53 protein-coding genes and 1 pseudogene (1 of these 54 running past the window's edge) are annotated in these 56,837 nt (G+C 70.6%); 35 read left to right on the top strand and 19 right to left on the bottom strand.

Annotation, left to right across the window (positions count from 1 at the left end):
* Positions 1-690: the 5' portion of an extracellular solute-binding protein gene (locus tag JK363_RS09540; protein WP_201873863.1), read on the bottom strand. The gene continues 588 nt to the left of window position 1, outside the view; only the first 690 of its 1,278 coding nucleotides appear in the window; its start codon is at positions 688-690; the stop codon falls past the left edge of the window.
* Positions 691-943: 253 nt separating this feature from the next.
* Between JK363_RS09540 and JK363_RS09535 the strand changes: the two genes are divergently transcribed.
* From JK363_RS09535 to JK363_RS09510, 6 genes are all read left to right on the top strand, one after another.
* Entirely contained in the window at positions 944-2,605 is a 1,662-nt protein-coding gene (locus JK363_RS09535; protein ID WP_201873862.1) for a glycoside hydrolase family 13 protein, read from the top strand.
* 25 nt (positions 2,606-2,630) lie between these two features.
* Positions 2,631-3,683: a LacI family DNA-binding transcriptional regulator gene (locus tag JK363_RS09530; protein WP_201873860.1), complete on the top strand. Its 1,053-nt coding sequence runs from the start codon at positions 2,631-2,633 to the stop codon at positions 3,681-3,683.
* 115 nt (positions 3,684-3,798) lie between these two features.
* The gene (locus JK363_RS09525) at positions 3,799-4,680 is read left to right on the top strand and encodes a phosphatase PAP2 family protein (protein ID WP_201873858.1); all 882 of its coding nucleotides are present in this window, start codon (positions 3,799-3,801) and stop codon (positions 4,678-4,680) included.
* A 161-nt stretch (positions 4,681-4,841) separates the two neighbouring features.
* Positions 4,842-5,777, top strand: coding sequence for an HAD family hydrolase (locus JK363_RS09520; protein WP_236075655.1), 936 nt, complete (start codon positions 4,842-4,844; stop codon positions 5,775-5,777).
* Positions 5,725-6,999: a threonine synthase gene (locus tag JK363_RS09515; RefSeq protein ID WP_201873856.1), complete on the top strand. Its 1,275-nt coding sequence runs from the start codon at positions 5,725-5,727 to the stop codon at positions 6,997-6,999. The genes JK363_RS09520 and JK363_RS09515 overlap by 53 nt, the downstream gene beginning before the upstream one ends.
* Entirely contained in the window at positions 6,996-7,661 is a 666-nt protein-coding gene (locus JK363_RS09510) for a helix-turn-helix transcriptional regulator (RefSeq protein WP_201873854.1), read from the top strand. The genes JK363_RS09515 and JK363_RS09510 overlap by 4 nt, the downstream gene beginning before the upstream one ends.
* Here the strand turns inward: JK363_RS09510 and JK363_RS09505 are convergent.
* On the bottom strand, positions 7,646-8,179 hold the full coding sequence (locus JK363_RS09505; protein WP_201873852.1) for a MepB family protein: 534 nt from the start codon (positions 8,177-8,179) through the stop codon (positions 7,646-7,648). The two genes, JK363_RS09510 and JK363_RS09505, sit on opposite strands and share 16 nt — an antisense overlap.
* A 106-nt stretch (positions 8,180-8,285) precedes the next feature.
* Between JK363_RS09505 and JK363_RS09500 the strand changes: the two genes are divergently transcribed.
* Both JK363_RS09500 and JK363_RS09495 read left to right on the top strand, forming a co-directional pair.
* Complete coding sequence (locus tag JK363_RS09500) at positions 8,286-9,392, top strand: hypothetical protein (RefSeq protein ID WP_201873847.1); 1,107 nt, start codon at positions 8,286-8,288, stop codon at positions 9,390-9,392.
* Positions 9,389-10,594: a hypothetical protein gene (locus JK363_RS09495; protein WP_201873845.1), complete on the top strand. Its 1,206-nt coding sequence runs from the start codon at positions 9,389-9,391 to the stop codon at positions 10,592-10,594. Before JK363_RS09500 ends, JK363_RS09495 begins: the two co-directional genes overlap by 4 nt.
* Positions 10,595-10,666: 72 nt before the next feature.
* On the opposite strand, the gene JK363_RS09490 is transcribed toward JK363_RS09495, so the two are convergent.
* Both JK363_RS09490 and JK363_RS09485 read right to left on the bottom strand, forming a co-directional pair.
* Positions 10,667-13,918 (bottom strand): bifunctional [glutamine synthetase] adenylyltransferase/[glutamine synthetase]-adenylyl-L-tyrosine phosphorylase, encoded by a 3,252-nt coding sequence (locus JK363_RS09490; RefSeq protein ID WP_201873843.1) that lies wholly within the window; start codon positions 13,916-13,918, stop codon positions 10,667-10,669.
* A gap of 164 nt (positions 13,919-14,082) precedes the next feature.
* Complete coding sequence (locus JK363_RS09485) at positions 14,083-14,709, bottom strand: maleylpyruvate isomerase family mycothiol-dependent enzyme (protein ID WP_201873841.1); 627 nt, start codon at positions 14,707-14,709, stop codon at positions 14,083-14,085.
* Positions 14,710-14,916: 207 nt separating this feature from the next.
* Between JK363_RS09485 and JK363_RS09480 the strand changes: the two genes are divergently transcribed.
* Positions 14,917-15,900 (top strand): hypothetical protein, encoded by a 984-nt coding sequence (locus JK363_RS09480; protein ID WP_201873839.1) that lies wholly within the window; start codon positions 14,917-14,919, stop codon positions 15,898-15,900.
* Between the two features lie 121 nt (positions 15,901-16,021).
* On the opposite strand, the pseudogene JK363_RS44605 reads toward JK363_RS09480, so the two are convergent.
* Both JK363_RS44605 and JK363_RS09470 read right to left on the bottom strand, forming a co-directional pair.
* A pseudogene (locus tag JK363_RS44605) lies at positions 16,022-16,108 on the bottom strand (glutamine synthetase); the annotation flags it as partial.
* A gap of 211 nt (positions 16,109-16,319) precedes the next feature.
* On the bottom strand, positions 16,320-17,132 hold the full coding sequence (locus JK363_RS09470) for a class I SAM-dependent methyltransferase (RefSeq protein WP_201873837.1): 813 nt from the start codon (positions 17,130-17,132) through the stop codon (positions 16,320-16,322).
* Between the two features lie 58 nt (positions 17,133-17,190).
* On the opposite strand from JK363_RS09470, the gene JK363_RS09465 reads away from it, so the two are divergent.
* The 18 genes from JK363_RS09465 (at position 17,191) to JK363_RS09380 (ending at position 31,127) form a co-directional block, all read left to right on the top strand.
* Complete coding sequence (locus tag JK363_RS09465; RefSeq protein ID WP_201873834.1) at positions 17,191-17,907, top strand: GntR family transcriptional regulator; 717 nt, start codon at positions 17,191-17,193, stop codon at positions 17,905-17,907.
* 689 nt (positions 17,908-18,596) lie between these two features.
* On the top strand, positions 18,597-18,863 hold the full coding sequence (locus JK363_RS09460; protein ID WP_201873832.1) for a DUF6284 family protein: 267 nt from the start codon (positions 18,597-18,599) through the stop codon (positions 18,861-18,863).
* The gene (locus JK363_RS09455; RefSeq protein ID WP_201873830.1) at positions 18,860-19,249 is read left to right on the top strand and encodes a hypothetical protein; all 390 of its coding nucleotides are present in this window, start codon (positions 18,860-18,862) and stop codon (positions 19,247-19,249) included. The genes JK363_RS09460 and JK363_RS09455 overlap by 4 nt, the downstream gene beginning before the upstream one ends.
* A 110-nt stretch (positions 19,250-19,359) precedes the next feature.
* Positions 19,360-20,367 (top strand): DUF2637 domain-containing protein, encoded by a 1,008-nt coding sequence (locus JK363_RS09450; protein ID WP_307821662.1) that lies wholly within the window; start codon positions 19,360-19,362, stop codon positions 20,365-20,367.
* Positions 20,364-20,849 (top strand): hypothetical protein, encoded by a 486-nt coding sequence (locus tag JK363_RS09445; protein WP_201873828.1) that lies wholly within the window; start codon positions 20,364-20,366, stop codon positions 20,847-20,849. The genes JK363_RS09450 and JK363_RS09445 overlap by 4 nt, the downstream gene beginning before the upstream one ends.
* A 56-nt stretch (positions 20,850-20,905) precedes the next feature.
* Positions 20,906-21,241, top strand: coding sequence for a hypothetical protein (locus tag JK363_RS09440; protein WP_201873826.1), 336 nt, complete (start codon positions 20,906-20,908; stop codon positions 21,239-21,241).
* A 43-nt stretch (positions 21,242-21,284) separates the two neighbouring features.
* Entirely contained in the window at positions 21,285-21,770 is a 486-nt protein-coding gene (locus JK363_RS09435; RefSeq protein WP_201873824.1) for a hypothetical protein, read from the top strand.
* 16 nt (positions 21,771-21,786) lie between these two features.
* A complete protein-coding gene (locus tag JK363_RS09430; protein WP_201873822.1) occupies positions 21,787-21,969 on the top strand; it encodes a hypothetical protein in 183 nt (60 codons plus the stop codon).
* Positions 21,970-22,022: 53 nt separating this feature from the next.
* Positions 22,023-22,529, top strand: a complete 507-nt coding sequence (locus JK363_RS09425; protein ID WP_201873820.1) for a hypothetical protein — start codon at positions 22,023-22,025, stop codon at positions 22,527-22,529.
* A gap of 17 nt (positions 22,530-22,546) precedes the next feature.
* The gene (locus JK363_RS09420) at positions 22,547-22,879 is read left to right on the top strand and encodes a hypothetical protein (protein ID WP_201873818.1); all 333 of its coding nucleotides are present in this window, start codon (positions 22,547-22,549) and stop codon (positions 22,877-22,879) included.
* Positions 22,880-22,987: 108 nt separating this feature from the next.
* The gene (locus JK363_RS09415) at positions 22,988-23,176 is read left to right on the top strand and encodes a hypothetical protein (protein ID WP_201873816.1); all 189 of its coding nucleotides are present in this window, start codon (positions 22,988-22,990) and stop codon (positions 23,174-23,176) included.
* Between the two features lie 317 nt (positions 23,177-23,493).
* Positions 23,494-25,551, top strand: coding sequence for an FtsK/SpoIIIE domain-containing protein (locus JK363_RS09410; RefSeq protein WP_307821661.1), 2,058 nt, complete (start codon positions 23,494-23,496; stop codon positions 25,549-25,551).
* Positions 25,552-25,772: 221 nt separating this feature from the next.
* Entirely contained in the window at positions 25,773-26,246 is a 474-nt protein-coding gene (locus JK363_RS09405; protein WP_201873814.1) for a hypothetical protein, read from the top strand.
* Positions 26,247-26,281: 35 nt separating this feature from the next.
* Complete coding sequence (locus tag JK363_RS09400; RefSeq protein WP_201873813.1) at positions 26,282-26,659, top strand: hypothetical protein; 378 nt, start codon at positions 26,282-26,284, stop codon at positions 26,657-26,659.
* Between the two features lie 82 nt (positions 26,660-26,741).
* Positions 26,742-27,593 carry a bifunctional DNA primase/polymerase gene (locus JK363_RS09395; protein WP_201873812.1) on the top strand — a complete coding sequence of 284 codons (852 nt, stop codon included), beginning with the start codon at positions 26,742-26,744 and terminating at the stop codon, positions 27,591-27,593.
* A 3-nt stretch (positions 27,594-27,596) separates the two neighbouring features.
* Positions 27,597-29,072: an AICE element replication initiation protein gene (locus tag JK363_RS09390; protein ID WP_201873811.1), complete on the top strand. Its 1,476-nt coding sequence runs from the start codon at positions 27,597-27,599 to the stop codon at positions 29,070-29,072.
* A 462-nt stretch (positions 29,073-29,534) separates the two neighbouring features.
* A complete protein-coding gene (locus JK363_RS09385) occupies positions 29,535-29,774 on the top strand; it encodes a helix-turn-helix transcriptional regulator (RefSeq protein WP_201873810.1) in 240 nt (79 codons plus the stop codon).
* 90 nt (positions 29,775-29,864) lie between these two features.
* Positions 29,865-31,127, top strand: coding sequence for a tyrosine-type recombinase/integrase (locus JK363_RS09380; RefSeq protein WP_201873809.1), 1,263 nt, complete (start codon positions 29,865-29,867; stop codon positions 31,125-31,127).
* Positions 31,128-31,202: 75 nt separating this feature from the next.
* Here the strand turns inward: JK363_RS09380 and glnA2 are convergent, their stop codons facing one another.
* Positions 31,203-32,564: a gamma-glutamylpolyamine synthetase GlnA2 gene (gene glnA2 / locus JK363_RS09375; protein WP_201873808.1), complete on the bottom strand. Its 1,362-nt coding sequence runs from the start codon at positions 32,562-32,564 to the stop codon at positions 31,203-31,205.
* A 520-nt stretch (positions 32,565-33,084) separates the two neighbouring features.
* On the opposite strand from glnA2, the gene JK363_RS09370 reads away from it, so the two are divergent.
* Together JK363_RS09370 and JK363_RS09365 are read left to right on the top strand one after the other, a co-directional pair.
* Positions 33,085-34,806: a multicopper oxidase family protein gene (locus JK363_RS09370; RefSeq protein ID WP_201873806.1), complete on the top strand. Its 1,722-nt coding sequence runs from the start codon at positions 33,085-33,087 to the stop codon at positions 34,804-34,806.
* Positions 34,807-34,959: 153 nt separating this feature from the next.
* Positions 34,960-36,720 (top strand): NAD+ synthase, encoded by a 1,761-nt coding sequence (locus JK363_RS09365; RefSeq protein ID WP_201873804.1) that lies wholly within the window; start codon positions 34,960-34,962, stop codon positions 36,718-36,720.
* Positions 36,721-36,898: 178 nt separating this feature from the next.
* On the opposite strand, the gene JK363_RS09360 is transcribed toward JK363_RS09365, so the two are convergent.
* The 4 genes from JK363_RS09360 to JK363_RS09345 form a co-directional block, all read right to left on the bottom strand.
* Positions 36,899-38,104, bottom strand: a complete 1,206-nt coding sequence (locus JK363_RS09360; RefSeq protein ID WP_201873803.1) for an MFS transporter — start codon at positions 38,102-38,104, stop codon at positions 36,899-36,901.
* 161 nt (positions 38,105-38,265) lie between these two features.
* Entirely contained in the window at positions 38,266-39,291 is a 1,026-nt protein-coding gene (locus JK363_RS09355) for an endonuclease/exonuclease/phosphatase family protein (RefSeq protein ID WP_201873802.1), read from the bottom strand.
* Between the two features lie 271 nt (positions 39,292-39,562).
* Entirely contained in the window at positions 39,563-40,207 is a 645-nt protein-coding gene (locus JK363_RS09350; RefSeq protein ID WP_201873800.1) for a TetR/AcrR family transcriptional regulator, read from the bottom strand.
* Positions 40,207-41,829, bottom strand: a complete 1,623-nt coding sequence (locus JK363_RS09345) for an MFS transporter (protein WP_201873799.1) — start codon at positions 41,827-41,829, stop codon at positions 40,207-40,209. The genes JK363_RS09350 and JK363_RS09345 overlap by 1 nt, the downstream gene beginning before the upstream one ends.
* A 258-nt stretch (positions 41,830-42,087) precedes the next feature.
* Between JK363_RS09345 and panB the strand changes: the two genes are divergently transcribed.
* The 3 genes from panB (at position 42,088) to JK363_RS09330 (ending at position 44,955) form a co-directional block, all read left to right on the top strand.
* Positions 42,088-42,978: a 3-methyl-2-oxobutanoate hydroxymethyltransferase gene (panB, locus tag JK363_RS09340; protein ID WP_201873795.1), complete on the top strand. Its 891-nt coding sequence runs from the start codon at positions 42,088-42,090 to the stop codon at positions 42,976-42,978.
* Between the two features lie 127 nt (positions 42,979-43,105).
* Entirely contained in the window at positions 43,106-44,131 is a 1,026-nt protein-coding gene (locus JK363_RS09335) for an ATP-binding cassette domain-containing protein (protein WP_201873793.1), read from the top strand.
* Complete coding sequence (locus JK363_RS09330) at positions 44,128-44,955, top strand: ABC transporter permease (protein WP_201873792.1); 828 nt, start codon at positions 44,128-44,130, stop codon at positions 44,953-44,955. The genes JK363_RS09335 and JK363_RS09330 overlap by 4 nt, the downstream gene beginning before the upstream one ends.
* A 117-nt stretch (positions 44,956-45,072) precedes the next feature.
* Here the strand turns inward: JK363_RS09330 and JK363_RS09325 are convergent, their stop codons facing one another.
* Entirely contained in the window at positions 45,073-48,591 is a 3,519-nt protein-coding gene (locus tag JK363_RS09325; protein WP_307821660.1) for an AfsR/SARP family transcriptional regulator, read from the bottom strand.
* A gap of 42 nt (positions 48,592-48,633) precedes the next feature.
* Positions 48,634-49,179 (bottom strand): Uma2 family endonuclease, encoded by a 546-nt coding sequence (locus JK363_RS09320; protein WP_201873790.1) that lies wholly within the window; start codon positions 49,177-49,179, stop codon positions 48,634-48,636.
* A 154-nt stretch (positions 49,180-49,333) separates the two neighbouring features.
* Here JK363_RS09320 and JK363_RS09315 point away from each other — a divergent pair, with 154 nt between their 5' ends.
* A complete protein-coding gene (locus JK363_RS09315; protein WP_201873788.1) occupies positions 49,334-50,131 on the top strand; it encodes a site-2 protease family protein in 798 nt (265 codons plus the stop codon).
* A 90-nt stretch (positions 50,132-50,221) separates the two neighbouring features.
* Here the strand turns inward: JK363_RS09315 and JK363_RS09310 are convergent, their stop codons facing one another.
* From JK363_RS09310 to JK363_RS09285, 6 genes are all read right to left on the bottom strand, one after another.
* Positions 50,222-50,422 carry a hypothetical protein gene (locus tag JK363_RS09310; RefSeq protein ID WP_201873787.1) on the bottom strand — a complete coding sequence of 67 codons (201 nt, stop codon included), beginning with the start codon at positions 50,420-50,422 and terminating at the stop codon, positions 50,222-50,224.
* Positions 50,423-50,537: 115 nt separating this feature from the next.
* Positions 50,538-51,275 (bottom strand): NADPH-dependent F420 reductase, encoded by a 738-nt coding sequence (gene npdG, locus JK363_RS09305; RefSeq protein ID WP_201873785.1) that lies wholly within the window; start codon positions 51,273-51,275, stop codon positions 50,538-50,540.
* Between the two features lie 24 nt (positions 51,276-51,299).
* Entirely contained in the window at positions 51,300-52,130 is an 831-nt protein-coding gene (locus tag JK363_RS09300) for a carbohydrate ABC transporter permease (RefSeq protein ID WP_201874417.1), read from the bottom strand.
* A 125-nt stretch (positions 52,131-52,255) separates the two neighbouring features.
* Positions 52,256-53,176 carry a carbohydrate ABC transporter permease gene (locus JK363_RS09295; protein ID WP_201873783.1) on the bottom strand — a complete coding sequence of 307 codons (921 nt, stop codon included), beginning with the start codon at positions 53,174-53,176 and terminating at the stop codon, positions 52,256-52,258.
* Complete coding sequence (locus tag JK363_RS09290) at positions 53,173-54,513, bottom strand: ABC transporter substrate-binding protein (RefSeq protein ID WP_201873781.1); 1,341 nt, start codon at positions 54,511-54,513, stop codon at positions 53,173-53,175. Before JK363_RS09290 ends, JK363_RS09295 begins: the two co-directional genes overlap by 4 nt.
* Positions 54,510-55,634, bottom strand: coding sequence for a sialidase family protein (locus JK363_RS09285; RefSeq protein ID WP_201873776.1), 1,125 nt, complete (start codon positions 55,632-55,634; stop codon positions 54,510-54,512). Before JK363_RS09285 ends, JK363_RS09290 begins: the two co-directional genes overlap by 4 nt.
* A 286-nt stretch (positions 55,635-55,920) precedes the next feature.
* On the opposite strand from JK363_RS09285, the gene JK363_RS09280 reads away from it, so the two are divergent.
* Both JK363_RS09280 and JK363_RS09275 read left to right on the top strand, forming a co-directional pair.
* The gene (locus JK363_RS09280; protein WP_201873775.1) at positions 55,921-56,121 is read left to right on the top strand and encodes a DUF5708 family protein; all 201 of its coding nucleotides are present in this window, start codon (positions 55,921-55,923) and stop codon (positions 56,119-56,121) included.
* Between the two features lie 54 nt (positions 56,122-56,175).
* On the top strand, positions 56,176-56,781 hold the full coding sequence (locus JK363_RS09275) for a hypothetical protein (RefSeq protein WP_201873774.1): 606 nt from the start codon (positions 56,176-56,178) through the stop codon (positions 56,779-56,781).
* Positions 56,782-56,837 lie beyond the last annotated feature (56 nt).

The raw sequence follows: 56,837 nt of genomic DNA, 5'->3' as shown, positions 1-56,837 counted from the left end.
CCCCGGTTTGTCGTCGACGGTGACCTTCTTGGCCTTGGTGTCGAGCAGGTCCCCGCCCTCGCCGTAGATGAAGGGCAGGTACCAGTAGGCGTCGTCGCCGCGCAGATACAGACCGGTCTTGCCGGTCTTCTTCTTGATCTTCTTGGCGGCGGCCTTGAGCTCGGTCCAGCTCTTGGGCGGCTCGACCCCGGCGTCCGCCAGCATCTTCTTGTTGTAGAAGAGGCCGAGGGTGTCGATGACCTGCGGCACCGCGTAGGTCTTGCCCTTGAACTTGGTACCGGCGGCAGCCTTGGGCAGATAGTCGGACGCGTTGTCGAGGGCGGCGGTGCCGTCCAGCGGGGCGAGATAGCCGATGTTCGCCAGGTCATGGGTCCAGGCGACCTCGGTGCGCAGGACATCGGGGGCGCCGGAGCCGCCGGAGCCCGCGGCGTTCTTGAACTTGGCCAGGGCCTCCCCGAAGGGGACGTTGACGTAGTTGACCTTGACGCCGGGGTGCTCCTTCTGGAAGCCGAGGGCGAGCTTCTTGTAGGTGCCCTTCTCGGCATCGTTCGAGGTGTCCCAGTAGGTCACGCTGCCGGAGAGCTTGCCGCCCGGCTTTCCGCCGCCGTTGTCACCGTCGTCGCCACCGCATGCGGTCGCCGCGAGCGCCATGGCCGCGACGAGCGCAGTGGCCGCTATGCCACGTCGCATCTGAATTCCTCCAAGACCGGCCGCGTCATCGCGGCCCCGGGTTGCCGAGGAACGTAACAGGGCTGCAAGAAACTCGAAAGACCTTGCGGGAACTTTCTGCAAGGCACCCGGATTCGTTACGTCCGCGTGTCCCAGCCGTGCGCTGCCCTCGCCCGGTGAGCGCGGTGAACACGCGCCGGAGCGCATTCTTGGGTCCCCGCCACTCCCTGCAATCTCTTCCGCAAGGCATTGCAGAGCTGTTACGTTCGCCGGTATGACCCAGGAGCTCACGACCTCCCTCCAGGCCGACAGCGCGCGACCGTCCGGGGGGCCCGGCTGGTGGCGCGACGCCGTCATCTACCAGGTGTATGTGCGGTCCTTCGCCGACAGCGACGGCGACGGCATCGGTGATCTGCGCGGAGCCCGCGAGCGGCTGCCGCACCTCGCCCGGCTGGGCGCGGACGCCGTCTGGCTGACCCCTTTCTACGCCTCGCCGCAGGCCGACGGCGGCTACGACGTGGCGGACTACCGCGCCGTCGACCCCCTCTTCGGCACCCTCGCCGACGCCGACGACCTGGTGCGCACCGCCCATGAGCTGGGGCTGAGAGTGATCGTGGATGTGGTGCCCAACCACACCTCCGACCAGCACCCCTGGTTCCGGGACGCGCTCGCCGACCGGCCCGGCGGGGCGGCCCGCGCGCGTTACCACTTCCGCCCCGGCCGGGGCGCGGACGGCCAACTGCCGCCCAACGACTGGGAGTCGGTCTTCGGCGGCCCCGCCTGGACCCGTACCACCGATGCGGACGGCACCCCGGGCGAGTGGTATCTCCACCTCTTCGCCCCCGAGCAGCCCGACCTCAACTGGGACTGTGCCGAGGTGCGCATGGAGTTCGACTCGGTGCTGCGCTTCTGGCTGGATCTGGGTGTGGACGGCTTCCGTATCGATGTCGCCCACGGCATGGTCAAGGCGGCCGGGATGCCCGATATCGGCCGTACCGAACAGGCCAAGCTGATCGGCTCCCAGGTGCTGCCGTTCTTCGACCAGGACGGGGTGCACGAGATCCACCGCTCCTGGCGGCGGCTGCTGGACTCCTACCCCGGTGAGCGGGTCGGGGTCGCCGAGGCATGGGCGCCCAGTCCCGAGCGGCTGGCGCTGTACGTCCGCCCCGACGAACTGCACCAGGCGTTCAACTTCCAGTTCCTCAAGTGCCCCTGGGACGCGGAGGCGATGCGCACGGTGATCGACGAGTCGCTGGCCGCGACCGCGTCCGTGGGTGCCCCCACCACCTGGGTGCTCTCCAACCACGATGTGGTCCGGCACACCACCCGCTACGCCGACGGCAGCCCGGCCCAGGGCTTGCGCCGGGCCCGCGCGGCGGCCCTGCTCACCCTGGCGCTGCCCGGTTCGGTCTATCTCTACCAGGGCGAGGAGCTGGGCCTTCCCGAGGTCGTCGAGCTGCCGGACGAGTGCCGGCAGGACCCGGCGTTCTTCCGGACCTCCGCCGACGGGCAGGACGGCCAGGACGGTCAGGACGGCTTCCGCGACGGCTGCCGGGTGCCGTTGCCCTGGTCCCGCTCGGGCAGCAGCTACGGCTTCGGCTCCGGCGGCAGCTGGCTGCCGCAGCCCGTCGAGTGGGCCGGGCTCTCGGTCGAGGCGCAGACCGGCGACCCGGGTTCTACGCTGGAGCTGTACCGCTCGGCACTCGCGCTCCGCCGGGAGCTGCCGGGCCTCGGCGACGGACGGATGACCTGGCTCACCGCCCCGTCGGGGGTGCTGGCGCTGTCGCGCCCGGGGTTGGTGTGCACCCTGAACACCCTCGGGGAGGAGGTCGAACTTCCCGTTCCGGGGCGCGCGCTGCTGTCCTCCGCGCCGCTTGCGTACCGTGCCGCTACGGTCCGCATTCCTCCTGACTGCTGCGCGTGGTGGGCAATCTGACATGCGACCGGTACAGTCCAATCCCATGACCGCACGGCTCGCTGACATCGCAGCCCAGGCGGGGGTCAGCGAAGCCACCGTCAGCCGCGTCCTCAATGGCAGGCCGGGGGTGGCCGCGGCCACCCGCGAGTCCGTCCTCGCCGCCCTGGACGTCCTCGGCTACGAGCGCCCGGTGCGGCTGCGCCGGCGCAGCGCCGGTCTGGTGGGACTGATCACGCCCGAGCTGGAGAACCCGATATTCCCCGCGCTCGCCCAGGTGATCGGGCAGGCGCTGACCCGTCAGGGCTACACCCCGGTGCTGGCCACCCAGACCCCCGGCGGCTCGACGGAGGACGAGCTCACCGAGATGCTGGTGGACCGCGGGGTGGCCGGGATCATCTTCGTCTCCGGGCTGCACGCGGACACCTCGGCCGATATGCACCGCTATGACCAGCTGCGCGGCCAGGGTGTTCCGTTCGTGCTGGTGGACGGTTACGCACCGGCGGTGCGGGCGCCGTTCATCTCCCCCGACGACCGGGCGGCGATGCTGCTGGCCGTCACCCATCTGGTCTCGCTCGGCCACACCCGGATCGGACTGGCGCTGGGGCCCAAGCGGTTCGTCCCCGTGCTGCGCAAGATCGAGGGTTTCCAGCAGGCCATGCGGGACCGGCTGGGGGTCGGGCCGGAGGAGTCGGCGGAGCTGATCCAGCATTCGCTGTTCACCCTGGAAGGCGGTCAGGCGGCGGCGTCCGCGCTGATCGACCGGGGCTGTACGGCGGTGGTGTGCGCAAGCGACATGATGGCGCTGGGGGCCATACGGGCCGCCCGGCAGCGGGGGCTGGGGGTCCCTCAGGACATCTCGGTGGTCGGCTTCGACGACTCCCCGCTGATCGCCTTCACCGATCCGCCGCTGACCACCATCCGCAAACCGGTGCAGTCGATGGGGCAGGCGGCGGTGCGGGCGCTGCTGGAGGAGATCGGCGGCACCCCGGCCCCGCCCAGCGAGTTCGTCTTCCTGCCCGAGCTGGTCGTCCGCGGCTCGACCGCCTCGGCCCACGGCCATCCGGCGCGGACCGGCGCCGCCGAGCGGACGACATAGCCGGACGTATGGCGTCGTACGCCGCATGAAGTACCCCCCGGACCGGTACATATGCGACCGGGAACCGTTTCGGGGATGAACTGCCGGTGGGCCTCGTCTGGCAGACTGTTGCCCTATGGGTGAAGCCACTGTGAGGACCGCGGAGGGCCGGACGGCCACCCCGTCACCCATCGCGGCGACCGGAGCGTGCCCGGCGGGGCGCACCACGCTGATGTCCCGGTTGCGCACCCCCCGCAGACCGCGGCTCTGGTTCGAGATCGTCCTGATCGCCGTCAGCTACTGGACGTACTCCCTCATCCGCAACGCGGTTCCGGAGCAGAAGTCCGAGGCGCTGCGCAACGCGGGCTGGATCTGGCAGTGGGAGCACCGGCTCGGCATGTCCTTCGAGCACGGCGTCAACCACGCGATCGACTCGATCAGCTGGCTGATCGTGGGCATGAACTACTACTACGCCACGCTGCACTTCATCGTGACGATCTGTGTGCTGGTGTGGCTCTACCACTGGCACCCGGGCCGCTATGCCGCCATCCGGCTGGTGCTGTTCGCCACCACGGGCGTGGCGCTGCTCGGCTACTACTTCTTCCCGCTGGCCCCGCCCCGGCTGATGAGCGGCGGCCACTTCATCGACACCGTGGTGGTGCACCACACCTGGGGGTCGATGGCCTCGGGGAACCTGGCCACGATGTCGAACCAGTACGCGGCGATGCCCTCGATGCACATCGGCTGGTCGCTGTGGTGCGGGATCGCCATCGCCACGCTGGCCCGGCCGGTGTGGGTGAAGGCGCTGGGGCTGCTCTATCCGACGGCCACCCTGCTGGTGATCGTGGCGACGGCCAACCACTTCTGGATGGACGCGGTCGGCGGTGTCATCTGTCTGTCCGTCGGCTTCTGGCTGTCCTACGTCTGGTACGGCACCACACCCGCCCGGCTGCCCAAGCAGGTGAGCGGACGGCGGGTGGCGACCGCCGAGCGCGAGGGCGAGCTGCGGACGGCCTGAAGGGTCCGGTCCCGGGCCCGCTGTCGTGCGGTGTGATCGCCACTGCCTGCACGGTTTGATCGTCTCTTTCCGGCCCGCCATTCTGGTGCCGTTTTCCACCGAGTTCAGGGGCTCGATGTGGCGTGCGCGGCCTGCGTGCCCTCCGCCGCGGACCGAGCACGATGAGCGTGACGAAAGGGACCACCGGCACCGTGCACACCGCCGACGCCGCCGCTTCAGCCGCCATGCCCGACACCGCCCCCACAACAGCCTCCGGGGCGGCCCGCATCCTCCCCCGGCCGCGCACCGCGCCACCGCGCTTCCCGCTGGTGGCCACCGATCTCGACGGAACGCTGCTGCGCAGTGATCTGACGGTCTCGGCGCGCACCCGTGACGCGCTCGCCCTGGCGCGGCACCGCGGGGCGCGGCATCTGGTGGTCACCGGACGCCCGGCCGCGTCCTGCCGGGAGTTCCTGGTCGCGATCGGCTACCGGGGGCTCGCGGTGTGCGGACAGGGCGCGCAGTTGTACGACGCCTCCGCCGACCGGCTGCTGGTCTCCGCGGCGCTGGACCGGGAGCGGGCCCGCTCGGTGGTGGAGCGTACGGAGGAGGCGCTGAACGCGGGGCCGCTGGAGCTGGCGGTGGTCACCGCGGCCCCCGAGAACCGCTGTGTGGTGACCCCGCGGTTCGCCGACCGGATACGCCCCGGGTGGGGAGTGGTCGAGGACCGGGAGGAGCTGTGGTCCGGGCCGATCGAGAAGGTGCTGATGCGCCATCGGGAGCTGCCGGACGGGCTGGTCGCGGCGACGGCGGAGCGGATGGGCGGGGGCGAGGTGGCGGTCACCCACTCCGAGAAGGGGATGATCGAGGTGCTGCCCGCGGGCACCGACAAGGCCGTGGGGCTGCAACTGGCCGCGGACCGGATGGGGTTCACCCCTGCGGACACCATCGCCTTCGGCGATATGCCCAATGACATCCCGATGCTGAACTGGGCCGGTTTCGGGGTCGCGATGGGCAATGCCCATCCGGATCTGGTCGCGGTGGCCGACGAGCGGGCACCCGGCCATGACGAGGACGGGGTCGCGGTGGTGCTGGAACGGCTGTTCCCCCGGTCTTGAGCGGGCCCCATTGACGAGCAGTCTAGATCTGAACAGAATATCTAAGGTGCACACCGCATCCGATTCCGCAGAACCCCACTACGTCGACGAGCGCTCCGGCGCCACGTACCCCCTGGACGATCCGCGCTGGCGCGGCGACGACGGCGCTCCGCTCACCGTCTCCCCGCTGCCCGGTACCACCCGCGAGCAGGTGGACACCGGGGACCGTTCGCTGTGGCGCTACCGGGCGGCCCTCCCGGTGCGCTTCGACGCCCCGGTGTCCCTCGGAGAAGGGTGCACCCCGCTGGTGGAGAAGGACTGGGGCGGGGATCGGGTCCACTTCAAGCTGGAGTGGTTCAGCCCCACCGGCAGCTTCAAGGACCGCGGTACCAGCGTGATGATTTCGCTGCTGCACCAGCGCGGGGTCCGCGAGGTCATCGAGGACAGCTCCGGCAACGGCGGTTCCTCGGTGTCGGCGTACTGCGCCGCGGCCGGGATCCGGGCCAGGATCCTCGTCCCCGAGGGCACCTCCCCGGCGAAGATCCTCCAGAGCCGGGCCTACGGCGCCGAGGTCCAGGTGGTGCCGGGCGACCGGGACGCCACCGCGGCCGAGGCGCTGCGCCAGTCGGAGCACACCTCCTACGCCGGCCACAACTGGCATCCGTTCTTCCTCCAGGGCGTCAAAACGCTCGCCTACGAGCTGTGGGAGGACCTGGGGTGCACCGCACCCGACAGCGTGGTGACGGTGGCCGGGGCGGGCAGCACCGTCCTCGGCTGCGACCTCGGCTTCTCCGAACTGCTGGCGGCGGGCCAGATCAGCCGCCGCCCGAGGCTGCTGGTCGCCCAGCCCGCCCACTGCGCCCCGCTCCAGGCGAGCTTCGCGGCGGGCACCGAGACACCCGTTCCGTTCCAGCATGCCCCGACCATCGCCGAAGGCACGGCCATCCAGGAGCCGGTCCGCCATGCGGAGGTGCTGCGCGCGATCCGCCGCTCGGAGGGCGATATGGCCGCCATCCCCGAGGAGGACATCGCCGCGGCCGTGCGCCGGCTGGCCGCGATGGGCCTGTACACCGAGCCCACGAGCGCGACCGCGGCCGCGGCCATCGATGTCTTCCGGGCGCGGGGCGCGATCCGCCCCGGGGAGACCACGGCCGTGGTGCTCACCGGCTCGGGGCTGAAGGCGGCCACCACGATGGCGGCGCTCTTCGCCCCGGAGGACGGTACGGGCGGTGCACCACGATGACCGCACACCAACGGCCCCCGGAGCGACGGCCGGAGGGGACCGCCGAGGACGAACTGCTGCTGCGCGAGGCCGAGAAGATCGTGACCGCCATCGGCCGGATGTTTCCCGGGCTGTGCGAGGTGGTCCTGCACGATCTGCGCCGGCCGGACCGGGCCATCCGCGCGATCGAGAGCAATCTCTCCGGCCGCTCGGTCGGCGATCCCGCCACCGAACTGGGCCTCGCCCGGATCGAGGACCCCGACTTCCCCGGCATCGTCCAGAACTACGCCAACGCCTTCCCCGACGGCCGCCCGGCCAAGAGCACCTCGATCGGCATCAAGAACAGCGCGGGCAGCTATGTGGCCGCGATCTGTCTCAACCTCGATGTCTCCCTGTTCGCCAGCGTGGCCCGCAGCCTCACCAATCTGGTGCGCACCGAGGAACAGGAACAGCCCCTCACCGAGACCCTCCGCGCCCGTACCGCCGCCGAGCTGCGCACCGTCGTCGAGGAGTTCGCCGCCGCCCGCGGCCAGACCCCGCGCAGCCTGGGCACCCCCGCCAAGAAGGAGCTGGTCCGCTTGGTGCGGACGCGCGGCTTCCTGGAGATGAAGCACTCCGTCCAGGTGGTCACCGAACTGCTCGGGGTCTCCCGGGCCACCGTCTACAACTACTTGCGGGGCTGATAGAGCGTCCGCGTACGAGCGGTGTCGACCGGCCCCGCCGCGGGGATGTCGAGGAAGTGCTCCAGCTGCCACGCCTGGGTGGCACGGGCCTGACGGCTGGTGGTCTCGGCCCACGGCGGATAGACCCGGAAAGCCCGCTTCCCGCCGGTGCCGTCCGTCGAGACGATCCCCCGCTTGCGGAGCACCTCGCACGAGAACACGAACTGCCCGAAGCGGTCGCCCTCGCGTGAGCTGATCACAAAGAGGTCCACCGCGTCCCCCGCGTCGAACGGCCGGATCGGCCCCTGCTCGGAGCGCTGCCACACCGTGACGAACTGGCCGGTCTTTGTGGGGGTCGTCTTGGCCACCCGGAAGCGGACGGCCAGACCGTCCACCTCGAAGGCGCAGGCCGCGTACTCGGCGCTCTCCGCCTCCGGCACCGGCTCCGTGCAGGCGAAGCCGCAGACGTCGTACACCAGGGCCTTCGCCGCGAGAAGGTCGCCGTGCACCGGCCCGCACCATGCCGCTTCTGTTCCCATGCACGCCAGAATGTCATCCGCCACCGACACCCCCGTCCTCCGGGCTCCGCCGCGGCTTGTGATTGGATCGGCCGCCACACGGGGAACGGGGAAACGGGGAGGGATCATGAAGGGGTTTCCGCGCACACGCCGCGGACTCGCGGTCGCGGGCGCCTTGACGGTGCTGCTGGCCGCCGCCGGGGTCGGCACCTGGGCCACGGACACCTGGCCGTTCGAGGCCAAGGACCGGTACTGCTGGGGCGCTTGGGAGGAGGACAGCGGTCCGGAGTTCCTGGGCGACGAGGCGTTCGCCGGCGGCGAGGGCAGCCGTACCGCCACCGAGACCGCGCTCGGCCCGCGGCGGACCACCGGCCGGTGCACCGTGGCGATCCACACCACTGACGACGACGATTACGACGGCTCCCGCGCCTCCGAGGACACCAGGGTCGTCGTCGACTACGGACCCGCGCCCCGGGGCGCCGCACGGCGCATGGAGTGGATCAACGACTACCTCGGCGGGCGCGCGGTGCCGCTGCCCGACGGGCTGCCGGGTGCCACCGATGGCGGCCACGGACTGCTGGTCCTGCCCAAGCGCTGCGACACCCGCGACGGACGGCCGACCGCGGTGACCCTCGACGCCACCGCCACCAGTTACTCGGGCGACCGCTCCTACCCGGGCACCGCGGGACTCGGCGGCTCCCGCTCGGCGGCCGAACTGATGGTCTCCATCGCCAACCGGGCAATGGAGAAGACGGGTTGTGCCCCCGCGAAGCCCCTGAGCATCACGTCCCCGGTGATCAACCTGCCCGAGGATCGGGAGACCTACTTCGAACGCGCCTGCCGGATCAGGGGCATGGAGTTCGACCAAGAGTCCGCGAGGGACCTCGCGTACCAGGTCGGTACGGTCGGCCGGAACCTCCAGTCCTGTTCGGTGTCGACCACCGGACGGGACGAGGCCCGGATCTTCGACGCCCTGATGGTCTCCGAACCACGGCTCTCCGTGCTGTTCGACGGAACGACGGGCACCAAGGCGGCCGCGCACGGCTGGCGCGGCACCGGGGTCTTCGCCGACGGCTACAAGGTGGTACGGGCCGACTGCGCGGGACGGCCCATGACCCTGCTGATGCTCAGCCCGTCCCAGCGCGAGAACACGCCGTACTTCACCGCTTTCACCAACGCCGTGACCGGACGCGTCGGCTGTGCGCCCGTCGCACCGGGAGGTTCCGACCGATGACCGACACCGAGCGCACCGAGCACACCGACGACAACGACCGGAACGACACCGAGCGGAAGGACACCGGGCGCGAGCCCGCGGCGGATCTGCCCTCATGGCTGCCCAAGCAGCGGCAGCCCTGGTGGCACTGGCGGCGGCTGACCCGCGGCCGGTGGCGGCCCGCGTTGGCAGCCGCCGTGGCCGGGGCACTGCTCGGCGGCACGGGCGTGGCCTGGCAGACCGGAGCGGGCCCGTTCGCGGACTCCCGCGCCTGCTGGGGCGCGCTCGACACGGACGACGTGGCGGAACTGTTCCACGGCCACACCGACATCGACGCCTCTGACACCCCCATCACCTCCGATCGCATCGGCAGCGACGGCTCGACCGGCACCTGCGTCCTCAAGTCGCCCCGCGGCGCCCAGGTCACGATCCGGGCCCATCAGCTCGACCCCCGCTTCGGGGGCGCGGCCGACCAGTGGGCCGACGAGTTCCTGTCCGCGCGGATGACCCCGATGGGCGGTGGGCTGCTGGGCATGGCCTCCGACACCCGCGCCTGGCTCGCGGTGCCGGACGGCTGCTTCGGCCGACCGCCCAGGAACGACGGCCCACAGGTGATCGACATCGACACCGGCTGGACGGACTACGAGGACCGGGTGGACACCGCGGAACGCGACCTGCTCGCCCGGACCGCGGTCCGGCTGATCAACCACCGCATGGCCGACCTGGGGTGCAAGGGCACCCTCGCCGACCCGGGGGACCGGATGCCGGACCCGCCCCGCTTCCAGGCCGAGAAGCCCGGTGCGATCTGCGGTATCGAGGGGCTGAGCCTCCCCAAGGGCCGTCATGATGTCTACGAGCACGAACCCCCTCTGATGACCCGGGGCGGAGGCCCGGTGCGCACCTGTGACCGCGATGTGCTGTTCGACCACCCCTCGCTGCGGCTGATGACCGTCGAGGACCCCCGGCTCTCGGTGCTCTACCAGCGGCTCTCCCTCGAAAACGGCGAGCGGATCACTACACCCGGTGACCGGGACGGATACGGCTTCATCGGCCCCGACTTCGGACTGTTCCAGGCCAAGTGCCAGACCGGTGAGGTCACCTTCCTGGTGCGTGCCGACGACGGACGGCACCCCGACGACATCCGCAAGCTGCTCCCCCGCTACGCGGCGGCCGAAGCGGACCGCATCGGCTGCGGTCCGCTGCGGATCAAGCTGCCCGCGTGACATCCGGGCCGCCGCCCGCCGGTCACCACCGCGGGCGGCGCGCTCGATCAGCAGCCCGGCCGACTGCCCGGTTCAGCCCTCGTAGTCGTAGAACAGACGTTCCACGACGGACCGCGCACGGCGGGTGGTACGGCGGTAGTCGTCCAGCATCTCCCCGACATGTCCCGGGCCGTAGCCCAAGTACCGTGCCACGGCGGCCAGTTCGCGGGACTCGCTGGGGAAGGTGTCACCGGAGCGCCCGCGGACCAGCATCACACCGTTGCGGACCCGGGTCGCCAGGACCCATGCCTCGTCGAGGGTCTGGGCGTCCTCGGTGCCGATCAGGCCGGCGGCGTGGGCGGCGGCCAGGGCCTCGCGGGTACGGGTGGTGCGCAGTCCCGGCTCGGCCCAGCCGTGGCGCATCTGGAGCAGCTGGACGGTCCATTCGACATCGCTGAGGCCGCCGCGGCCCAGTTTGGTGTGGGTGGTGGGATCGGCGCCGCGGGGCAGCCGCTCGGACTCCATCCGGGCCTTGAGCCGCCGGATCTCGCGCACCGCGTCCTCGCCCAGGCCCTCGGCCGGATACCGCAGCGGGTCGATCAGCTCGATGAAGCGCTCGCCCAACTCCCGGTCACCCGCGACCGGTTCGGCGCGCAGCAGCGCCTGGCTCTCCCAGACCAGCGACCAGCGGCGGTAGTAGGCGGCGTACGAGGCCAGGGTGCGCACCAGCGGGCCGGACTTGCCCTCGGGGCGCAGATCGGCGTCGATGAGCAGCGGCGGGTCGACGGTGGGGAGCTGGAGCAGCCGCCGCATCTCGTTGGCCACGGCGAACGCCGCGCGGGAGGCTTCCTGTTCATCGGTGCCCTCCCTCGGCTCGTGCACGAACAGCACATCCGCGTCCGAGCCGTAGCTGAGCTCATGGCCGCCGAAGCGGCCCATGCCGATGACGGCGAAGCGGGTGGGCAGTTCATCGCCCCAGGTGTCGCGGACGGCGGCACGCAGGGCGCCCGCGATGGCGGCCGCGTTGAGGTCGGACAGGGCGTCGCCGACCATGTCGACCAGCGCCCCCGTATCGGTGGGCGGCTCATCCGCGACGGCCGCCCCGGTGGGACGGGCGGGCACATGCGGCTCGGAGTCCCGCAGCGCGCTGGGGACTTCGGGGACGCGGCGCGGAGCGGCGGGCGCCGCGGGGGCGGCCGGGGTCCGGGGCACGGTGCCGAGGGAGCCCTCGTCGCCCGGCGGCGGCCAGCTCACCGTCGGGCGCACCGCGCCGTTCGCCAGCCGCGCGCTGTCGATGATGTCGGCCGCGGCGGTACGGAACAGCTCCCTCCGGCGCACCCCGCGCGCCGCCGCGACCGCCTGCTCGGCCCCGTCGGCGCGGCCCACCGCAGCCAGCACCTCCTGCTCCAGATGGCGCCGCCCGCGCGGCCGCAGCCCCTCCGGATCGCCGAGCAGGGCCACCGCCTCGGGCGCGCGCAGCAGCAGATCGGGGGCCAGCCGCCCGGCGGAGAGCACCCGGGCCAGGTTCTCCGCGGCGGCGCCCTCGTCCCGCAGCAGCCGCAGATACCAGGGCGTCTTGCCCAGCGCGTCGGAGACCTTGCGGAAGCCCAGCAGCCCCGCGTCCGGTTCCGCGGAGTCGGCGAACCAGCCCAGCAGCACCGGCAGCAGGGTGCGCTGGATCGCCGCCTTCCGGGTCACCCCGGAGGCCAGCGCCTCCAGATGCCGCAGCGCCGAGACCGGGTCGGCATAGCCCAGGGCCTCCAGCCGCTGCCCGGCCGCCTCCGAGCTGAGCCGGGTCTCACCGGGCTCCAGCTGGGCGACGGCGTCCAGCAGCGGCCGGTAGAACAGCTTCTCGTGCAGCCTCCGCACCTCGCGCGCGTACCGCCGCCACGCGGTGCCCAGTTCGCTGACCGGCTCGGTGCGGAACCCCAGCGAACGGCCCAGCCGCCGCAGATCGGCCTCGCCCTCGGGCACCAGATGGGTGCGGCGCAGCCGGTGCAGCTGGATGCGGTGTTCCATGGAGCGCAGAAAGCGGTACGCGGCGTCCAGCGCGGCGGCGTCGGAGCGGCCCACATAGCCGCCCGCGGCCAGCGCCGCGAGCGCGTCCAGGGTGGTGCCGCTGCGCAGCGACTCATCGGACCGGCCGTGCACCAGCTGGAGCAGCTGGACGGCGAACTCCACATCGCGCAGTCCGCCGGGGCCGAGCTTCAGCTCGCGGTCGATCTCGGCGACGGGGATGTTCTCCACCACGCGGCGGCGCATCTGCTGCACGTCGGAGACGAAGTTCTCGCGCTCGACGGCCTGCCAGACCATTGGCGCGAGCGCGTCCACATACGCCTGGCCCAGCACGGCGTCGCCCGCGACCGGCCGGGCCTTCAGCAGCGCCTGGAACTCCCAGGTCTTGGCCCACCGCTGGTAGTACGCGACATGGCTGGACAGGGTGCGCACCAGCGGACCGTTGCGGCCCTCGGGGCGCAGATTGGCGTCGACCGGCCAGATGGTGCCCTCGACGGTGACGTCCGAGCAGATCCGCATCAGCCGGGAGGCCAGTCGGGTGGCGGCCTGTACCGCTTTCCCCTCAGCCCCTTCCCGACCGCCGGCCTCATCGACCGCCTCCGCCACGAAGATCACATCCACGTCCGAGACGTAGTTGAGCTCCCGGCCCCCGCACTTGCCCATGCCGATCACGGCCAGCCGGCAGGCGGCGGCGTCCTCCGGCTGCTCCTCGGCCGCGATCTCCAGCGCGGCCCGCAGGGTAGCGGTGGCCAGGTCGGCCAGTTCGGCGGCGGCCTGGGTGACATCGGTGGTGCCGCACACATCACGCGCCGCGATGGCCAGCAGCGCCCGGCGGTAGGCGACCCGCAGCGCGTCCGGCCGCGGCAGCTCCGCGCCCGGTCCGCTCCAGATGCCCTCGGCCAGGGCCTGCTCGAACTCGGGGGTGGTCGGATGCAGATCGGCGGGCTCGTACATGACCAGCGCGTTCCAGTCCCGCGGATGGCGGGCGAGGTGGTCGCCCAGCGCCTCGGAGGCGCCCAGCACCCCGAGCAGCCGGTCGCGCAGCGGCTTGGCGGTGACCAGGGTGTCCAGCAGCGCCCGCCGCGACGCGGCCCGCTGTGCGCCGTTCTCCCCCGCCTCCTCGGGCAGCGCCTCGGCCAGCCGCACCAGCCCGCGCAGCGCCAGATCGGGATCGGCGGTCGCGCCGAGCGCCTCCAGCAGCACCGGGTCACTGCGGACCGCGGACAGCTCGGGCGCGTCCAGCAGCCGCTGGGCGGAGGAGGCGTCGGTGAAGCCGTGCCGGAGCAGCCGGGTGAAGTTGCTGCTCCTGCGTCCCTGCGGTACGGACATTCCGCACGCCTCCCGTCCGCCGTCGTGATCAACGCTCGGTGCCGAGCCTAAGCGACCGCGAGGGCGAAGCGGCAGGTCCCGGCCGTGGCGGAAAACCGTTGCCGCGGTGATCGGGGCCGGGCGGTTTTCTCATGCCACCACCCAGGAGAACTGACCGTCGCCGTTCACACCGCGGCGAACCGGTCGCGCACCTCGCCGCGCAGCCGCCCCGGGGGCAGCTTGCGGCCGTAGGCGACCAGCAGCAGATCCTGGGCGGGGCCGGTCAGGGGGGTGCCGGTGCCGTAGGTCCAGTCGAGGTCGTCGGCGCGCAGCTGGACGCCGTCGAGGTCGGCACCGAAGAACTTCAGGGTCTTGGGTTCGACCGTCCCCAGCAGTATGCGGACGCGGTCCTCGGGCACCCGCCGGCCGAGGTCCAGCGCGACCGAGATGTCCAGGCCGTGGATGACGTCATGGCCGAGTGCCGAGGTGAATCCGCCGACCGGGGGCGTCCAGGGGTGGTGGGCGTTGTCCCGCAGCCAGGTGGCGAGTTGGGCGGTGGTGGCGGAGGCCGCGTCCTTGCGGGCGGTCCGGTCGGTCATCCGGTGCAGCCTGCCCCCGGCCTTGAGCAGTTCCAGCGCCACCTTGGGCAGCGCATAGCGGAACCCCAGCGACATATGGGCCGCGACCTCCCGGACCCGCCAGCCCCCACACAGACTCGGCGCGTCCCATTGCTCGGCGGACAGCCCGTCCAACAGTGCGGCCAGCTCGGTGCGTTCGGCCGCGATGGCGGCCCGTATCTGCGTGTCATCCATGGATCAAGGATCCTGGCCACCACGGGGATCCGTCCAAGAGCCGGTGGTTCTCACGGCCAGAAGGATCCGTTATGCCGCTGGTCCAGGAGGACGGCCCGGCCCCACGCCCCGTGCCGGAATCACCCGCTTGCGGCGGCGTGGCTGGCAGGGCCGAGAGCCCTCAGGGAAAATGTGAGCGTCAGGCGCTCCTCAACGTACACGATCTCCATGGCTCCACCGATGCCAGAACGAGACAAGCAGAAGCACAAAAAGGACCCCGCCCGCAGGCGAAGAAACCGCCTGTTCCTCCTTGCCGTTCTCCTTGGGATTCCCTTCGCCATTCCCATCCTCCTGGAATCAACACGCGGTTTCTTCACCGCGTCCAAGGAAGGCAACGCGGTCGCGCTGCTTATCGCCTGGATCGAAATGTTCGCGTCGGTCATCAGTCTTCTGGTTGTCATAACCCTCCGCGATGTCAGAATTCTGTACGGACAGATCTGGCAATGGCTGACGTCCCGGGCGAAGGTGGCCGTCTACAGCACACTGGTGGGCACGTTCGTCGTTGCCGCGGTCATCGTCCTCATCGCTTCGCACAACATGGCGCTGGCGGGTCTCGTCATCATCATGGCGTCCGGAGTCCGTATCGCACTGGGGCGCTCCCTCTTCTCGTACTGGCCTGAACCGATCGCCCAGTTGCGCCTGCACGTCGCCAGCGAGGTCTTCTTCCACTGCCTGGCGCTCTGGGGGCTCACAGCAGGACTCCTGATGGAGGTCGCGGCGGTGAAGGGGCTGGAAACAGCGCCACGGCTGACCCTCACCGCCTCGCTGTCGCTCGCCTTCGTCGTGGCGGCGAACAAGGCGACCGCACGAACCCGCAAACTGTGCACAGCGTTGGAGACTCAGATATCGGATGTCATCCGCGCATTCGGAGCCCTGCACAACGGAGCCGAGAACGGCAACAAGACCGAGCTCGCCGAGAAGGTTCTCGAACGGGTTGACGGACTTGACCGCGCACTGCGCACCCAGTTGAACACCGGATACAAGTTCGCCGGTAAAACCGTCCTTCCGGACTCGACAAGGGCTCAGCTCATCAACCGGCTGAACGATGCGGCACAGGACTCATCGGCCGACGCCCACACCTGGGTGACCTCTCGCACCGAACTCCTGAAGATCCAGGAAATGTGCCGCAGATGGACGGACGTCATGGCCTGACGCGAGGGCGAAGAACACACATCGGCTGAGGAACACAAAGCGGCTCCGGACCGGCGGATACGACCACCGGCCCGGAGCCTCGTCCGAACCGGGTAACGGTCCTGACAGTCCCGAACTCCGTCTACAGCACCGGCAGGTTCTTCCGCAGTTCGAACGGCGTGACCTCCGAGCGGTACTCCTCCCACTCCTGCTTCTTGTTGCGCAGGAAGTCATGCGGCGAATCCGCCACCTGGGAGACCCCTTCCGGTGCCGCTTCCGAGCGGCGGCGGCACGGTCGTCATTGGTCGTTGTTGGTCGTCATTGGTCACCCTCGGACGGCCCACAGACGGCCCGGAGTGCGGCCCCGGAGACTGGGACAACTTCCCTGTCTCCGGGGCCAGATCGCTCAGGCTGAGCAGACGTCATGATGGCGGCGCGGATTACATCGGCGCCTTCCCGACCGCCAGCAGGTGGGAACTGGCGGCCAGGAGTTCCGGGTACGGCTCGGCCATTCGCGCGGCTGTCAGTGCCGAGGCGAACATGTCGTCTGTAGGGCCTTCCCCCGGCTGCTGCTCGACCGCTTTGAGGAGCGACCACGTGGGGCCCTCGATCCCGAACACCTCCACGTCGGTCAGCCCTGCCGCACGCAGTTCGTCGGCGAGTTCATCGGCGCGGTGGTAGTAGGAGAGAGTGAAGCCCTTGCCGTCGTGTACAGCAGTGCGCAGGATCTTGGAGATGGCCGCCTGCAAGCGGTCGGTGTGCAGATGTGCGTAGGTGACGTGCTCGAAGAGGGATGCGTACCGGTTGATCGCGGCTGCGGCGACGAGTCCCCCGGGCTTCACTACGCGCCGCGCCTCCGAGAGGGCAGTGCGCCGCTCTTCCGGGTCGGGCAGATGGTAGAGCGGACCAAGTAGCTGAACCACGTCGTAGCTCGCATCTTCCGCAGCCAGCGCACGCGCGTCGCCCACCGAGGCGGGGCAGATCGTGGCCGCCTGCTCGACGTGCCGGGCGATGGGATCGACCAGCTCGACCTTGTAGCCGTCTTCCACGAGCCACCGTGCGTGGACGCCCGTCCCGCCTCCCACATCGAGGATGCGCGCCGGGGTCGGCGGAAGGTAACGGCGCAGGATCTCCTGCGTGCGGAGGAGTTCGAGCCGCCCGTCTGCCGACATGCTCAGCCGGGCGTTCTCGTCAATGACCTCTGAGTAGAAGTGTTCGATCTCCGGTGCTAGGGCGACCTCAGGATTCGACATGAGGGCAGTATGCTGTGTACCGGTGGACCAGTCCAGTACGGACCTGACAAGGGGAGCCATGGCGCTGCTGAAGTACGAGGAAATCGCGGAATCCCTGCGGTCCCGGATCGCAGCGGGAGAGTTCGAGCCGGGCCAGACCGTTCCGTCGGGCCGGGATCTGGCCGAGCAGTGGTCCGTGTCACGGGCCACTGTCATCAAGGCCATGGATGTACTGCGAAACGACGGCGTGGTGGAGGCCAAGCAGGGCACGGGGTTCATCGTCACCGAGACCCCCGTGGCACGGCCGGCAGGCGAGCGCCGGGCCGGTTCGGCGCGCGTGACCGGCGGCATGCCGTTCCTGCGCGTGGGCGCCCCTGACTGGGCGGTGCCTCCGGCACATGTGGCCGAGGCACTTCGCTTGGACGGCGAAGTGGAAGCACTTCGCCGGGTGCGCCTGATGCAACTTCCTGACGGGAACCCTCACAGCTATGCGGTGGCGTGGTTCCCGCCCGAGGTGGCGGAGGCGGCACCCCGCCTGACCCAGACCGCCCCCATCGCTGAGGGGACCACGCGGTACGTCCGCCGACAGACCGGCCGGTTCTCCGTGGAGGGGACGGACGTCACCACGGTGCGCCTGGCGACCGAGACCGAGGCGGAGCACCTGGCCCTGTCGGAGCCGACCGCCGTGGCCGTCGTGCTGCACACGGCGTACGACCAGGAGGGGCGCCCGCTGGTCTGCGAGGAAGGAGTCACGCCGGGCCCGCTCTATGAGCGGGAAGAGACCTACGCGATGTAGCCGCCGCACGCGCCACCCGAGAAGCTGGACCGGTCCGCCGGTCCAGCTTTTTTCTTTGCCGAAAAGCGCCACCTACCAGGCACAACACGCTGAACGAACGGCGGAGCACACTCAAGCGGGTTGACTGGACCGGTCCACCGGTCCAGTCTATGGATGTGGCCGCAAGCCAGTCCGGACCCCTCGGGACGGGACGGCTTCGCCATGCACGACCAGGAGCCCCGCAGTGGACGGGGGGGAGGCGGCCCGGCGCCTTGTCATTAACCGGAGGGCTTAGACCGAAAGGTCACGTCTCCATACGCCTACAACGGGGTCATGCCGCGCTACCTGATACGGGCGCGGCCCGCCTCGAAGGAGACCTGTCCACGTCCGCTTCCCACGCAAGGGGGCACCGTGCACAGCCAACGAAATACGTGGGCGCCGCCGTGATCGACCGGCACGGCGGCGCCTGTGCGTCATCCCCGTTCGCGGCGTCTTCCGCCGACGAACAAGCCGGTCTCTCTTCTTCCTGCCATCGCAGCGGCTAGCGCTGCGGCCGGTTGCCTCCTCCGTCCGTCCAGGCCGCCGTGTGCGGTGCCGTACGGGCGGGGCTGAGGGGAGCCGGATCTACCGACTTCAACGGCGCGCGGCTCCGGTGCTGCAACACCGGAGCCGCTGTTCGGGCCGTTCAACCTTGAGAGGAACCACGACCCATGGAGCACATCGTCACTGTTCAACAGGCTGTTACCGCGTTCGAGCCCTGGCTTGAGCCGACAGCCGCGGAACTGGACGCCATCGAGATCGAGATGCCGCTGATCGCGGCCGAGGTTGAGCTGCTGGACGCGCAGATCGCGACGCTTGACCGGCCGGTGTCGGAGCTGGACGCCCGCCGTATCCGCCGGGCCCGTCGGCGGGTACTGGCCGCCCGCCGGGAGCTCTCGAACCGCACTGCGCTGAGCACGTCGGGGGTGGGAGCGTGAGCGCCCTCTCCCCGGTTCCCGGCCCGCTTCCTGAGGATGTCGCAGACCTGCTGCGCGCGGTCCTCGAAGCGCTCGACATCCCGCACCCGGCCACGGTTGGTGATAGCGAAGAGCGTGCCCGTGTGCTCACCGACCGGGCCATGCACGCGGCGATCACTCTGCGCGGCATCCTCAACGAGGAGGCGGCTGACCGCCTCGACATCGAGTGGGAAACCGCCTACCTGCGCGAGCGCCTGGCCAAGCATCCGCCCACCAGCTACCGCGCCTGGGACCCCCCGCCCCTTCCACCTGCGCTGTCCTGCAACACCGAGGACGACGGCGCGGAGTTCGAGTCGTTCGCCTGGGAGCACGGCGACCTCCGCGAGGGCGGGGAGGCGGGTCGGTGAACCTCGCCCGAACTCCCTTGACCCCCGCCCAGATCCAGGCTGCGGAACGGGTTCTGTCGGTCGGCACGTGGGCTATCACTGCCGGTGCCGTCCTGTACTCCGTCCTCACGGTGACCCCGCTTGTCGTGCGGGTCACCCCGGCCGGGTGGGAGCCGACCGCTCCTTTGCTGCCGCTGGTGGTGGACGCAGCGGTCATCGTCTCCGTGCGGCTGGATGCCACGGTCGCCCGGCTCGGCGAGCGCGGCGGTGGCTGGGCGACCCTGCTGCGCTGGATGACCGGCCTGATGACCCTGCTGCTCAACGTCGGCGACAGCGCGCTCAAAGGCGATCTGGTCGGGGTCGGTGTTCACGCCGTCATCCCCCTGATCCTGATCGTCATCGCTGACGCCGGTCTGGCGTGGCGCCGCGCGATCGGCCGGGCACAGGACCGGATCGCGCGTGAACAGCGCGCCGAGGAGGAGCGTTCACGGGGTGTTCAGGAGGCCCGAGAGCGCCGCGCACGCCAGGAGCGGGAGAGCGAGCGTGAGGCCCGTGAACGGGCTGACCGTGAGGCCCGGGACCATGCCGCTCACCTGGAGCGTGAGGCCCGTGAGCATGCCGCGCAGGAGCGTCGTGAGGAGCGGGAACACGAGGAGCGTCTGCGCCGCCAGGAGTGGGAGCGGCAGGAGGCCGAGGAGCGCCGCGCGCGGGAGGAGCGTGAACGCGAGCAGCGGCTGCGTGAACAGCAGGAGCGCGAGCGTGAACAGCAGCGCCGCGACCGTGAACAGGAAGAACGGCTGCGTGAACAGCAGCAGCGGGACCGTGAACAGGAAGAGCGGCTGCGTGAACAGCAGCAGCGGGACCGTGAACAGCAGCGCCGCGACCGTGAACACCGTGAGCGGGAGGCCGCTGAGTACCGGGAGCGGCAGCGGCTGTTGTCCCTCGGCCCGGCCGAGGAGAAGCAGCCGGAGGACCTCGCCCGTCGCGTAGTCGCCGCCGCGCATGCGCAGGGCCTGTCCGTCCGGGCCGCGGTCGAGCTGACCGGCTGGTCCGTCGGCTGGGTGACCACCCGCTACCAGGAACTGCGCGACCACGGCACGCCCACCACCACCGAGGCCCTCGAAGGAGCCGTCACGTGATCACCGTTTGCCGTACCCGGACCCTGCGCACCCTGCGCACCGACCTGACGGCCGCCGAGAGTGAGGCCGGGCAGCGTCGGCAGGAAGCCGAGACCGTCACCGATTCCGCGGTCCGCGCGGAGACCGCCCTTGAGGAGCTGCGCGCCGAACTGGCCCGGGTCACGGCCGGGGCCGCACGGCTGGAGGGCGAGCTGGAGACGCTGCGGGCGCAGTCCCTCCTCGACACCGAGGACCGGCAGGCGCTGCGGATGCTGCTGCGCACGGTCCGGAAGCACAGTGCCGTGGCTGACCGCGTCTACGTCCTCTTCCACCGTGGGGCCCTGCACAGCGTGCACGCCACCCTCGACGCAGCCGAGGCCGCGGCCGAGGCGGTGGGCGCGGCGCGAGAGGGGTGGACCGCGCACACGCCCGGGGCCGCTCTGCCCCCGGCCGCCGAGGTCCTGTGGCGGGTGCAGCCGCTCCCCCTCGGGGGCGTCCGGTGAGCCCCTGCCGTGTTCCCGAGGCGCCTGCCGGACCGGCACGGCATGGCGAGGGCGGCATGAGTGAGCCGATCGTCTACGCCGACACCTGGCGGCCGGTGATGGAAGCGGCGGGCTACCGCTGCCAGTGCACCGGCCAGTGCGGCAACCCGCATACCAAGGGCGGCGGGCGGTGCCCGCGTGAGCACGACCACCACGCCAGCAAGCACCGCGGCCCCGTCCACCTGATCGCGGCCCCCGCCGACCCGCTCACCCCCGCCCGCGTTGCGGCCGGGCTTCCGGCGGCCGGGTTGCAGGCGTGGTGCCCGGACTGCCAAGACGCCACCCGCCGCGCCGCCCAGCGTGCGGCCCGCACCGCGGCAGACCCCGCGCAGGGTGGCCTCTTCGACCTCTAGCGGCCCCTCGCCGCCGCGTTCCCCTTTCACGGAGGTGCCTTGTATGAATGCGCCCCTGCCCTTCCGACCGCCGGGTGAGCCGGTCCCCGACTGGCCCGCCCCCGACCTGTACGGCCCCGTCCAGCAGCCGCTGAGCGGGGCCGTGGAACTCGCCGCCGAACGCGGTCCCGTCGTCTACATCCCCGGCGCCCACGGCGGGTTCGTGGCCGTGCGCCGTGAGGATCTGCCCACCATCCACGCCCCCGTGCCCGCTCCGGCGCCGGTCCGGTCGGGGGTGGACCCACACGCGCAGCGGCTGGCCGCCAAGGGCGTGCTCTCCGCCGGTGCCGGGGTGGGCGCGTACTTCGCCGCCGGGGCCGCGGCCATCGTCGTGGACTCTCTCGTCCAGGTCCTGATTGCTGCGGGCGTCGCCGTCGGGGTCGCCGTCGCTGCCCCCGGCCGACGGCGCGGCGGCGACACCTTCGTCACCCACCACCACGTCAGTAACCGCTGGTTCGGCCGCTCTCACACCCACATCCGCAATCGCTGAGCAGGAGGGACGCCCCATGGACGGCATCGTCCGCACTGCCGAACAGATCGTGGTCATCGAGGCTGCACGCACCTACGTCGCCGGAATCCGGCCGGTCGACATGACCGACTCCGGGCGGCTCGCCGGTCACCTCATGGCGGCCGAAACGCTCCTGATGAAGATCGCCGAGGCGTTCAACGAGCCCGAGCCCACTGCCTGACCTGACCGCACCCAGCACGCCTATCCGTCTCTGACCAGGAAGGACGCTTCGCCATGCGTGTCCTGTCCCATGGGCTGTCCCGTCGCTACCGGGGCGCCCTCGACCACGTCACCGAGATCGCCGACGCCGCTGCCGCGCTGGTCGAGCAACACACCGGTGACCGGATCGGCCCGGCCGACCTCGCCGTCACCAACACCGCCGGGGTCACCGAGGTGATCGTGACCGAACACCAGGCCCTGTTCGGTGTCAGCGACCCCAGCTTGTGGCGTGCGAGGGGCCGCTACGGAGCCACCACCCTCACCCGCCGCGGTGTCCTGGTGGTCATCAACGCCGAGGAATGCCGGGGCCGCACCACCGAGATCACCAAGACCGTGGTGCATGAGCTGGTCCACGCCGCCCAGTACGCACGCCCCGGCCGCCGCGCCGCCATCCTGCGCCACCTGCGCAACAACTACGGCCTGGAGCCGATGGCCGCGGCGGAGGTCCGCGCCGCGAACCGGCAGATCGACACCGACGAACGCGAAGCCAAGCGCCTGGAACGCCTCGCCCACAACCTCTGACCAGGAAGGAAACACCTATGAGCGACGTCTACCGCTCCTACACCCCCCGCGAGAAGCGCCAGCGTGCCTGGCTGATGGTGCGTACCACCAAGCAGGCCGCCGCCGACGCCGTGGATCCCCGTCTCGAGCGGCGGATCGACGACATCGACGCACGCGCCGAGGAGCGCGGCCAGTTGGAGGCTGCGGCTCTGCACCGGCAGAACGACAAGGCTCGGGCCGAACTTGCCGCCGCGAAGGCGGCCGAACGCGCGGCGTCGCGTGAGGACCGGTCCGCGGCCCGCGATGCCCGCAAGCGCGCGGAGAAGCGGGCACGGGCCACCGAACAGGCCATCCGCCGCGCCGGTCTCTGACCCTTCTGTGCCAACCGGGCCCGCTGCCGATTCGGTGGCGGGCCCGGCGGGCGCGGTGGGGCCGGACAACCCCGTTCGGCCACTCGCCCCTTCTGGGAGGACATCGCAATGGATGAGCTGATCCAGCTCGCACGAGTCATCAGCAACAGCAAGCCGCACCGGACCAAGGTCCGCGCCGCGCGTTGGGAGGGGGAGTGGGAGTGGAGGTGCAGCTGCGGGGCCAAGAGCAACCGCTACTTCACCACCAACGCCGCCACCGGTAAGGACGCGGCCCGGCACGAGCGGCGCGGCAAGTAGACACGCCCCTGGGGCGGCCGTCACCCGGCCAAGGAAGACCGGCCGCCCCAGGGCCCCTACCAGCCCGCATTTCCACATCAGGCAGGAGGAGTTCCATCATGACTGAGGCGCCCGCCATGGGAAGCCTGCACAACCTCGACGACCACCGCGCAGCCAAAGAAGCCACCCCCGCGCGGGTGAGTCTGGCCAAGCCCACCATCGCCGCCGGTCCCGCCCCAGTTGCCGACACCGTCCCGGAACAGCCGCGGCAGTCCGATGCGGACACCGCACTGCCCGGCGGCTCGAGTAGCCGCCGGATGAGGCGTGTCGTGCGCCGGGTGCGGACCGTCGCGATGCACGACCGCACTCGCAAGATTCTTGGTGCGACGGTCCGGCATACCGCCTACGTGTGGGGAGGTGCCGGGGTCGTGACGAAGCGGGCGTGGGAGGGCCGTACCGTTGCCGTCCATCACCGCATGCGTGCCCTGTCCCTGGCGACCGGGGATACGGTTGCGGCTGCTGAGTGGCAGGACAAGGCCGATTCGTTCCGCCGGGAGCGTCACCAGCGCCGGATGGACCTGATCGCCCGTACCCCGCAGGCGGTGAAGTCCGCCGCCATCGGCGTGGCCGGTGTCGAGGGTGCGTTGCTGCTGCTCGGCGCCTGTATGGCCATCCATGACCACCAGCTGTACGACGTGGTGGTGCCGACGCGGGCCGCCATGGACGCGATTCGTGCGGTGTGCTGGTTCGTCGGGATCGCCTGGGGCCCGACGCTTGCGCTCACGCTGTTCGCTGGCCTCTCGCACCTGTGGCGGGCTGGGCAGAAGCACGAGACGGCCCCGGCATGGGCCCGTCCGGCGTCCGGCACGGCGACCGATGTGCCGATCACCCCGTCGATCGTGGTCACGGCGCTGAGGGATCTGGGGATTGCTCAGTTGAAGAACGGCATCAAGGAGATGGCCGACGGCGCCGCGGGCATGCTCGGGCCGATCACCCTTGCCGGGTGCGGTGTCGAGGTTGACGTCACCTTGCCGTCCGGTGTGAGCACCGAAGAGGTGCTGAACAAGCGGCGGAAGCTGGCGGAGAACATGAACCGCCACGAACACGAGCTGCACATGGTGATTCCGCCGACGCCCCGCACGGTGCGCATGTGGATCGCTGACTGCGGTGCGCTGGACGAGCCGATCGGGCCGTCACCGCTGGTGCTCGATGCGGACATGACCGCCGACTACAAGTCGGGCCGGGCCCCGTGGGGTCAGGACCTGCGGGGCGAGACGGCGCTGATCAGTCTGTTCCAACGGCACATGCTCGTCACCGGCCTGTCGAACCAGGGCAAGACCGCGTCCCTGCGAGCACTCGCCCTGTGGCTGGCGCTCGACCCGCGGGTCAAGTTCCGGGTTGCCGACCTCAAGGGGGTTGGGGACTGGGGCATGTTCAAGGGCCTCGCCGAGGTGCTGATCGAGGGCCCGACCGATGAGCACGTCATGGAGGCGACGCACATGGTTGAGGAGGGAGTAGAGGAGATGCAGCGTCGGGGGGAGCTCATGCGGGAGCTCTCCGCCAAGGGCTGGAGTCAGGACAGGATCCTGGCCGACCCGCGGTTCGCCCCCCTCGTGCTCATCGTCGACGAGGCGCAGGTGGCCTACGGCTCGGGCGCCAGGGAGACGCACGTCGCGGAGAGCGGAGCGGTCAAGTACGGCGCGCCCTACGGGGGGCAGAAGCAGACCTCCCGGTACTTCCAGGCCATCAAGAAGATTCACGATCAGGGGCGCGCAGTCAGCGTGACCACATGGGAGGGCACGCAGGACCCGACGGACCAGAACCTGCCTGCTCGCTCCCGCGCGGGCAACCACATCCGGGCATCCCTGGTGGTCGGCACCGAGTCGCAGGCCAAGATGGCGCTTGGAGACGCACCGGTCGACGCCGGCGCGGCCCCGCACAAACTCCGGCAGGGCCTGGACAAGGGCACGCTGGTCGTGGCCGGTGACGGGATCAAGCTGGCACCGGGGCAGCCGTCCATCACCGTGCGGACCCACTTCATCGACATCGACCCGGCGAAAGAGATTGCCGAGCGGGCGAAGGCGCGTCGGGCGGGCGTCGAGACGCGAAGCCCGCAGGAGCCCGAGCAGGAAGTGGACCACCTTGCCGACGTGCTCACCGTGCTCGGTGAGGCGGACCGGCTGAGGTCCCCGGACATGCTGCACGGCCTGAAGAACCTCAACAGCGTCGTGTACGGCGAGTGGACGTTCGAGGTTCTGACGCAGGCCCTGAAGCCGTTGGGAGCGGAGCCGCGCAAGTACAACGGCAACCCGTCGATCTCCCGTGCACGGGTGCTCGCGGCCATCGAGCGGCGCGCCGAAGAGGCGGAAGAGGCCACCGAGTTCGACACAGAGTGATGGGGAGGGGTTTGGGGAGGCACGGAAATCCTGGGGAGTTCTCCCCAACTGCCTCCCCAACCCGCCTCCCCAGCATTTACCTGCGGCAACACCCCAGTTGGGGAGGCTGGGGAGGCTGGGGAGGCGCGCGCCGGACACCCCGGAAACCCCCGGAATCAGCAGTCCCAGGGCCCCTCGCTGCCTCCCTCCCTGCACACACAGTCACCATCCGAGAGGCTGTCATGTTCGAGATCCGAGTCATCTGCGACCCCGCCGACACCGACCACATCGTCGCCGCACTGGACCGCACCTTCACCACCGGCACCGTGACCGTCCATCCCGCCCGCGACGGCAAGCGCACTCGCATGTACACGCTCGCCGAGCACCGCTCCACGCCGGTGCCGACGCCGTCTGCGTCACCGGAGACCGCCTACCACCACGCGCCGCCGCTCTTCCTCGAAGCCAAGTGGTGCCACGACACCGCCAACCACCCCGACCACGAGCGGGACCGCGAATACCTGATCCGCAAAGCCGCCCTCCTGGACCGCATCGCACTGCACCGCCCCAGCGACAGCAGCGACGCCGAAGCAGCCGATGCCGCCGCACTCGTCCTCATCGACACCGACCGCGCTAGCGGACTTGACACCGCTGACGCCGAGGCCGATCCGCGCGTTTATGTGCGCGAGCAGTACGCCACCGCTGCTCTCCACGCCTAGTCACCAGCCAACCGCGACGAAACGAGGAACGCCGAATGACCACCCTTCCCTACGGCGACCCCATCGAGTGGGACTGGATCCCCGAGAAGTGGATCGAAGCCTTCACCCGCGCGATCGAAGACCACGGACACACCGTCCTCGACGCGCACGACTTCGCAATCACCCTCGACGTACCTGGCCTGGACGAAGACGAGGAGTGGTCCCTCGTGAAGCCGAACTTCCATGGCCTGTGGGCCTACGGCTCCTATACCAACGGCCGCTGCAACAACCCCGGATGGATCTACGAGGATGCCGCTGACCCGCAGGCCGTAGCGAACGTGGTCCACGCGATCCTCACCGGCGCACCGCTCAAGCGGTTCTTCACCGCGGGCGCCATGGCCGTCTACCCCGCCCCCCGGCAGTCCGGCGCCTAGACACGGCTGGGGCGGCCGTCTCTCGCCAAAGTCACGGCCGCCCCGATCTCCCGCTCAATCCACAGAACTGGAGACATCCAGCATGACCCAACCCACCCTGATCCGGCGAGTGGCACTCACCTTGGCCGCCGCCGGACTCCCCGTGCTGCCCCTGCGCGCGGGCAAGGCGCCATTCGGGAACTGCCACCAGTGCGCGAACAACGCGTGCGGTGGCCGACCGAACATGAAGACCGCCGGGCCGTGCCGCTGCCCCGGCGTCTGCCACGCGTGGGCCGCCGCCACCACCGACCCGCACGTCCTCAGCTCCCCGCCATGGACGGCCGCATGGCGGCGGGCCGTCTGCGTCGCCTACCACCCCGGCGCCGCCGGGGTGACCGTGGTGGACCTGGACGACGCTGCGGCCGTTACATGGGCCCGTGAGACCCTGCCCGCCACCCGGACCGTGGAGACGACGCGCGGTGAGCACTGGGTCTACCGCGGCGCCATGCCATCGCACAACGCGGTCCGGCCCGGTGTCGACATCAAGTCATCCATGTCCTACGCCCGCTGGCTAGGCCCCGGCACCGGCACCATGACGGCCTTGCCGGACATCGTGCGCGCGCTGGCCGTGAAGGAACCCCCCACGGTCCGGCGGGCACCGCAGGCCATCGCCATGCCCTCTTGGGCCGCCGGGGATGGGGTCTGTCCTCACCGCACGCCCACCTACCTGGACCGTGGCATCGCCATGGCCCAGCAGCGCATCACCGAGGCCCGCAGCGCGGTCCACGCCACCGTCTACCGGACTTTCCTCGCCGTGCTGTCCACCCACGGCCGGTGCGGCTGCCTCACCGAGGCCCACATCGCGCGGCTGTTCACCGCCGCTCAGGCCAAGGGCGAATCCCCCCGGCACTGCACCGACGCGTGGACGAACGCCCGCACTGCACTGGGGATGTGAGTCATGTCCGAGGATGAGAAGACTCCGGCCCGTCAAATCATCACCGACTATGCGCAAGCGCACTTCCGGTACTTCCGCACCATCGACGGCACCGTGTACGCGCAGAAGAACGGCCACCCCGTCGCCCGGCCCATCCGCTCCCAGGGCACAACTGGGAGCCACCGGCAGGAACTCATGGTGGGCCTGTTCAAGGACGGGGTCGGCGTGTTCAACGGCACGGCACTCAAGGAGGCGTTGGACTTGATCGAAGCACTCGCGCTGACCGAGGACGTACAGCCCACCCACATCCGCGTGGCGCCCGGGTTCGACGGGGCGACCTGGCTCGACTTGGGCCGCGACGACGGCAAGTCCGTCCGCATCCACCCCACCGGCTGGGACATCCTCACCCCCGACCCGCAGGAAGTCTGCTGGCGGCGCACCCAGCTCACCGGCGAACTCCCCCTGCCCGCCCAGGACACCAACGGCAAGGGCATCGACCTCCTCCTCCGTCTGTGCAACTTCGCCAGTGCCGAGACCGAATGCCTGGCCATCGCCTGGCTGATCGGCTGCCTGGAGCCGTCCGTGCCCGTGCCCGCGCCGTTCCTCACCGGCCCCCAAGGGGCGGGCAAGTCCACGGGCGGCCGGATGCTGGTGCGGATCATCGAAGGGATGAGTGGCGACCTGCGCCGGGCGCCAAAGGACGAGGAGAACATGATCACGGCCGTCGCCGCCGGATGGGTCACCGCCCTGGACAACCTCTCCCACCTGCCCCCGGACCTGTCCGACCTCATGTGCTGCATCGTGACGGGTGCCGAGAGCATCAAGCGCGCGCTCTTCACCGACGGCGACGTCGTCCGCTCCCGCTACCGGCGCCCCATGCTGCTGACCGGTATCGACGTCGGCGTTATCCGCCCCGACCTCGCCGAACGCCTCCTGCCGCTCCGTCTCGTGCGGCCCCGGGTGCGGCGAACCGAGGCAGAGCTGTGGATGGAGTACGCGGAGATCCTGCCGGTCGTTCTCGGCTCGCTGCTGGACCTGACAGTCAAAGTGCGGGCCGCCCAGGCGGACACCCCCACCGACCTGCGGATGGCCGACTTCGCCCACCTGTGCGCGCAGCTCGATGCGGCTACCGGCTTCGGCTCCCTGGCCGCGTACCGGGCCAGCCTTGATGACCTCAACGACGACGTCATCGAAGGAGACCTCCTTGCCCAGACGGTTCTGAAGCACGCTGCCGGGCTCGATGCGGGCGCGGAGGTCCGTATGACGTCATCGGAGTGGCTGCACTGCCTCACCGGCCTCTACAGCGGCGAGGAGTGCCGTCCCCTGCCCAAGGGCTGGCCCACCACGGGCAAGGTCCTCTCCGACCGGCTTAAGCGGCTACAGCCTACCCTCGCCGCGCGCGGCGTCCTCATCGACTGGGGCCGCACCCGCTCCGCCCGCTACATCGAGATGACCCGACCCCCGCTCCCGCCACAGAACGAGCAGGAAACGGCGTTCTGACCCGCGCCACCACGGAGCCACCCCGAACAAGCAAGAGGAGCACCCCCGCCCGTGGTGCTCCTCTTGCTCCTCCGGCGGCTTGCCGCCGCCTGAGGACGCGCCGCGAAGCGGCTCCTTCTTCACGTCCTGGGGCACCGCCCCACCACAGACACCACCCCCTCTTCTTTTTCCTAAGAGAAGAGACCCCGCGTCACCCACGTCACCAGCCACCCGAAAGCGGTTCCTGACCAGCGGCTACAGCGGTGACGCAGACAGCCAAACCTGCGTCATCCCGCGTCACCCGCGTCACGGGTGACAGAACCCCGCCCCACCCTGTGACACGCCCCGAGCTGCCCGCGTCACCGCATAACCGCAGGTCAGAACCGCAAATGACGTGCGTGACGCGATGACGCAGAAATCCGAACCTCGGACAGGCGCCGACCTCCGAAACAGGACCCTTCGCCCGCGCACGGAGGACACCTCATGAGCACCGCACGTGAACAGCCGGACCCACGCGCCACGCTCCGCGCCGGATTGCCGGACCGCTACCTCACCCCCGGCGACATAGCCGAGATCTTCGAGGTGCCCAAGGAAACCGTCTACCAGTGGCGCAAGAAGCGCCTCGGGCCGCCGGGCTTCCGCATCGGCAAGCACCTGCGCTACGACCCGGCCGACGTCTATCGCTACGTCCGGGAGCGCAAGGCAGCTTCGGCCGCTGCCTGACCACAGACACAGCCCAACCACCCACGCCGCGAGGCGGGGCCACACGTTCCCGCCCCGCCCTCATGCACGCGAGAAGGGATCACAGCCTCCATGGCAGGTCATATCCAAGACCGCTGGTACAAGACAGAACCCGGCCCCGGCAAACCCCGCCGCATCAAGACCGACCGCCACGGCACCGGCATGCGCTACCGCGCCCGCTACATCGGCCCCGACGGCACCGAGAAGAGCAAGTCCTTCCCCGACAAACAGAAGCGGCTCGCCGACCAGTGGCTAGCCCACATCGAGGCCGACATGTCGCGCGGCCAATACATCGACCCGCGTGCCGGACGCATCACGTTCCGCGAGTATGGCGAGAAGTGGCTCGCAGCACAGACCACCGATATGAACACGCGGGTTCCGGTGAAGGTGCAGCTCAGGCTTCATGCCTTCCCCTACATCGGCTCACGCCCGCTGGACTCGTTCCAGCCCGAGCACATCCGAGAGTGGCTGGCCGAGCTGGAGCGTGCGGTACCGGCATCGTCGTACCGCCGAGTGATCTTCGCGAACGTCTCGTCTGTCCTGAACGCCGCCGTGGATGACAAGCTACTGCTCAAGAATCCGTGCAAGGCCCGATCGGTCCGGGCGCCCGAGCGAGGCGCCCCACGCGTACGGCCCTGGTCCACGGAACGCGTCTTCGCTGTACGGGACGCGCTCCCCAAGCGCTATCAGGCAATGGTCGACATCGGGGGCGGCTGTGGTCTCAGGCAGGGCGAAATCTTCGGCCTGCCTGGTGACGAAGTGAACTACGAAGCGGGATGGCTGCACGTCGCCTATCAGGTGAAGGTGGTCAATGGGCACCTGGTCCTCGCTCCGCCGAAGCGCAACAAGGAGCGTGACGTGCCCCTACCGGAGCGCATCGGTCACGTGCTCAAGGAGCATCGGAAGTACTTCCCGCCAGTTGAGGTGACGCTCCCGTGGCTGCGGCCGGACGGCCCGCCCGTCACCAAGCGGCTGCTGTTCTCCCTCGCAGGAGGCGGAGCGGTCCGCCGGACCGACTTCAACACTCGGGTGTGGAAGCCCGCACTCGTCGCGGCCGGGGTGATCCCCGAGCCGGAGAAGGGTGAGCGGCACGAGGCAGCCCGCGAACATGGCATGCACGCCCTGCGGCACTTCTACGCGTCGGTCCTGCTGGACGCCGGGGAGAACATCAAGGCACTGAGCGGCTACCTTGGGCACAGCGATCCCGGGTTCACGCTCCGGACGTACACGCACCTGATGCCCAGGAGCGAGGGGCGTACCCGGAAGGCCGTGGACCGGCTTTATGAGGCGGCCAAATCCGCGCCGGACGGCCCACAGACGGCCCAGGAGGGATGAGACGACTCCGGGCCAGCGTCGCGACAACGCTGGCCCGGATCATCGACTCAGTGGAGAATGCCTGCTGACCTGCGCTTACAGCACCGGCAGATTCTTCCGCAGCTCGAACGGCGTGACCTCCGAGCGGTACTCCTCCCACTCCTGCTTCTTGTTGCGCAGGAAGAAGTCGAAGACATGCTCGCCCAGGGTCTCCGCGACCAGCTCGCTGCGCTCCATCAGGGTGATGGCCTCGCCGAGGTTCTGCGGGAGGGGCTCGATGCCGAGGGAGCGGCGCTCGGCGTCGGAAAGGGCCCAGACGTCGTCGTCGGCGCCGGCCGGGAGTTCGTAGCCGCCCTCGATGCCCTTCAGGCCCGAGGCGAGCAGGACGGCGTAGGCGAGGTAGGGGTTGGCGCCGGAGTCCAGGGAGCGGACCTCGACGCGGGTGGAGCCGGTCTTGCCGGGCTTGTAGAGGGGGACCCGGACCAGCGCGGAGCGGTTGTTGTGGCCCCAGCAGATGTACGAGGGGGCCTCGCCGCCGGCGCCCGCGGTGCGCTGGGAGCCGCCCCAGATGCGCTTGTAGGAGTTGACCCACTGGTTGGTCACCGCGGAGATCTCCCCCGCGTGGCGGAGCAGACCGGCGATGAAGGACCGGCCGACCTTGGAGAGCTGGAACTCCGCGCCCGACTCGTAGAAGGCGTTCCGGTCGCCCTCGAAGAGGGAGAGATGCGTGTGCATACCGGAGCCGGGGAACTCCGAGAACGGCTTCGGCATGAAGGTGGCCTGGACGCCCTGCTCCAGCGCCACCTGCTTCATGACCAGACGGAACGTCATGATGTTGTCGGCGGTGGAGAGCGCGTCGGCGTAGCGCAGGTCGATCTCCTGCTGGCCGGGGGCGCCCTCGTGGTGGGAGAACTCGACCGAGATGCCCATCGATTCGAGCATGGTGATGGCCTGACGGCGGAAGTCCATGCCGATGTTCTGCGGGGTGTGGTCGAAGTAGCCGGAGGAGTCGGCGGGCACCGGGCGGCTGCCGTCCACCGGCTTCTGATTGAGCAGGAAGAACTCGATCTCGGGGTGGGTGTAGAAGGTGAAGCCGAGATCGGAGGTCTTGGCGAGGATGCGCTTGAGGACATAGCGCGGGTCGGCGAACGACGGGGAGCCGTCCGGCATCAGGATGTCGCAGAACATCCGGGCGGTCCCGGGGGCCTCGGCGCGCCAGGGCAGGATCTGGAAGGTGCCGGGATCCGGCTTGGCGATCATGTCGGACTCGTAGACGCGGGCGAACCCCTCGATCGCGGAGCCATCGAAGCCGATGCCCTCGTCGAAGGCGCCCTCGAGCTCGGCGGGTGCGACGGCGACGGACTTGAGGAAGCCGAGCACGTCGGTGAACCACAGCCGCACGAACCGGATGTCGCGCTCTTCGAGCGTCCGGAGCACGAACTCCTGCTGCTTATCCATGGTCCCCAATCCTTGCAGGTCAAGCGGCTCTTTCGGCGGGCGCGGAGCACCTGTCGCGGCCCCAGTATCACGCGGCGGGATTTCGGTGAGGTTTCCTCCGCTCTCCGCGCCCCGCACCACGTGTGTGCATCGTACTTTCCAGCGTGCCGCGACGGACCCGACCGTTCCGCGCCCCGGCGGCGCCTTCGGGGATGCGATACCCCTTGGGGGTAAGGTGCCGAATATCACGATCATCGGATATCGGAAAATCGGGACAACGGGGACGATCGGATGGAGGTACCGGTGCACGGACAGCGGAGGGTGACCGTCGGCCACGGCCGACCGCCGCGCCGCGCCGTCCAGCGGCCGCCCGTTCCGCCTGTTCCCCCTGTTCCTGCCGTTCCCTCCGTCGGTTTGTCCGGCTCCCCGCTGGTGCCGCTGCGCATAGAGCGGCGCGTCCGCCCCGTCCCCCACGCGGGGCACGGCGGGCGCGCGGCCCTCCCCTGCGCACATCACCACACCAGCATTGGGGTCCTCTCTCATGCACGCACACTCTCGCCGCGCCGTGCTCGGCGCGGGAATCGCCGCCGCGGGCAGCGGTCTGCTCAGCGCCTGTAGCCCCTCCGTCCCGCCCGACACCATGGGCACGGACATGGACGACAACGGCATGGACACCTCCGCCAAGGACGGCGATGCCATCGCCGCGCCCCAGCCGGAGTACGTCTCCCCCGACGGCCCCGAGGTCAGGGCCGCCGAGCGGGTACGGGGCCAGGGACCGGTCCGGCGGTTCCAGTTGCTCGCCACGGCCACCACACTCGACCTCGGCGCCCGTACGGTGAAGTCCTGGGCGTACGGCGACATGCTGCCGGGCCAGGAGATCCGGGTCACCGCGGGCGACACGCTCGCGCTCACCCTCGCCAACAACCTGCCGCAGCCCACCTCGCTGCACTGGCACGGCATCCGGCTGCGCAACGACATGGACGGCGTCCCGGGCCTCACCCAGGGGCCGGTCGGAACCGGCGCAACCTACGACTACCGCTTCACACTGCCGCACCCGGGCACCTACTGGATCCATCCGCACGCCGGCGTCCAGATGGACCGTGGGCTGTACGCGCCGCTGATCGTCGAGGATCCGAAGGAGCCGCTGTCGTACGACAAGGAATGGGTCATCGTGCTCGACGACTGGCTCGACGGGGTGGGTGGCAGTACGCCGGACTTGGTGCTCGAGGAGCTGAACGGCGGTACGGGCGCGGGGATGAACCACGGGATGGGCCACGGCGGGACGCGGCGCATCCCCGCGCCCGTCGGCTCGGCCGTGCCCCCCGCGCCCGCGAACGCCGCACTGGCCACGGCCACGGCGAAGGCGGCGGGGAAGGGGAAAGGCACGGCGAAGGGAGGGAAGGGCAAGGGGGCGAAGGGCAAGGGGAAGGTCCATCCCCCGTCCCGGAGGCTGACCGGGGCCAGGAGCGCACTGCTGGGCGGGTTGGCCGGCGATATCGCCTACCCCTACTACCTGACCAACGGCCGGACCCCGCAGTCCCCGCAGGTCTTCCGCGCCAAGACCGGTGACCGCATCCGCATCCGCATCATCAACGCCGGCGGTGACACGGCCTTCCGGGTCGCCCTGGGCGGCCACCAGATGACCGTCACCCACACCGACGGCTATCCGGTCGTGCCCGTCACGACCGACGCCCTGCTGGTGGGCATGGGCGAGCGCTATGACGTACTGGTCGAGGTCAAGGACGGGGTGTTCCCGTTCGCCGCCCTGGCCGAGGGCAAGGGGCGGTCCACGATGGCCGTGCTGCGCACCGGCGGCAAGGGGGCGCGGAACTTCCCCCGCCCCAAGGAGCTCGACGGACAGCTGCTCACGGCCGCCCGGCTGAAGGCGGCGGAACAGGTGCGGCTGAGCCCGCGCGAGCCGGACCGTACGATCCGGATGCGGTTCACGGGATCGCCGCGCCACTACGACTGGTCGATCAACGGCAAGCCCTACGACCCGGCGCAGCGCTATCCGGTCCGGGAGGGCGAGCGGGTCCGGATGACCTTCATCAACAACACCCCGATGTGGCATCCGTTCCATCTGCATGGCCACACCTTCGCGCTGCCGGACGGCGGGGCGCGCAAGGACACCGCGATCCTGCTGCCGCATACGAAGGTGAGCGTGGACTTCGACGCGGACAACCCGGGGCTGTGGATGATCCACTGCCACAACGTCTACCACTCGGAGTCGGGGATGATGACCGTCCTCGGCTATCAGCGCTAGGCCATCCCGGCCCGGGGCCCGATCCGGGCTCCGGGCCCCCGGTACCCGCCGGGCGCGGGGGCCCGGACGTGAGGGCCGGGGCAGCGTGCCCGAGCGACGTGAGAAGGAAGACAGTCCCGGCCATCGCGTCAGACAGACGATTACACTGGGCGCGTGCCTCAACTTCGCCTCGCTCTGAACCAGATCGACTCGACCGTCGGAGACCTCTCCGGCAACACCGAGTCGATAGTCCACTGGACCCGGCACTCCGCCGAGCAGGGCGCCCACCTGGTGGCGTTCCCCGAGATGGCGCTGACCGGCTACCCGGTCGAGGACCTCGCGCTGCGCTCCTCCTTCGTCGAAGCCTCGCGTGCCGCGCTGCACGCGCTCGCCGCCCGGCTGGACGACGAGGGCTTCGGCGAGCTGCCGGTGGTCGTCGGCTATCTCGACCGCGGCGAGCGGGCCGAGCGGTTCGGCCAGCCCGCCGGTGCCCCGCAGAACGCGGGGGCCGTACTGCACCGCGGCCGGGTCGCCCTCACCTTCGCCAAGCACCATCTGCCGAACTACGGCGTCTTCGACGAGTTCCGCTACTTCGTCCCCGGCGAGACGCTGCCCGTCGTCCGGGTCCACGGCATCGATGTTGCGCTCGCCATCTGCGAGGACCTGTGGCAGGACGGCGGCCGGGTGCCCGCCGCCCGTACGGCCGGGGCCGGGCTGCTGCTGTCGATCAACGCCTCGCCGTATGAGCGCGAGAAGGACGACACCCGCCTCGACCTGGTGCGCAAGCGGGCCCAGGAGGCGGGCTGCACCACCGCCTACCTCGCGATGATCGGCGGCCAGGACGAGCTGGTCTTCGACGGTGACTCGATCATCGTGGGCCGTGACGGCGAGGTGATCGCCCGCGCTCCGCAGTTCGCCGAGGGCTGTGTGCTGGTCGACCTCGATCTGCCCACCGCCGATCCGGACTCGGTCCCGGAGGGGGTCGTGGACGACGGACTGCGCATCGACCACCTCACCCTCTCCGCCGATCCGCTGCCGGCGTACGAGAGCGAGCCGGAGCTCGCGGGCGGCGAGGCCGAGCGGCTCGGCGACGACGAGGAGATCTACACCGCGCTGGTGGTGGGGCTGCGTGCGTATGTCGCGAAGAACGGTTTCCGCAGTGTGCTGATCGGGCTGTCCGGCGGTATCGATTCGGCTCTGGTCGCGGCCATCGCCTGTGACGCGGTCGGGGCGCAGAACGTGTACGGCGTGGCGATGCCGTCCCGCTACTCCTCCGAGCACTCGGTCGCCGACGCCACCGAGCTGGCGCGGCGCACGGGGCTGCACTTCCGCACGGTCCCCATCGCCCCGATGTTCGACGCCTATATGGGGTCGCTCCGGCTCAGCGGGCTGGCCGAGGAGAACCTCCAGTCGCGGCTGCGCGGCACGATGCTGATGGCCATCTCCAACCAGGAGGGCCACATCGTGCTCGCGCCGGGCAACAAGTCCGAGCTGGCGTGCGGCTATTCGACGCTCTACGGGGACTCGGTCGGGGCGTACGGGCCGATCAAGGACGTCTACAAGACGTCCATCTTCCACCTGGCGAAGTGGCGGAATCGCGCGGCGGAAGAGCGGGGCCAGACCCCGCCCATCCCCGAGAACTCGATCACCAAGCCGCCGAGCGCCGAGCTGCGGCCCGGCCAGGTCGACACGGATTCACTGCCGGACTACGACGTCCTGGACCAGATCCTGGAGCTGTATGTCGACCGGGACCGGGGCCGGGAGGAGATCGTCGCGGCGGGCTTCGACAACGAGCTGGTCACCCGGGTGCTGCGGCTGGTGGACACCGCGGAGTACAAGCGGCGTCAGTACCCGCCGGGCACGAAGATCTCCGCGAAGGGGTTCGGCAAGGACCGCCGTCTGCCGATCACCAACCGCTGGCGCGAACACGCCTGACACTCCGCCCGAGCCCCCGCGTACGCCGCCGCACCGCCCATGACCGGGCAGGGTGAGCGCCACCGGGCTCGGGCCCGGACGAGCGCGCTGGGACTGCCCGGGGTGATCCTCCCCGGACGCGGCACGTACGCCGACGGTGTACGGCGGGGCTGTCCGGTCCGCGCGCTCGGCCGATGGATCAGCCGACTTCCGACATCCGTGGCATCGACTCGCTCGACGCCACCACCCGCGAGGGCTCCTCCGGGGCGCGGTCGAGCAGACCGGCGGTGATCGCGATCGCCAGACCGACCAGTGCGAGGGCCGCACCGACCAGGGTGGGGGAGGTCCAGCCCCAGCCTGCCGCGATGGCCACACCACCCAGCCACGCCCCGCCCGCGTTGGCGAGGTTGAAGGCGGAGTGGTTGGAGGCGGAGGCCAGCGTGGGGGCCGACCGCGCCTTGTTCATGACCAGCATCTGGAGCGGGGTGGTGGTCATGAAGCCGACCGCGCCCAGCACCACCACCGTGGCCAGGGCCGCCCACTTCAGGTGCACGGTGACGTCGAACAGGACGAGCACCGCGGCGAGCGCCGCCAGCGAGCCGTACAGGGTGGGCCGCAGCGCGCGGTCGGTGAGCGGACCGGCGGCCAGGGCGCCCAGGGTCATACCGATGCCGAAGAGGGCGAGGACAACCGTGACGGAGGACTCGGCGAAGCCGGTGACCTCGGTCATCATCGAGGCGAGATAGCTGTAGACCGCGAAGACCCCGGCGAAGCCGAAGACGGCGGTGAGCAGGCCGAGCAGCACCTGACGGTCGCGGAGCGCGCCCAGCTCCTGGCGGAGCCCGCCGTGCTGGTCCAGAGGGACCTGGGGGACGAGCCGGGCGATGGCGGCCATGGCCACGACCCCGATCCCGGCGACGACCAGGAAGGTCGCGCGCCAGCCCAGGTGCTGGCCGAGCAGGGTGGCCACGGGAACGCCGACGATGTTGGCGATGGTCAGGCCCAGGAACATGGTGGCGACCGCGCGGGCCCGCCGTTCCTCGGCGACCAGCCGGGCGGCGACCACCGCGCCGACGCCGAAGAAGGCGCCGTGCGGCAGCCCCGCGAGCACCCGACCCGCGATGAGCGACCCGAAGGAGGGCGCGAGCGCGGAGGCGAGGTTCCCGACGGTGAAGAGCGCCATGAGCAGCACAAGCATCCGCTTGCGCGGTACGCGGGAGCCGAGGGCGGTGAGCAGCGGGGCGCCCACCACAACGCCGATGGCGTACGCGGAGACCAGATATCCGGCGGTGGGCACGGAAGTGCCCAGATCGTCCGCGACGTTGGGCAGCAGGCCCATCATCACGAACTCGGTGGTGCCGATGCCAAAAGCGCTCACAGCCAGCGCGAGCAGAGGCAGGGGCATGAGAGACCTTTCACAGCGAGGGAGAAACGGCGGAGAGACGTCTTACGGGCATGGATATGTTCTCCCGCTGAACAAAGTCTCTCACGCCGTTTGTTCCCCCGATGCGACACCGAGATGAACAGGTGCGGTCAACAGGTGAGGTCAGTGCGACGACCCCGGTGTCAGAAGTCGAGCGAGGCCGACACCGGCAGATGGTCGCTCCCGGTCTTCTTCATCGTCGACGCCCCGACCGGGTCAAGACCGCGCACCATGATCTGGTCGATCCGCGCCATCGGGAACGAGGCGGGCCAGCTGAAGCCGAAGCCGTCACCGGCGGCCCCCTGCGCGGAGCGCATCTGGGAGGTGACGGGGGCCAGCGCCCGGTCGTTCATCGTGCCGTTCAGATCGCCGAGCAGCACCACCCGGTCCAGCCGCTCGTTCTCGATGGCCTTGCCCAGCGCCGCGGCGCTGGCGTCGCGCTGCCCCGCGGTGAAGCCCGCGTTGAACCGCACCCGCACCGAGGGGAGATGGGCCACATACACACCGACGTCACCCTGGGGCGCGGCAACGGTGGTGCGCAGCGCCCGGGTCCAGCCCAGCTTGATGTCCACCGGCTCGGTGCCGGACAGCCGGTACTTGCTCCAGACGCCGACCGTGCCGCGCACCGCGTGGTACGGGTAGGTGTTCTTCAGCGCCCGTTGGTAGACCGGCACCGCGTCACCGGTGAGCTCCTCCAGTGCCACCACATCCGCGCCCGAGGTGCGCAGGGTGTCGGCGGTGCCCTGCGGATCGCGGTTGTCCGCGTTGACGTTGTGGGTGACGACGGACAGATCGCCGCCGTGGCCCGCCTTGTCGAAGAACATCAGCCCGCCGAAGAGGTCCAGCCAGACGGCGACCGGCAGCACCAGCGCGAGGACGGCGCTGGCCGACCGCCGGACCAGCCCCAGCACCAGCAGTACCGGGATGAGCAGACCGAGCCAGGGCAGGAAGGTCTCCAGCAGGCTGCCGAGGTTGCCGACGTCGTTGGGGATCTCCGCGTGGAAGATCATCACCAGCGCGAGCAGCACGGCGATCCCCGCGAGTACCAGCCCGCGCCGCCAGATCCCGCGGTCATTGCGGAGCCGGTCGAGCAGAAGGGCGACCCTGGAGCCGGAGTGCTGAGGGTCGCCCCCGGACTGGCCCGTCTCCTGTGTGTACGCCTGCGCCATTCGCTGTCCCTCACTGCCTCAACTGCGCGCCTAGGGCAAGACCATAGGCGATGACCAGGGCTTTCCCCGACGTGGTCATCGGGAGTTCCCGTGTCGAGGACGCGTGGAGAACGAGCGGGGGTTCCGAGTCCGGTTGTCAGAGGGCCTGTTGTGACACAACAGGCACACATATGCCGCGAAGGCCCCCGCGCGTGCCGTCACCCTCCCGGCCACCCGCGCGGGGACACTCCTCACTCCCGGTTACCCGCGCGGGGACACTCCTCACCCGCGGTTACCCGCGCGGGGACACTCCTTCCAGGACCGTGTCCACGATCCGCTCAGCCAGGCCCTCCGGCAGCTCCCGCCACTCGTGCAGGATGGCGCGCGTCAGCATCGGGCCGGTGAACAACTCACCCAGCAGCTCCAGATCCACGTCGCCGCGGATCTCACCGCGCTCGACACCGCGCCGCAGCACCTCGTACAGCGAAGCGCGCCGGGCCGCGATGACGTTCTCCTCGTAGGCCCGCCACAGCTCGCGGTTGGCGTGCATCTGGGTGACAACACTGCGCAGCAGGGCGGAGTTGCGCTTGGCCAGTCCGCGTCGCCGCATGAACTCGAGGACGGTGACGATGTCGTCGCGGACCGAGATCCCGGCCGGTTCCGGACCGGACTCCTCCAGGGACCGCAGCACCTCGAGCATCAGGGCGTCCTTGCCGGGCCAGCGGCGGTAGACGGTGGCCTTGCCGACGCCCGCCTCGCGCGCGATCCGCTCGATGGACAGCCCGTCGACCGTGGCGCCCTCCTCCAGCAGCCGCAGCGCGGCCTCGATGATCGCGGCGTCGGCGGCGGGGCTGCGCGGCCGCCCGCGGACCTTGGCGGCGGCACAGCCGAGATCGGTCCGATCGCCCATATCCGTCATATCGGCCACATCGCTCATCAGGTTGCCCCCGCCTCCGCCCGTTCCCGCGGCCGACCACCCCCGGGCACCTGGTCGCCGCTGTCCTTACCGGGCAGAAAGGCTAGTACGACCAGCGCGCCGAACAGGGCGACGGCGGCCGAGCCGAGCGCGGTGATGTGCATGGCGTGCACGAAGGAGTCCTGGGCCGGGCCGATCAGCGCCTGCCCCTTGGGGCCCAGCCGCTCGGCGAGGCCGAGGGTGGCCTCGACGGATTCGCCCGCGGAGTGCCGTACGGAGTCCGGCAGCCCGGGTACGGCGTCCAGCGTGTCCTGGACGCCCTCGCGGTAGGTGGTGGAGAGCACCGAGCCGAGCACGGCGACCCCGAGCGCACCGCCCACCTGCCGGAAGGTGTTGTTGAGCGCCGAGCCGGAACCGGCCTTCTCGCGGGGCAGCGTCTGCATGATCGAGGTGGTGACCGGCGGCATGATGTGCGCCATTCCGGCGCCCTGGGCGAAGAACAGCACCTCGAGGATCCACATCGGGCTGTCCACGTCCAGCAGCAGGAACCCGGTCATGGCGGCGGCCACCAGCAGCATGCCGCCGGTGCACACCGCGCGGGCGCCGAACCGCTCGACGACCAGCCGGGCGCGGGGCGCGAAGAGCAGCTGGGCGATGGCCAGCGGCAGGATCAGCAGCCCGGCCTCCAGGGCGCTGTGGCCGCGCACGCTCTGGATGTAGAAGACCATGAAGAAGGTGACGCCCATGAGGGCGAAGAAGACCAGGGCGATGGCGGCGATGGCGGCCGAGAAAGCGGGCTTGCGGAAGTAGCCGACGTCGATGGACGGATGGTCGATGCGCTTCTCGTGCAGCACAAACACGGTGAGCACGGCGAGGCCGCCGCCGATCGTGCCCAGCACCTGCGCATCGGTGAAGTCGGCGAGCTGGCCGCCCTTGATGATGCCGTAGACCAGCAGGACCAGGCCGATGACGGAGAGCACCACGCCCAGCGGGTCCAGCCGGCCGGGGCTGGGGTCCTTGGAATCGGGCACCAGCAGCACCATCGCGATGAGCCCGACGACGACGATGGGGACATTGACGAAGAAGACCGAGCCCCACCAGAAGTGCTCGAGCAGCAGTCCGCCGGTGATCGGCCCGATGGCGATGGCGAGGCCGACCGCGGCGACCCAGATGCCGATCGCCTTGGCCTGCTCCTCGCGCTCGAAGACGTTCACCAGGATGGCGAGGGTGGCGGGCATCACGAAGGCGGCACCCAGGCCCATCAGCGCGCGGAAGCCGATGAGCTCACCGGGCGAGCCGGAGAAGGCGGCGAGCACCGAGCCGATGCCGAACACCGCCATGCCGCCGAGCAGCACCTTCTTACGGCCCATCCGGTCGCCGAGGAGACCGGCGGTGAACAGCAGCCCGGCGAAGACCAGGGTGTAGGAGTTGATCGCCCACTCCAGCTCGGACTGGGTGGCGCCGAGGCCGGTGGGTTCGGGCGTGGCGATGGTCTTCATCGCCACGTTGAGTATGGAGTTGTCGAGGACGACGACCAGGACGCTGAACATCAGGACGACGAGGATCGCCCAGCGTCTGCGGTGGATCGCCTCGGGGACGCCGGGCCCGTCGGGGGCGCCCTGGGTGCGGGGAGAACGTGCCATGCGGCTCAGGCTAGGAGCATTGCGATACGGAACCGTCTCGTATTGAAAACTCTTTGCGATGCTTTGGCCAACGAAGGGGGTGCCAGAGGGGTACCGGAAGGGTTGCGGCAGGCCGGGGGAACGGCCGGGACAAGGGTGGCCAAGGCCACCGCCCGCACCTCCCGGACCCACTTTCCCCTCGCTCGGAGCCGTGCCAGCATGGGGGTGGTCCGGGGACGCCGTCAGGGCGCCTCGAGATGACGAACAGGAGCCGTCGCAATGACGCACGTCAGTCCTGCGCAGAAGCAGTCCGGCAGCGGTGGAAACGGTCCGGCAGCCGCCTCCAAGGCGCTGTACGGAGGGACCGGATCCCGCCGCATCACCGTCCGTGACATCTCCGCCGCCAAGGAGCGCGGCGAGAAGTGGCCCATGCTCACCGCCTACGACGCGATGACCGCCTCCGTCTTCGACCAGGCGGGCATCCCGGTCATGCTGGTCGGCGACTCGATGGGCAACTGCCACCTCGGCTACGAGTCCACCGTGCCCGTCACGATGGACGAGATGACCCTGCTCTCCGCCGCCGTCGTACGGGGCACCCGGCGCGCACTGATCGTCGGCGACCTGCCCTTCGGGTCGTACCAGGAGGGCCCCGTCCAAGCACTGCGCAACGCCACCCGGCTGATCAAGGACGCCGGGGTCGGCGCGGTGAAGCTGGAGGGCGGTGAGCGCTCCGCCCACCAGATCGAGCTGCTGGTCCAGGCGGGGATCCCGGTGATGGCCCATGTCGGCCTCACCCCGCAGTCCGTCAACGCCTTCGGCGGCTACCCCGTCCAGGGGCGCGGTGAGGAGGCCGCCCAGCAGCTGCTGCGGGACGCCAAGGCGGTGCAGGACGCGGGCGCCTTCGCGGTCGTCCTGGAGCTGGTCCCGGCCGAACTGGCCGCCGAGGTGACCCGCTCGCTGCACATCCCCACCGTCGGTATCGGCGCGGGCCCCGACTGCGACGCCCAGGTCCTGGTGTGGACCGATATGGCGGGGATGACCGAGGGCCGGGTGCCGCGCTTCGTCAAGCAGTACGCCCAGCTGCGCCAGAGCCTCGGCGACGCCGCACGGGCCTTCGCGGAGGACGTGGTCGGCGGGGCGTACCCGGCCGCGGAGCACTCCTTCCGCTAGGTCCACAGGGCCGCGACCGGCCCGGGTGAGCCACCGCGGTACACCGACAGCCCGCCGATCTTCCCCCGTCGGCGGGCTGTCTGCCGTCTGTCGGTGTTCTGTCGGTGGCCGCTGCGATGGTGGGGGCATGAAGCGACAGGAACACACGATCAGAGGCGGCAATGCCGTCGAAGTACGGGGGCTGGTCAAGCACTTCGGCGACACCAAGGCGGTCGACGGCGTCGACCTGGAGGTCCCGGAGGGCACTGTCCTCGGTGTACTCGGCCCGAACGGAGCCGGGAAGACCACCCTCGTCCGCTGTCTGTCCACCCTGCTGGTGCCGGACGCCGGGACCGCCATGGTGGCCGGCTACGACGTGGTGAAACAGCCCCGTCAGCTGCGCCGCACCATCGGGCTGACCGGGCAGTACGCGTCGGTGGACGAGAAGCTGTCCGGCTGGGAGAACCTCTACATGATCGGGCGGCTGCTCGATCTGTCCCGCAAGGACGCCCGCCGCCGCGCGGACGAGATGCTGGAGCGGTTCTCCCTGACCGAGGCCGCCAAGCGGGCCGCCCGCACCTACTCCGGCGGTATGCGCCGGAGGCTCGACCTGGCCGCGTCCATGATCGGCCACCCCGCGGTGCTCTATCTGGACGAGCCGACCACCGGTCTGGACCCCCGCACCCGCAACGAGGTGTGGGACGAGGTCAGGCGGATGGTCGCCGACGGCTCCACCGTGCTGCTCACCACCCAGTACATGGAGGAGGCCGAGCAGCTCGCGCACGACCTGACGGTCATCGACCGCGGCAAGGTCATCGCCGAGGGCCGGGTCAACGAGCTCAAGGCCAAGGTCGGCGGGCGCACCCTGCAGATCCGCCCGTCCGATCCCCAGGAGCTGCACCGCATGGTCGGCGCCATCGCGCAGGCCGGGCTCGACGGCGTGGGCAGCGCCACCGCGGACACCACGGAGGGGCTGGTCAACGTCCCCATCATCAGCGATGAGCAGCTCACCGCGGTGATCGGTCTGCTCGGTGAACGCGGCTTCACCATCGCCGGGATCGACACCCATCTGCCCAGCCTCGACGAGGTGTTCCTCGCCATCACCGGCCAGAAGACCTCCGTCCTCGAGGACGAGGCCACGACGATCGACGCTGTTGAGGAGGTCGCCGCATGAGCGCGGCAACGATGACCGCGCCCGCCAAGGCGCTCCCCGGCGAGGGCCGGATCGGCCTGCGGGCCAATCTGCGGCACATCGGCGCGCTGGTGCGCCGCAACGCCCTCCAGATCAAGCAGGACCCGGAGTCGATGTTCGACGCCGTGCTGATGCCCATCATCTTCTCGCTGCTGTTCGTGTACGTCTTCGGCGGCGCGGTGGCGGCGGGCAACCGGGGCGCCTACATCAACTACTTCATCCCCGGGATGATGGCGATGGGCGGTCTGAACATCGCGATGTCGGTCGGCACCGGTGTCAACGACGACTTCCAGAAGGGAGTCATGGACCGGTTCCGGACGATGCCGATAGCCCGCTCCTCGGTGCTGATCGCCAAGCTGATCGTGGAGACCGGCCGGATGCTGGTGTCCACCCTGATCCTGCTGGCCATGGGCTTCCTCATGGGCTTCGATCTCAAGACCGGGCCGCTGGAGCTGATCGCCGCGGTGGCGCTGGGGCTGCTCTTCGGCTCCTCGCTGACCTGGATCTTCATGCTGCTCGGACTGTCCATGAAGACCCCCCAGGCCGTTCAGGGCATAGGGATGCTGGTGATCATGCCGCTCCAGTTCGGCTCGTCCATCTTCGCGCCGACCAAAACCATGCCCGGCTGGCTCCAGTCCTTCACCGACTACAACCCGCTCTCCCAGCTCGCCGATGCCGCGCGGGCGCTGACCAGCGGCGATGGCGCGATCGCGCATCCGGTGACGGTCTGTCTGGCGTGGGCGGTGGGCATCACCGTGCTCACGGCTCCGCTCGCGGTGGCCAAGTTCCGCAACAAGACCAGCTGAGGGCAGTACGTCCCAGGGCCTCGACCGCCGATCATGTGTGCCGCACAGGGGGCAGCGCACCTGGCCGGCGGTCGAGGCACTGGGCCCGGTCGTCGCCCACGCGGTCCGGGCCGGGGCTCAGACCAGGGCGATGGCCTCCTCCAGCGTGAGGCCGGCGCCCTCGCCGTACGCCCGTTTGTACGCCGCGTCCCCGAGCGCGGTCCGCACCACGGTCTCGGTGCGCTCCCGACTCGCACGCTCGATGGTGGTGCGCCGGTACCCCTGGGGGCTGCGCAGCTCGTCGTACGCCCCCAGCAGCCGCGCCGCGGTGCCGACCCGCTCCGCGCCGCCGAGTTCACCCAGCGCCTCGGCCCCGGTCAGCAGTAGGGTCACCGGGATGAACGGCGCGATCAGCTCGGTCATCCGGTCCGTCGTCTTCGTCAGCGCGGTGCGCACCCTCTCCAGGGCGTCGCACGGCCGCCGCTCCGTCAGGTCCAGCCAGGCCAGCATCCCCTCCGCGATGCCCTGGAACAGTTGCAGCGCCCGCACCTCGAACTCCGTGTGCAGCGCGCCCAGCTGAGCGCGCGCCTCCGCGATCCGGCCCGTGCTGCCGTAGCGCAGGGCCAGATGCATCCGGGCGTACGACAGGGCCTCGGCGCCCGCCTGCGGGCCCCGGTCGACCACCTCACGGAGCATCCGCTCGCCCTCGGCGGCCTCCTCCTCTTCCCCGAACTCCACGAACACCCCGGCCAGCCGGGACCGGAGCAGCACCACCTGCTCATGGGCTCCGAGGTCCTGGGCACAGCGGATCGCCGCGCGGTAGTCCTCGGCGGCGGCCGCGCCCTCGCCCCGCTGCTCCCGCGCCTCGCCGCGGCCGGACAGCGCCTCGGCCGCGCCCCAGGCGTCACCGAGCCGGAGGAAGATCTCCAGGCTCTCGTCGGCGTCGCGGGTCGCGCCCTGGTACCAGCCGCTGCGCTCATTGAGCAGTTTGGAGCGCAGCTGGAGAATGAAGGCCAGCTCCCAGATGTAGCCCAACTCCCGGCAGGTGCGCACGGTTTCGTCGGCCATCCCCCGCAGCAGGCCGAAATCCCCCTTGATGATCACCGCGAAGAACCAGAAGACACCCGGGAGCCGGCAGGTCTGCGGCAGCCCCGCCCGGTAGGCGGCGGCGATGCCCTCCAGCTCGCGTTGGCCGGCCTCGTTCGCGATGGACTGGAGGTCGCCCTCGATGTTGGCCAGCGCGAACAGCCGCACGCCGCGGCGTGCTTCGTCCAGCAGCTCCGGCGTCATCGGCGGCGGGGCGTCGATACAGCTGATGTGCAGCGGCGGGGCGGGGGTCACCGGCGGGGCGAACGGGTTCGGGCCGAGCTCCGCGGCGGCCGTGGCCCAGTGGCGGGCGTCCGCGCGATGGCCGCGCAGATTCCAGAACCAGCCGAGGGAGAGCACCAGGCACAGCGCCTCCTGCTCGTCGCGGGCGGCGACGGCACGGCGCAGCGCGGTGCGCAGATTCTCGTGCTCGCTCTCCAGCCGGTCCAGCCAGTCGCGTTGGGCCGGACCGCGCAGCAACGGGTCGACGGTACGGGCCAGTTCCCGGTACGCCACGAGGTGGCGCCGCTCGACCGCGGCCCGCTCCCCCGCCTCGTCGAGCCGCTCCCCCGCGTACTCGGCGACGGTCTCCAGCAGCCGGTAGCGCATCTCCCCGGTCGCCCCGGGTGCGGCCACCACAAGAGATTTGTCGACAAGTGACCCGAGCAGAGCGGCCACGTCCCGGGAATCGACGGCGCCGGCATCGGCGTCCGCGGGGGCCCGGGATTCCGTATCCGCGCAGACCGCTTCGGCGGCCGGGAGGTCGCAGCCGCCCGCGAAGACCGACAGACGGCGCAGGACGGTGCGTTCACGGGTGTCGAGCAGGTCCCAGGACCAGTCGACGACGGCACGCAGCGTCTGCTGGCGGGGCAACACGGTTCTGCTGCCGCTCGTCAGCAGCCGGAACCGGTCGTCGAGGCGGTCGGCCAGCTGCCGGGGGTTGAGCAACCGCAGCCGGGCGGCGGCCAGTTCGATGGCCAGGGGCAGTCCGTCGAGACGTCGGCAGATCTCGGCGCAGGCGCCCGGGTCGTCCTCCGTACGGAAGCCCTGCCGCGCCGCCGCGCCCCGGTCCTGGAGCAGCCGCAGCGCGACCGGGTCCGGCAGCGGTTCGACGGGCCGGACCAGTTCTCCGGGCACGGCGAGCGGCTCGCGGCTGGTGGCCAGGACGGTTACGCCGGGGCAGCAGGCGAGCAGCGTATCGGCGAGCCGGGCCGCGGCCTCGACGAGGTGTTCGCAGTTGTCGAGCACGATCAGCATGCGACGGGGTTCACAGTGCTCCACGAGCCGGGTGAGCGGATCGTGGGTCCCGGGGTCGGCGGCGGCACGCAGCCCCTCCGCCGCGGTGCCGCGGATGACGGTCTCGCGCCCGCCGAGCGCGGTGAGCACCGTCTCCGGCACCGTCTCCGGGTCGTCGACGGGCGCCAGTTCGGCCAGCCAGACCCCATCCGGCCAGACGGGGCCGACCGCCTCGGCGGCCTCCTGCGACAGCCGTGTCTTCCCGGCCCCGCCGGGCCCGAGCAGGGTCACCAGCCGATGCCGGGCGAGGTCCCCGCGCAACCCCTCCAGATCGGCCTCCCGCCCGACGAAGCTGGTGAGCCGAGCCCGGAGGTTCCCGCCCCCGGGTGGACTCACCGGGTGAGGCGGGGCGCCCGGGGCCGCGTGGCTCGGACCCGGCTCCGGGACCGCCGGAGCCGCTGGAACCACAGGGGCCGCGGAATCGGCGGCCACGACCGGAGCAGGCGTGGCCGCCGCCTCGGGAGCGCCCAGCGAAGCCGTGGAGCCCGAGCCCGGCACGGCGGACGGCGGCGACGCCGACGGACCGGCGGCGGGCCCGGACGCGGCCGGGGCCGGTTCCGGGGTCAGCAAGGCCGCGTGGAGGGCGCGGAGTTCGGGGCCGGGGTCGGCGCCCAGGCGGGTGGCGATCTCGGCGCGGATCGTCTCGTACGCGGCGAGCGCCTCCGCCGGACGGCCCGTGTCGCGCAGGGCGCGGATGCGCAGGGCATGCAGGGGCTCGTCCAGCCGGTGCGCATCGCAGAGTTCGGTGAGCGCCGGAAGGGCCTGGGCGGCCCGGCCGAGGGCGAGGTCGGCGGCGAACCGGACGCGGCGCGCGTCCAGGCGGCGGGCCTCGGCGCGGGTGGCCGCCGCCGCGCCGCCCGGCAGATCCACGAGGGCGGGCCCGCGCCACAGCGCCAGGGCCGTACCGAGGAGGTCGGCGGCCCGCTCCGGGGCGCCGTCGGCGAGGGCGCGGGCGCCCTGCTCCGCGAGCCGCTCGAAACGGTGCAGATCGATGTCGTCGGGGTCGGCGCCCAGCCGGTAGCCGCCCGGCGCGGAATCCACGGCCTCCTTGCCCAGCGCGCGACGCAGCCGTCCGACGAGAGCCTGGAGCGCGCCGTGCTCGTCGGCGGGCGGGTCGGCGCCCCAGATGTCCGCGATGAGGGCCCCGGTGGTGCACAGCCGCCCGGGCCTCAGCGCAAGCGCGGTCAGCAGCGCGCGCAGCCGAGCGCCTCCGAGCTCGACGGGGGTGCCGTCGTCGCGGTGGGCCTGGGTGGTGCCGAGGATGGCATAACGCACGGGCCCATTCTGGTCGATGCCCCGCGCGGCCGGGCGTCGGCCTCAGACCCTCATGAACTGCGATGAGTTGAGAACCAGTGTCTGGTCTTCCACCGGAATCTCGATCTTCTCGCCGAAGGTGCCGGACACAGAGTGCTGATAGCTCCCGTTCTCGGGGCGGGTGAGCAGCGTCCAGCGGGCGGTGAGCACATTGACGACGAGATACGCCTCGATACCGCGCAGTGCGTAGTGATCAGGCTGCGTGCTGTAGTCCCGCTCGGCACTCTCCGGGGAGACGACCTCGACCACGAAGCGGAGCAGGTCTTCCGGGAACGTGCTGGCACCCGGCTTCAGCGTGTCGCTCGGGACAGCCGAGACATCCGGCTCCGGGCTGTAACCCTCCCGAGAAGGGAGCACTCCGAACTCGCCCACGGGCGTCCAACCCGGCAGGCGCTCCTCGATCTGGTTGGCGATGCGCCGCTGCGTGGTCAGATGCGCTTGGGTGACCGGTACCAACGTCAGTCCGTTCCTGGTCAGCCGCAGCCGCATGCTCCGGGGCAGCCGAATCCGCTCCTCCAGATCCACCGCCCCGTCCTCCGCGATCGTCACGGTTTCCTCCCTGGCCAGGTCGGTCTCAACCTAGCCGCTGGCCACCCCGCCCATGTGGCGCCGATCACCTCTGTTCCCCCTTGCCCGGAACTATGCGCACACTGGTCATCGTTCTATCGCCAGTGATCATCACCCCGTACGGAGAGCCCACCCGATGACCACCGCAGTCAGCCGCCGCGAACGGCGGATCAGCCCTGTCTTTCTCGGGCTGGTCGCGATCATGTGCGTATCCGCGTGGGCGGTGTGGACGGACTACTCCGCGAGCCCCGGTTTCGCCGTCTTCCTGTTCGTCGTCTCCGGCTGGATCGTCTCGCTGTGTCTGCACGAGTACGCGCATGCCCGCACCGCGCTGCACGGCGGTGATCTGTCCGTCGGGGCGAAGGGCTATCTGACCCTGAACCCGCTGAAGTACACCCATGTCGCGCTGAGCATCGTGCTGCCCGTCATCTTCGTGATCATGGGCGGGATCGGGCTGCCGGGCGGGGCGGTGTTCATCGAGCAGCACCGGATCCGGGGGCGCTGGAAGCACAGTCTGATATCGGCGGCCGGGCCGCTCACCAATGTGCTGTTCGCCGCCCTGCTGACCGCGCCGTTCTGGCTGGGCACGGTGGACCGGGTGCCGGAGGTCTTCCGTTACGCGCTGGCGTTCCTGGCGCTGCTCCAGGTCACCGCGGCGATCCTGAACTCACTGCCGGTGCCGGGTCTGGACGGCTACGGGGTGATCGAGCCCTGGCTGTCGTACCGGGTGCGGCGGCAGGTGGAGCCGTACGCGCCGTTCGGGCTGCTCGCGGTCTTCGGGGTGCTGTGGATCCCGGAGGTCAACGAGGGCTTCTTCCGCGCGGTGGACGCGATCATGGGGGCGCTGGGGGTGACCGAATGGGACACCTACTGGGGTCAGGAGTTCTTCCGGTTCTGGCAGGGCGAGCCCCAGTTCCCCGGAGTCAGCGTCTAAGCGGCCTCGCTGAAGTCCGGTGCGGTTCGACCCCACCTCGCGGCACGTCCCGCGGAGCGCTGAGCGGGAATCAGCGCCCGGCGCCGTACCTCATGCGCCTGAGCCGGTGACCTCACGCGCCGCGGTCCGGTCCATCCGTGCCTTGCGCACGTAATACCAGGTCATGTTGGACGAGACGCCCGCGAGCAGGATCCACACCACTCCCAGGAAGCTGCCCCGGGCGAAGGACACCACGGCCGCGGCGATGGCGAGGACGCAGACGACGAGGGCGTAGATCGCGAGGCGGGGCATGGGGTGAGGCTCCTGTCGGGGGGTGTGCTCGGCTTCCCGGACATTGTCCCCCATGCCCCGTCGCTTCAGATGCGGCAGCCCGTCGCGCACGGCGGAGGCCGCCCGCCCGCGACGCTCAGATGTCGGTGACGCGCAGCCCCGCATGGGCCTTGTAGCGGCGGTTGACCGAGATCAGGTTGGCCACCAGCGACTCGACCTGATGGGCGTTGCGGAGCCGTCCGGCGAAGACACCCCGCATCCCGGGGATCCGCGCGGCCAGGGCCTGGACCACATCGGTGTCCGCGCGGGACTCGCCCAGCACCATCACATCGGTGTCGATCCGCTCGATCGCCGGGTCCTGGAGCAGGACGGCCGACAGATGGTGGAACGCGGCGGTGACCCGGGAGTCCGGCAGCAGCGCGGCGGCCTGCTCGGCGGCGCTGCCCTCCTCCGGCTTCAGGGCGAACGCGCCCTTCTTGTCGAAGCCCAGCGGGTTGACGCAGTCGACGACCAGCTTGCCGCTGAGCTCCTCGCGCAGCGACTCCAGTGTCTTGGCATGGCCGTCCCACGGCACGGCGACGATCACGATGTCGCTGCGCCGGGCGCATTCGGCGTTGTCGGCACCCTCGATGCCCAGTCCGGCGCCGCCCAGCTCCTCGGCGGCGTTCCGCGCGCGCTCGGCGGCGCGCGAGCCGATGATCACCTTCTGGCCCGCCCTGGCCAGCCGGTAGGCGAGGCCGCGACCCTGGTCACCGGTGCCGCCGAGGACACCGACGACCAGGCCGGACACATCGGGGAGGTCCCAGGGGTCCTTGGCGGGGGCCTTCTTCGCGGGGGCGCTTGTCTCGGGAGTCGCACCATCAGAAGTAGTCATGACAGTGATACTGTCACGCCCTTCTCACGCCTTCACGCTCCCCTCGGTCAGCCCGGTGCGCCAGTACCGCTGGAGGACGCCCATCAGCACCATCAGCGGCAGAACGGACAGCAGCGCACCGCCCACCGTGTACTGGTACAGCTCCGGCTGCCGGTCGGCGTAGCCCTGCCAGGAGGTCAGGCCCAGCTGGATCGGATAGAGGTCGGAGTCCGAGAGCATCACCAGCGGCAGAAAGAAGTTGTTCCAGATGTGCACGAACTGGAAGAGGAAGACGGTGACCAGGGCCGGGGTCATCAGCCGCAGCCCCAGGGTGGAGAAGATCCGGGCCTCCCCCGCGCCGTCGATCCGGGCCGCCTCCAGCAGCGAGTCGGGGACGGCGGCCGCCGCGTAGATCCGGCACAGATAGACGCCGAAGGGGCTGACGACGCTCGGGATGAGCACCGCCGCATAGGTGTTGGCCAGGCCCATCTCGCTGAACAGCAGATACAGCGGAAGGGCCAGCGCGGTGCCGGGGATGAGCACTCCGGCGAGCACCACGTTGAAGATCCCCTCCCGGCCGGGGAAGCGGTACTTGGCCAGCGCGTAGCCCGCGGCGGCCGACAGCAGGGTGGCGGCGAGCGCGCCGACGCCCGCGTACATCAGGCTGTTGAGGAACCAGCGGACGTAGATGCCGTCGTCGTAGCTGAGCACCCGGTGGAGGTAGTCCAGCGGGTGGGGATCGTGGAACCAGAAGCCGAAGGTGCCGAAGAGGTCGCTGCTGGACTTGGTGGCCGAGACCGCCAGCCAGTAGACGGGGGTGAGGAAGTACAGGGCGGCGATGGTGAGCAGCGAGACGGTGATGATCCGGTGCCGCAGCGGTGGCCGCCGCCCTCCGCTCCGGCGGCCTCCGTTCCGGCGGCCCCGGCGGCGGCCCTTCCCGCGCGGGCCACGGTCCGCCCCGGGGGTGCCGTCGGCCGGGAGGTCCTCGGTGAGCTGGGTGGTCACCTGCTCTCGCCGTCCTTTCCGCGCTGTCCCACCAGCCGGAGGAAGCCGAAGGACAGCACACACGCCACCAGTGCGAGCAGCACCGCCTCCGCCGCCGCGATGTGCTGGTTGTTGCTGGTGAACGCCTCGTTGTAGGCGGCCAGATTGGGGGTGTAGCCGGAGTCGATGGAGTTGCTGAGCGGTTTGAGCACCTTGGGTTCGGCGAACAGCTGGAGGGTGCCGATCAGGCTGAAGACGGTGGTGAGCACCAGCGCGGGCCGGATCAGCGGCAGTTTGATGTGCCGGGCCACCTGCCAGGCACTGGCCCCGTCGATCCGCGCGGCCTCGTACAGCTCGCCCGGGACGGCCTTCAGCTGGGCGATCAGCACCAGCATGTTGTAGCCGGTGAACTGCCAGGTGACGATGTTGGCGATGGACCACAGCACAGTGGAGCGGCCCAGGAAGTCGACGTCCCAGCCGACCGAGTGGGCCATCTCCACCAGCGGGCTGATCCCCGGTACGTAGAGGAAGCCCCACAGGATCGACGCGATCACCCCGGGGACGCCGTACGGCAGGAAGAAGGCGGTCCGGAAGAAGCCGACCCAGCGCGCGGACGCCGCCTCCAGCAGCAGGGCGAGGGCGGTGGCGAAGGCGATCATCAGAGGGATCTGGACCGCGCCGAAGAGCAGCACCCTGCCGAATCCGGCGGTGAAGCGGTCGTCCTCCAGTGCGTGCGCGTAGTTGGAGAAGCCCGCCCACACCTCCGTGGTCTCGCCGCCGAGGCCGAGCGCGCCGGTGCGCTCGACCTTCAGCATGCTCTCGTACAGGGCGTAGCCGATGGGCGCGATGAAGCAGAGGAGGAACAGTGTGAGGAAGGGCAGCAGGAATCCGGCCGCCGCCCGCGCGCTGCGGATCTCCGTCCGGGTGGGCCGTTTCACCCGGCCTCCACCTTCAGGCCCTTTTCCTTCAGATCCCTGACCGTCTCGCCCTGCACCTTCCGCAGCACGGAACGGAAGCTGCCGCCGCTGCCGATGGCCGCGGTGAAGGCGTCGCCGAGCCGCTGGTAGAGGGTGTCGGTGGCCGGGCCCCAACGCCAGCTGGTGTCCACGCCCTTGCTCGCCTCGGCGAATACCTTGCTGTACTCCTGGCCGTCGAAGAAGTCCTGGTGGACGTCGAGGTCGGAGGTGGCGTAGCCCTTCTTGGCGGCGGGGGTGCCATAGCCGTTCTCGATCAGGAGCTTGATGGACTCGGGATCGGTGTTGAGCCAGATCGCGAACTCCAGCGCGTCCTTGGGGTACGTGCTCTTGGCGAAGACGGCGGTGGTGGAGCCGCCCCAGTTGGCGTAGGCGTGGTCGCCCCTCTTCCACTGCGGCATGGGCACCACCCGCCACCTGCCGGAGGTCTTGGGCGCGTTGCCGACGAGCAGCGCGTCGCCCCAGCTGGCGCCGAGCCAGGAGGCCATCGCCCCGGTCTGGACATCCTTGTACCAGGCGTTCTGCCGGTCCGGAATGGTCTTGATCAGCTTCCGCCGGACCAGGTCGTGCCAGTAGTCGGCGACCTTCCGGGTGGGCTCGTCGTCGATGGAGACGATCCAGGTGTCTCCCTCGGTGCCGAACCAGCGCGCCCCGGCCTGCCAGGCCAGCCCCGCGAAGCGATTGCCGTTGGTGGCCGAGAAGGTCTCGATCCAGGCGCCCTTCTTGCGGATCGCCTCGGCGGCACCGGCGTACTCGTCCCAGGTGGCGGGCGGTTCCACGGCCCACTTCTCGAAGAGGTCCTGGCGGATGAACAGGCCCATCGGGCCGGACGCCTGCGGAACGGCGTACACGGCCTTGCCGAAGACGGACTGCTGCCACTGCCAGCCGATGAACTCGCCCTTGCTCCGCGCGATCCCGTACTTCGTCAGGTCCAGCAGTCCGTTGTCGATGAGGAAGCTGGGCACGACCGGGTACTCGATCTGGCCGAGGTCCGGCGGATTGCCCGCCTTGATGGCGGCATGCATCTTGGCGTACTGGGCGCCGTCGACGGCCGAGACCTTCTCGACCTTGACCTGTACCTCGGGGTTCTCGCGGTTCCACAGGGCGACGGGCTTGTCGATGCCCGGCACCCAGGACCAGAAGGTGAGCGTGATCTTCTCACCCTTCTTACGGCCCTCGGGCTTGTCGCCGTCGTCGTCCGAACCGCAGCCCGCGAGGGCTAATCCGGCGGCCGTGGCGGCCGCGCCACCGAGGACGGCGCGGCGCGGCGTTCCGTACCGCTGTGTGTCTGATGTGCTCATACCAGCTCCTCCATCGGAATGCGCCGGAATGTGATGGTCGAGTAGGCGCTGAAGTCGCCGGTCTCGTAGAGCAGTCCGACCGTGCGATCGTCGAGCCGGACCAGATCCGAATAGGCGGCGGGCAGCCCGTCCACGGTGTGCGCCGGGCGCCAGGTGACACCGCCGTCCCGGCTGGCGCGCACCGTCATCAGCGCCCGGTACCCCGGGTCGGCCGGGCCGGAGTACAGCAGGACGTCCGGGGTGCCCAGGTGCAGCACACAGCCCTCGACGACGGGGGTGACCAGACCGGCCTGCGGCCGGAAGGGGGTGGCCAGGGTGGCGCCGCCGTCGAGCGAGCAGGCGTCGGCGCGGTTGCCGGGGGCGGTGGCGTCGGTGCGGGTGTTGAAGTAGATCCGGCCGTCGGGGAGTTCGGCGGCGGTCGTCTCGTTGACGTTGACGTAGCCGTCGGGGTTGTCGTCCACGTACCCGATCCGCCAGGTCTCGCCCTCGTCATCGCTGAGCAGCGCGTGTCCGCCGTTGTAGCGGCCTTCGGTGCCGTCGTCGCCGGGGACGGCCGGCGGCAGCGAGTGGTTGGCCGGGACCACGATCCGGCCCGCGTACGGGCCGTGGCGCAGCTGGAGGGCGTGGCCGGGGGTGGTGGCGTACCACCGCCACTCCGGCCGTTTGGTCTGCTGGGTGATCTCGCGGGGCGCGCTCCACGTGGCGCCGTCGTCGTCGCTGTGGGCGACCCACACCCGCCGTCCGTCGGCCGCGGACACCTCACCGCGCCGGATCAGGTCCTCGGTGGCGGAGGCGGAACTGTGCATCTGCACCAGCAGGACACGGCCGTCGTGGGCGCCGCCGGTGAGCACCACGGGGGCCGGATTGCCCGCCGTACCACCGCCGTTGCGCGCGACGACCTGTAACGCGCCCCAGGTGCGCCCGCCGTCGGCCGACCGCTTGACCACCAGGTCGATGTCCCCGTCATCGGCGGAGGAGCCCACCCGGCCCTCGGCGAAGGCGAGCAGGGTCCCCGCGCGGGTCAGCACCACCGCCGGAATCCGGTAGCTCGCGTATCCCCCGGTCCCCGCCCGGTAGGGGACGGAGACCTCGTACGGGCAGCCTGCCGCACCGCTTGCCATCAGCCCTCCCGATGCCCCGTCGCAATCGAGTGCCGAGCCAGAAAAATGGGACGTAGGACGTCCCTTGTGTGCGGCGACCATAGGGTTTGCCCAACAGAGCGTCAAGGGACGGCACATGAACAGTTGGAGACGGCGCGGCCGAGAGGGATCGGCCAGGGGGGATCGCGCGTCCTCCGAACGATGGACGGTGGGCCGTGATGATCTCCTTCGCGAGGCCGAGGAGCGGGCCGCGGCGCGGCCATAGCGTAAATCCGTTCCGAACCCCGCTGCTCGAAGGACCCTCACCATGGCCCCGGCCCCCAAGAACTTCGTCGAAGGCGCCCTCACGCTCGCCGGTGCAGCGATCCTGTGGCTGTTGGACGGGGACCTCGACATCCCGTTCGTCAACGAGGTCAAGACCGCGATGGTGGTGGCCTGCCTCGGTGTCGTCCAGCTGCTCTACGCCGGCTATCTGGGCCTGAACGGAAGCCGCCGCTCGAAGGGGTGACGCCCGCGCGAACCGCCTCCGCCGCACCCCGCGCCCCGGCATGATGCGGATGCCATGGACGCCGTACGGGTCGCGCTGCTGCGCGAAGTGCTCGCCGGGACCGAGTGGTTGCAGAGCACCCGCCGCTTCGCCGGGTCACTGCGGGCCTCGGTGGGGCCGCGGGAGGGCGGGCTGCTGCTGGTCGGCAGCGAGGAGTACGAACCCTGGCACCTGGCCGCCCACCTCGACGACGAGGCCGGCTGGTCCGGACTGCCCGAGCTGTCCCCCACCCTGGTCCGCCACCGGGTGCCGGACGGCCCGGTCCCCGCGCATCTGTCGGTCGGGCTGGGACGGCTGGAGGGCGCCGGGCGCGGTGAGACCCTGCTGGTCGTCGCGCCGGGCGAGCCCGGGGCCGGGCTGCTGGAGCGGGTGCACGACGCGCGCCGGGGCGGCGCGACCGTACTCGCCCTGGACGGCGGTGACAGCGAGTTGCACACCCTGGCCCATGACGCGCTGGGCGTACCGGAGGGCGCCGGGCTCGACCTCGACACCGTGCAGCACCTGGTGAGCGCGGCGGCCGGGGAGAACAGCCTCCCCGCAAGGCCCGGCCGCCGCCGGTTCCGCGACCGCCTGGCGCGGCTGGCCGAACAGCTGACGGCCCCGCCACCGCCCCGCTGGTGACGCCGCGGATTTATTGGGTTGCCCGGCGGGCGGGACCGAGCGGACGATGAACTCTC

The organism is Streptomyces coffeae (genome assembly GCF_016741875.1).
Lineage (GTDB): Bacteria > Actinomycetota > Actinomycetes > Streptomycetales > Streptomycetaceae > Streptomyces > Streptomyces coffeae.
This window is presented reverse-complemented; position numbering and strand designations above follow the sequence as displayed.

Coding starts and splice junctions, on each gene's coding strand:
- JK363_RS09330 (WP_201873792.1), top strand. CDS start 44,128: ATGAGCGCGGCAACGATGACCGCGCCCGCCAAGGCGCTCCCCGGCGAG.
- JK363_RS09480 (WP_201873839.1), top strand. CDS start 14,917: ATGGCTCCACCGATGCCAGAACGAGACAAGCAGAAGCACAAAAAGGAC.
- JK363_RS09400 (WP_201873813.1), top strand. CDS start 26,282: ATGACCACCCTTCCCTACGGCGACCCCATCGAGTGGGACTGGATCCCC.
- JK363_RS09510 (WP_201873854.1), top strand. CDS start 6,996: ATGACCGCACACCAACGGCCCCCGGAGCGACGGCCGGAGGGGACCGCC.
- JK363_RS09460 (WP_201873832.1), top strand. CDS start 18,597: ATGGAGCACATCGTCACTGTTCAACAGGCTGTTACCGCGTTCGAGCCC.
- JK363_RS09490 (WP_201873843.1), bottom strand. CDS start 13,918: ATGTCCGTACCGCAGGGACGCAGGAGCAGCAACTTCACCCGGCTGCTC.
- JK363_RS09535 (WP_201873862.1), top strand. CDS start 944: ATGACCCAGGAGCTCACGACCTCCCTCCAGGCCGACAGCGCGCGACCG.
- JK363_RS09380 (WP_201873809.1), top strand. CDS start 29,865: ATGGCAGGTCATATCCAAGACCGCTGGTACAAGACAGAACCCGGCCCC.
- JK363_RS09385 (WP_201873810.1), top strand. CDS start 29,535: ATGAGCACCGCACGTGAACAGCCGGACCCACGCGCCACGCTCCGCGCC.
- JK363_RS09485 (WP_201873841.1), bottom strand. CDS start 14,709: ATGGATGACACGCAGATACGGGCCGCCATCGCGGCCGAACGCACCGAG.
- JK363_RS09415 (WP_201873816.1), top strand. CDS start 22,988: ATGGATGAGCTGATCCAGCTCGCACGAGTCATCAGCAACAGCAAGCCG.
- JK363_RS09285 (WP_201873776.1), bottom strand. CDS start 55,634: ATGGCAAGCGGTGCGGCAGGCTGCCCGTACGAGGTCTCCGTCCCCTAC.
- JK363_RS09370 (WP_201873806.1), top strand. CDS start 33,085: ATGCACGCACACTCTCGCCGCGCCGTGCTCGGCGCGGGAATCGCCGCC.
- JK363_RS09470 (WP_201873837.1), bottom strand. CDS start 17,132: ATGTCGAATCCTGAGGTCGCCCTAGCACCGGAGATCGAACACTTCTAC.
- JK363_RS09310 (WP_201873787.1), bottom strand. CDS start 50,422: ATGCCCCGCCTCGCGATCTACGCCCTCGTCGTCTGCGTCCTCGCCATC.
- JK363_RS09275 (WP_201873774.1), top strand. CDS start 56,176: ATGGACGCCGTACGGGTCGCGCTGCTGCGCGAAGTGCTCGCCGGGACC.
- JK363_RS09405 (WP_201873814.1), top strand. CDS start 25,773: ATGTTCGAGATCCGAGTCATCTGCGACCCCGCCGACACCGACCACATC.
- JK363_RS09530 (WP_201873860.1), top strand. CDS start 2,631: ATGACCGCACGGCTCGCTGACATCGCAGCCCAGGCGGGGGTCAGCGAA.
- JK363_RS09465 (WP_201873834.1), top strand. CDS start 17,191: ATGGCGCTGCTGAAGTACGAGGAAATCGCGGAATCCCTGCGGTCCCGG.
- JK363_RS09435 (WP_201873824.1), top strand. CDS start 21,285: ATGAATGCGCCCCTGCCCTTCCGACCGCCGGGTGAGCCGGTCCCCGAC.
- npdG (WP_201873785.1), bottom strand. CDS start 51,275: ATGACTACTTCTGATGGTGCGACTCCCGAGACAAGCGCCCCCGCGAAG.
- JK363_RS09525 (WP_201873858.1), top strand. CDS start 3,799: ATGGGTGAAGCCACTGTGAGGACCGCGGAGGGCCGGACGGCCACCCCG.
- JK363_RS09360 (WP_201873803.1), bottom strand. CDS start 38,104: ATGCCCCTGCCTCTGCTCGCGCTGGCTGTGAGCGCTTTTGGCATCGGC.
- JK363_RS09430 (WP_201873822.1), top strand. CDS start 21,787: ATGGACGGCATCGTCCGCACTGCCGAACAGATCGTGGTCATCGAGGCT.
- JK363_RS09520 (WP_236075655.1), top strand. CDS start 4,842: ATGAGCGTGACGAAAGGGACCACCGGCACCGTGCACACCGCCGACGCC.
- panB (WP_201873795.1), top strand. CDS start 42,088: ATGACGCACGTCAGTCCTGCGCAGAAGCAGTCCGGCAGCGGTGGAAAC.
- JK363_RS09335 (WP_201873793.1), top strand. CDS start 43,106: ATGAAGCGACAGGAACACACGATCAGAGGCGGCAATGCCGTCGAAGTA.
- JK363_RS09440 (WP_201873826.1), top strand. CDS start 20,906: ATGAGTGAGCCGATCGTCTACGCCGACACCTGGCGGCCGGTGATGGAA.
- JK363_RS09345 (WP_201873799.1), bottom strand. CDS start 41,829: ATGGCACGTTCTCCCCGCACCCAGGGCGCCCCCGACGGGCCCGGCGTC.
- JK363_RS09395 (WP_201873812.1), top strand. CDS start 26,742: ATGACCCAACCCACCCTGATCCGGCGAGTGGCACTCACCTTGGCCGCC.
- JK363_RS09495 (WP_201873845.1), top strand. CDS start 9,389: ATGACCGACACCGAGCGCACCGAGCACACCGACGACAACGACCGGAAC.
- JK363_RS09500 (WP_201873847.1), top strand. CDS start 8,286: ATGAAGGGGTTTCCGCGCACACGCCGCGGACTCGCGGTCGCGGGCGCC.
- JK363_RS09425 (WP_201873820.1), top strand. CDS start 22,023: ATGCGTGTCCTGTCCCATGGGCTGTCCCGTCGCTACCGGGGCGCCCTC.
- JK363_RS09390 (WP_201873811.1), top strand. CDS start 27,597: ATGTCCGAGGATGAGAAGACTCCGGCCCGTCAAATCATCACCGACTAT.
- JK363_RS09515 (WP_201873856.1), top strand. CDS start 5,725: ATGACGAGGACGGGGTCGCGGTGGTGCTGGAACGGCTGTTCCCCCGGT.
- JK363_RS09315 (WP_201873788.1), top strand. CDS start 49,334: ATGACCACCGCAGTCAGCCGCCGCGAACGGCGGATCAGCCCTGTCTTT.
- JK363_RS09420 (WP_201873818.1), top strand. CDS start 22,547: ATGAGCGACGTCTACCGCTCCTACACCCCCCGCGAGAAGCGCCAGCGT.
- JK363_RS09505 (WP_201873852.1), bottom strand. CDS start 8,179: ATGGGAACAGAAGCGGCATGGTGCGGGCCGGTGCACGGCGACCTTCTC.
- JK363_RS09355 (WP_201873802.1), bottom strand. CDS start 39,291: ATGGCGCAGGCGTACACACAGGAGACGGGCCAGTCCGGGGGCGACCCT.
- JK363_RS09350 (WP_201873800.1), bottom strand. CDS start 40,207: ATGAGCGATGTGGCCGATATGACGGATATGGGCGATCGGACCGATCTC.
- JK363_RS09280 (WP_201873775.1), top strand. CDS start 55,921: ATGGCCCCGGCCCCCAAGAACTTCGTCGAAGGCGCCCTCACGCTCGCC.
- glnA2 (WP_201873808.1), bottom strand. CDS start 32,564: ATGGATAAGCAGCAGGAGTTCGTGCTCCGGACGCTCGAAGAGCGCGAC.
- JK363_RS09290 (WP_201873781.1), bottom strand. CDS start 54,513: ATGAGCACATCAGACACACAGCGGTACGGAACGCCGCGCCGCGCCGTC.